Source organism: Mesorhizobium alhagi CCNWXJ12-2 (assembly GCF_000236565.1).
Taxonomy (GTDB): domain Bacteria; phylum Pseudomonadota; class Alphaproteobacteria; order Rhizobiales; family Rhizobiaceae; genus Allomesorhizobium; species Allomesorhizobium alhagi.
On record NZ_AHAM01000330.1, the window covers coordinates 1 to 51,195 of the forward strand.

47 protein-coding genes are annotated in these 51,195 nt (G+C 64.5%); 23 read left to right on the top strand and 24 right to left on the bottom strand.

All coding sequences use genetic code 11. The features are described from left to right. Position 1 precedes the first annotated feature (1 nt). Entirely contained in the window at positions 2-1,057 is a 1,056-nt protein-coding gene (locus MAXJ12_RS32965; RefSeq protein WP_008840579.1) for a glycosyltransferase family 4 protein, read from the top strand. A gap of 268 nt (positions 1,058-1,325) precedes the next feature. Continuing rightward, positions 1,326-1,541 carry a hypothetical protein gene (locus MAXJ12_RS32970; protein WP_008840580.1) on the top strand — a complete coding sequence of 72 codons (216 nt, stop codon included), beginning with the start codon at positions 1,326-1,328 and terminating at the stop codon, positions 1,539-1,541. 100 nt (positions 1,542-1,641) lie between these two features. Here MAXJ12_RS32970 and phnY read toward each other — a convergent pair whose 3' ends face one another. The 3 genes from phnY to MAXJ12_RS32985 form a co-directional block, all read right to left on the bottom strand. After that, positions 1,642-3,096 carry a phosphonoacetaldehyde dehydrogenase gene (gene phnY, locus MAXJ12_RS32975; RefSeq protein WP_008840581.1) on the bottom strand — a complete coding sequence of 485 codons (1,455 nt, stop codon included), beginning with the start codon at positions 3,094-3,096 and terminating at the stop codon, positions 1,642-1,644. 2 nt (positions 3,097-3,098) lie between these two features. Then, positions 3,099-4,364 carry a phosphonoacetate hydrolase gene (gene phnA, locus MAXJ12_RS32980; RefSeq protein ID WP_008840582.1) on the bottom strand — a complete coding sequence of 422 codons (1,266 nt, stop codon included), beginning with the start codon at positions 4,362-4,364 and terminating at the stop codon, positions 3,099-3,101. A gap of 237 nt (positions 4,365-4,601) precedes the next feature. Further along, positions 4,602-5,669 carry a LacI family DNA-binding transcriptional regulator gene (locus MAXJ12_RS32985; RefSeq protein ID WP_008840583.1) on the bottom strand — a complete coding sequence of 356 codons (1,068 nt, stop codon included), beginning with the start codon at positions 5,667-5,669 and terminating at the stop codon, positions 4,602-4,604. A 163-nt stretch (positions 5,670-5,832) separates the two neighbouring features. Between MAXJ12_RS32985 and MAXJ12_RS32990 the strand changes: the two genes are divergently transcribed. Genes MAXJ12_RS32990 through MAXJ12_RS33015 form a run of 6 tightly spaced genes read left to right on the top strand, consistent with a single transcriptional unit; the run spans position 5,833 to position 11,798 of the window. Continuing rightward, complete coding sequence (locus tag MAXJ12_RS32990) at positions 5,833-6,846, top strand: TRAP transporter substrate-binding protein (RefSeq protein ID WP_008840584.1); 1,014 nt, start codon at positions 5,833-5,835, stop codon at positions 6,844-6,846. Between the two features lie 28 nt (positions 6,847-6,874). Then, entirely contained in the window at positions 6,875-7,396 is a 522-nt protein-coding gene (locus MAXJ12_RS32995; protein ID WP_008840585.1) for a TRAP transporter small permease, read from the top strand. Next, positions 7,393-8,670 carry a TRAP transporter large permease gene (locus tag MAXJ12_RS33000; protein ID WP_008840586.1) on the top strand — a complete coding sequence of 426 codons (1,278 nt, stop codon included), beginning with the start codon at positions 7,393-7,395 and terminating at the stop codon, positions 8,668-8,670. Before MAXJ12_RS32995 ends, MAXJ12_RS33000 begins: the two co-directional genes overlap by 4 nt. An 8-nt stretch (positions 8,671-8,678) precedes the next feature. Beyond that, positions 8,679-9,218: a VOC family protein gene (locus MAXJ12_RS33005; RefSeq protein WP_008840587.1), complete on the top strand. Its 540-nt coding sequence runs from the start codon at positions 8,679-8,681 to the stop codon at positions 9,216-9,218. 7 nt (positions 9,219-9,225) lie between these two features. Next, positions 9,226-10,500 (top strand): RuBisCO large subunit C-terminal-like domain-containing protein, encoded by a 1,275-nt coding sequence (locus tag MAXJ12_RS33010; RefSeq protein ID WP_008840588.1) that lies wholly within the window; start codon positions 9,226-9,228, stop codon positions 10,498-10,500. A 2-nt stretch (positions 10,501-10,502) separates the two neighbouring features. Further along, on the top strand, positions 10,503-11,798 hold the full coding sequence (locus MAXJ12_RS33015) for a four-carbon acid sugar kinase family protein (protein WP_008840589.1): 1,296 nt from the start codon (positions 10,503-10,505) through the stop codon (positions 11,796-11,798). Between the two features lie 15 nt (positions 11,799-11,813). Here MAXJ12_RS33015 and MAXJ12_RS33020 read toward each other — a convergent pair whose 3' ends face one another. From MAXJ12_RS33020 to MAXJ12_RS33030, 3 genes are all read right to left on the bottom strand, one after another. After that, positions 11,814-12,695, bottom strand: coding sequence for a carbohydrate ABC transporter permease (locus MAXJ12_RS33020; protein WP_008840590.1), 882 nt, complete (start codon positions 12,693-12,695; stop codon positions 11,814-11,816). Then, on the bottom strand, positions 12,692-13,582 hold the full coding sequence (locus MAXJ12_RS33025) for a carbohydrate ABC transporter permease (protein ID WP_008840591.1): 891 nt from the start codon (positions 13,580-13,582) through the stop codon (positions 12,692-12,694). The genes MAXJ12_RS33020 and MAXJ12_RS33025 overlap by 4 nt, the downstream gene beginning before the upstream one ends. A 63-nt stretch (positions 13,583-13,645) precedes the next feature. Next, positions 13,646-14,938 carry an extracellular solute-binding protein gene (locus tag MAXJ12_RS33030; RefSeq protein WP_008840592.1) on the bottom strand — a complete coding sequence of 431 codons (1,293 nt, stop codon included), beginning with the start codon at positions 14,936-14,938 and terminating at the stop codon, positions 13,646-13,648. 206 nt (positions 14,939-15,144) lie between these two features. Here MAXJ12_RS33030 and MAXJ12_RS33035 point away from each other — a divergent pair, with 206 nt between their 5' ends. From MAXJ12_RS33035 to MAXJ12_RS33055, 5 genes are all read left to right on the top strand, one after another. Then, on the top strand, positions 15,145-16,020 hold the full coding sequence (locus MAXJ12_RS33035) for an ROK family protein (protein WP_008840593.1): 876 nt from the start codon (positions 15,145-15,147) through the stop codon (positions 16,018-16,020). Then, a complete protein-coding gene (locus MAXJ12_RS33040; protein ID WP_008840594.1) occupies positions 16,017-16,760 on the top strand; it encodes a GntR family transcriptional regulator in 744 nt (247 codons plus the stop codon). Before MAXJ12_RS33035 ends, MAXJ12_RS33040 begins: the two co-directional genes overlap by 4 nt. A gap of 26 nt (positions 16,761-16,786) precedes the next feature. Then, positions 16,787-17,581, top strand: a complete 795-nt coding sequence (locus MAXJ12_RS33045; protein ID WP_008840595.1) for a sugar isomerase domain-containing protein — start codon at positions 16,787-16,789, stop codon at positions 17,579-17,581. Between the two features lie 144 nt (positions 17,582-17,725). Then, entirely contained in the window at positions 17,726-18,634 is a 909-nt protein-coding gene (locus MAXJ12_RS33050) for a dihydrodipicolinate synthase family protein (protein ID WP_008840596.1), read from the top strand. A gap of 180 nt (positions 18,635-18,814) precedes the next feature. Then, positions 18,815-20,194 (top strand): UDP-glucose dehydrogenase family protein, encoded by a 1,380-nt coding sequence (locus tag MAXJ12_RS33055; RefSeq protein ID WP_008840597.1) that lies wholly within the window; start codon positions 18,815-18,817, stop codon positions 20,192-20,194. Positions 20,195-20,198: 4 nt separating this feature from the next. Here the strand turns inward: MAXJ12_RS33055 and MAXJ12_RS33060 are convergent, their stop codons facing one another. The 8 genes from MAXJ12_RS33060 to MAXJ12_RS33095 all read right to left on the bottom strand — a co-directional run bounded on the left by MAXJ12_RS33060 (position 20,199) and on the right by MAXJ12_RS33095 (position 30,664). Then, positions 20,199-21,374, bottom strand: a complete 1,176-nt coding sequence (locus tag MAXJ12_RS33060; protein WP_040589486.1) for an ABC transporter permease — start codon at positions 21,372-21,374, stop codon at positions 20,199-20,201. After that, positions 21,371-22,369: an ABC transporter permease gene (locus tag MAXJ12_RS33065; RefSeq protein ID WP_008840599.1), complete on the bottom strand. Its 999-nt coding sequence runs from the start codon at positions 22,367-22,369 to the stop codon at positions 21,371-21,373. The genes MAXJ12_RS33060 and MAXJ12_RS33065 overlap by 4 nt, the downstream gene beginning before the upstream one ends. Positions 22,370-22,371: 2 nt before the next feature. Further along, positions 22,372-24,267 carry an ABC transporter substrate-binding protein gene (locus MAXJ12_RS33070; protein ID WP_008840600.1) on the bottom strand — a complete coding sequence of 632 codons (1,896 nt, stop codon included), beginning with the start codon at positions 24,265-24,267 and terminating at the stop codon, positions 22,372-22,374. Next, positions 24,264-26,153 (bottom strand): ABC transporter ATP-binding protein, encoded by a 1,890-nt coding sequence (locus tag MAXJ12_RS33075; RefSeq protein WP_008840601.1) that lies wholly within the window; start codon positions 26,151-26,153, stop codon positions 24,264-24,266. Before MAXJ12_RS33075 ends, MAXJ12_RS33070 begins: the two co-directional genes overlap by 4 nt. A gap of 159 nt (positions 26,154-26,312) precedes the next feature. Continuing rightward, on the bottom strand, positions 26,313-27,227 hold the full coding sequence (locus MAXJ12_RS33080) for a polysaccharide lyase family 20 protein (RefSeq protein ID WP_050899004.1): 915 nt from the start codon (positions 27,225-27,227) through the stop codon (positions 26,313-26,315). Positions 27,228-27,268: 41 nt separating this feature from the next. Next, positions 27,269-28,609, bottom strand: a complete 1,341-nt coding sequence (locus MAXJ12_RS33085) for an adenylate/guanylate cyclase domain-containing protein (protein WP_008840603.1) — start codon at positions 28,607-28,609, stop codon at positions 27,269-27,271. After that, positions 28,606-29,394 carry an FkbM family methyltransferase gene (locus tag MAXJ12_RS33090; protein WP_210160952.1) on the bottom strand — a complete coding sequence of 263 codons (789 nt, stop codon included), beginning with the start codon at positions 29,392-29,394 and terminating at the stop codon, positions 28,606-28,608. The genes MAXJ12_RS33085 and MAXJ12_RS33090 overlap by 4 nt, the downstream gene beginning before the upstream one ends. A 109-nt stretch (positions 29,395-29,503) precedes the next feature. Continuing rightward, the gene (locus tag MAXJ12_RS33095) at positions 29,504-30,664 is read right to left on the bottom strand and encodes a DUF3095 domain-containing protein (protein WP_008840605.1); all 1,161 of its coding nucleotides are present in this window, start codon (positions 30,662-30,664) and stop codon (positions 29,504-29,506) included. 93 nt (positions 30,665-30,757) lie between these two features. Here MAXJ12_RS33095 and MAXJ12_RS33100 point away from each other — a divergent pair, with 93 nt between their 5' ends. After that, the gene (locus tag MAXJ12_RS33100) at positions 30,758-31,843 is read left to right on the top strand and encodes a glycosyltransferase family 4 protein (protein WP_040589489.1); all 1,086 of its coding nucleotides are present in this window, start codon (positions 30,758-30,760) and stop codon (positions 31,841-31,843) included. Further along, entirely contained in the window at positions 31,843-32,586 is a 744-nt protein-coding gene (locus MAXJ12_RS33105) for a polysaccharide deacetylase family protein (RefSeq protein WP_008840607.1), read from the top strand. Before MAXJ12_RS33100 ends, MAXJ12_RS33105 begins: the two co-directional genes overlap by 1 nt. Here MAXJ12_RS33105 and MAXJ12_RS33110 read toward each other — a convergent pair. The 4 genes from MAXJ12_RS33110 to MAXJ12_RS33125 all read right to left on the bottom strand — a co-directional run bounded on the left by MAXJ12_RS33110 (position 32,531) and on the right by MAXJ12_RS33125 (position 37,377). Beyond that, the gene (locus MAXJ12_RS33110; protein WP_008840608.1) at positions 32,531-33,445 is read right to left on the bottom strand and encodes an MBL fold metallo-hydrolase; all 915 of its coding nucleotides are present in this window, start codon (positions 33,443-33,445) and stop codon (positions 32,531-32,533) included. The two genes, MAXJ12_RS33105 and MAXJ12_RS33110, sit on opposite strands and share 56 nt — an antisense overlap. Positions 33,446-33,575: 130 nt before the next feature. Then, the gene (locus MAXJ12_RS33115) at positions 33,576-34,040 is read right to left on the bottom strand and encodes a cyclic nucleotide-binding domain-containing protein (RefSeq protein WP_008840609.1); all 465 of its coding nucleotides are present in this window, start codon (positions 34,038-34,040) and stop codon (positions 33,576-33,578) included. 32 nt (positions 34,041-34,072) lie between these two features. Next, positions 34,073-36,787, bottom strand: a complete 2,715-nt coding sequence (locus MAXJ12_RS33120; protein WP_008840610.1) for an ABC transporter ATP-binding protein — start codon at positions 36,785-36,787, stop codon at positions 34,073-34,075. Between the two features lie 8 nt (positions 36,788-36,795). After that, positions 36,796-37,377 (bottom strand): hypothetical protein, encoded by a 582-nt coding sequence (locus MAXJ12_RS33125; RefSeq protein WP_244421692.1) that lies wholly within the window; start codon positions 37,375-37,377, stop codon positions 36,796-36,798. Positions 37,378-37,418: 41 nt separating this feature from the next. On the opposite strand from MAXJ12_RS33125, the gene MAXJ12_RS33130 reads away from it, so the two are divergent. Then, positions 37,419-38,114 (top strand): class I SAM-dependent methyltransferase, encoded by a 696-nt coding sequence (locus MAXJ12_RS33130; RefSeq protein ID WP_008840612.1) that lies wholly within the window; start codon positions 37,419-37,421, stop codon positions 38,112-38,114. A 161-nt stretch (positions 38,115-38,275) separates the two neighbouring features. On the opposite strand, the gene MAXJ12_RS33135 is transcribed toward MAXJ12_RS33130, so the two are convergent. Further along, positions 38,276-39,043 (bottom strand): oxidoreductase, encoded by a 768-nt coding sequence (locus tag MAXJ12_RS33135; RefSeq protein WP_008840613.1) that lies wholly within the window; start codon positions 39,041-39,043, stop codon positions 38,276-38,278. A 60-nt stretch (positions 39,044-39,103) separates the two neighbouring features. Between MAXJ12_RS33135 and MAXJ12_RS33140 the strand changes: the two genes are divergently transcribed. After that, complete coding sequence (locus tag MAXJ12_RS33140) at positions 39,104-39,814, top strand: TetR/AcrR family transcriptional regulator (RefSeq protein ID WP_008840614.1); 711 nt, start codon at positions 39,104-39,106, stop codon at positions 39,812-39,814. Positions 39,815-39,907: 93 nt separating this feature from the next. On the opposite strand, the gene MAXJ12_RS33145 is transcribed toward MAXJ12_RS33140, so the two are convergent. Genes MAXJ12_RS33145 through MAXJ12_RS33155 form a run of 3 tightly spaced genes read right to left on the bottom strand, consistent with a single transcriptional unit; the run spans position 39,908 to position 43,497 of the window. Beyond that, positions 39,908-41,035, bottom strand: coding sequence for a glycosyltransferase family protein (locus MAXJ12_RS33145; protein ID WP_008840615.1), 1,128 nt, complete (start codon positions 41,033-41,035; stop codon positions 39,908-39,910). Beyond that, the gene (locus MAXJ12_RS33150) at positions 41,032-42,279 is read right to left on the bottom strand and encodes a glycosyltransferase family 4 protein (protein WP_008840616.1); all 1,248 of its coding nucleotides are present in this window, start codon (positions 42,277-42,279) and stop codon (positions 41,032-41,034) included. Before MAXJ12_RS33150 ends, MAXJ12_RS33145 begins: the two co-directional genes overlap by 4 nt. A 3-nt stretch (positions 42,280-42,282) precedes the next feature. Next, positions 42,283-43,497: a glycosyltransferase family protein gene (locus MAXJ12_RS33155; protein ID WP_008840617.1), complete on the bottom strand. Its 1,215-nt coding sequence runs from the start codon at positions 43,495-43,497 to the stop codon at positions 42,283-42,285. A 404-nt stretch (positions 43,498-43,901) separates the two neighbouring features. Between MAXJ12_RS33155 and MAXJ12_RS33160 the strand changes: the two genes are divergently transcribed. After that, positions 43,902-44,159: a DUF982 domain-containing protein gene (locus tag MAXJ12_RS33160; RefSeq protein WP_040589496.1), complete on the top strand. Its 258-nt coding sequence runs from the start codon at positions 43,902-43,904 to the stop codon at positions 44,157-44,159. Between the two features lie 50 nt (positions 44,160-44,209). Here MAXJ12_RS33160 and MAXJ12_RS33165 read toward each other — a convergent pair whose 3' ends face one another. Further along, complete coding sequence (locus tag MAXJ12_RS33165; protein ID WP_008840619.1) at positions 44,210-44,407, bottom strand: hypothetical protein; 198 nt, start codon at positions 44,405-44,407, stop codon at positions 44,210-44,212. A gap of 61 nt (positions 44,408-44,468) precedes the next feature. After that, a complete protein-coding gene (locus MAXJ12_RS38395) occupies positions 44,469-44,621 on the bottom strand; it encodes a hypothetical protein (RefSeq protein ID WP_085984166.1) in 153 nt (50 codons plus the stop codon). A gap of 277 nt (positions 44,622-44,898) precedes the next feature. Here MAXJ12_RS38395 and MAXJ12_RS33175 point away from each other — a divergent pair, with 277 nt between their 5' ends. The 5 genes from MAXJ12_RS33175 to MAXJ12_RS33195 form a co-directional block, all read left to right on the top strand. Next, positions 44,899-45,927, top strand: coding sequence for a BMP family protein (locus MAXJ12_RS33175; protein WP_008840621.1), 1,029 nt, complete (start codon positions 44,899-44,901; stop codon positions 45,925-45,927). 186 nt (positions 45,928-46,113) lie between these two features. Beyond that, positions 46,114-47,631: an ABC transporter ATP-binding protein gene (locus tag MAXJ12_RS33180; protein ID WP_008840622.1), complete on the top strand. Its 1,518-nt coding sequence runs from the start codon at positions 46,114-46,116 to the stop codon at positions 47,629-47,631. 231 nt (positions 47,632-47,862) lie between these two features. Next, complete coding sequence (locus MAXJ12_RS33185; protein WP_008840623.1) at positions 47,863-48,912, top strand: ABC transporter permease; 1,050 nt, start codon at positions 47,863-47,865, stop codon at positions 48,910-48,912. Positions 48,913-49,104: 192 nt separating this feature from the next. Then, the gene (locus MAXJ12_RS33190) at positions 49,105-50,049 is read left to right on the top strand and encodes an ABC transporter permease (protein ID WP_008840624.1); all 945 of its coding nucleotides are present in this window, start codon (positions 49,105-49,107) and stop codon (positions 50,047-50,049) included. Then, positions 50,046-51,195 (top strand): amidohydrolase family protein (locus tag MAXJ12_RS33195; RefSeq protein ID WP_008840625.1); only part of this gene is annotated, 1,150 nt, incomplete at its 3' end. The genes MAXJ12_RS33190 and MAXJ12_RS33195, both read left to right, overlap by 4 nt.

Below are 51,195 nucleotides of genomic sequence, written 5' to 3' on the forward strand. Positions count from 1 at the left end.
CGTGCTCAATGTCGCCTATCCGCTCGCTCCGGTCAGCAAGGATGCAGTCGGCGGGGCCGAGCAGGTGCTGGTGGCGCTGGACAAGGCGCTTGTCGAAGCCGGCCATCGCTCGATCGTGCTGGCCTGCGAGGGATCGAGCGTTGCCGGAACGCTGTTTGCCGTGCCGGCCGAAAGCGGCATGCTGGACGAGGCAGCCCGGCAGCGCGCCCACGCTCGCCACCGGAAGGCGATCACAGCGGTGCGGCGGCGCTGGCCGGTCGATCTCGTGCACCTGCACGGCATCGACTTCCATGCCTACCTGCCGGATGACGGCCCCACGCTTGTGACGCTGCATCTGCCGCTGGACTGGTATCCGCCGGGGACGCTCAGTCCGGCAAGGGACGATCTCTGGATGCATGCCGTCTCGGAATCGCAGCAGGCCAGCGCACCGGCCGGCGCAAAGCTCAAGCCGCCGATCCCGAACGGCGTCGACATCGAGACGCTCGACTGCAGCCATAGCCGGCGCGACTTCGCCCTTGTGCTAGGCCGCATCTGTCCTGAAAAGGGCGCGCACCTGGCGCTCGACGCTGCACGTCTGGCCGGGCTGTCGCTGATCGTCGGAGGCCAAGTCTATCGCTACCAATGGCACGAGCGGTATTTCTCGGAAGAGATACTGCCCCGGCTCGACCAGCGGCGGCGCTTCCTCGGCCCGCTCGGATTCCGGCGCAAGCGCCGCTTCCTCAATGCGGCGCGCTGTCTGGTGGTGCCGAGCCTTGCCGCCGAGACGAGTTCGCTGGTGGCGATGGAAGCGCTCGCCTGCGGAACGCCGGTGGTGGCCTTCCCGAACGGCGCGCTGCCCGACGTCATCGAGCACGGCCGCACCGGCTTTCTCGTCAACGACGTCGCCGAAATGGCCGATGCGATGATCGCGGCAAGAGACCTTGATCCGGAAGAATGCCGGGCGGCGGCGCGAAAGCGCTTTTCGCTCGACCGCATGGCCGCCGCCTATCTGGATGTTTACAAAGCCTTGGCCGCGAGTGGCCGCAAGGAGGCGGTCCTCCCGGCGGCCGCTATGTGAGCGCGATGCCGCTGCGGGCCGAGATCGTCACAGACAGTGGGGCATTCGAAGCGCTTGCACCACAGTGGTGGGGACTGTGGCGGCGCTGCCCGTCCGCCACGCCATTCCAGACGCCGGCTTGGCTGCTGCCCTGGTGGCGGCATTTCGCGCCGGGCGATCGCCGTGTGGAGGGAAGACCGCCTCATCGGTCTCGCGCCTGGAACCAATGGGTAGCGGAATTGTTGATGCTGTGGTCCGCACGGAGGGAAGAGACGTGCCGCCGAAATCGATGGACGCCGTTCTGAAGCATTTGCCGCTCAGGATCGGCGCTTACGTGCCCGACGATCTCCTGGAAGACTGGTTTGCCCCCGGAACCGGCATGAAGCCGGCCAGCGATCAGGCGCTCAGCGCGGCAAAGGCCTATGGCTGGCGCTTCGAATGCGAGTTCAAATACTACCCGGAGCGCATGGAAGGGGTGTTCTGGAAATGGGTTCCAGCGATCTGAGCCGGCAGCCGGCTCTATGGGGTTCCGGAACCAAACCAGCGGCATCTTTGGATGGTGATGTGAGCGGCGATCTCCGCCAGCTAATAAAGGCGGGTGCCTGTCACCAAGGCAAGGAGAACGCTTTGAGGTTTGTGTAACTTTTCATCGCCTCGATAACGCCTTCCTTGTAGCCGTTGCCGCTGTCCTTGATGCCGCCGAAGGGGGACATCTCGATGCGGTAGCCCGGCACTTCCCAGATGTTGACAGTTCCGACCTTCAGGCCGGCGATGTATTTCTGCATGCGGCGAAAGTCGTTGGTGCAGACGCCCGACGACAACCCGAAGGCAGTCGAGTTGGAGAGTGCGATCATAGCATCGTCATCGTCGGGGGCGCGGATGATCGGGATGATCGGGCCGAAAGTTTCTTCCATCACCAACTCGGACTGGTGGGGCACGCGGTCGACGACGATCGGCGGCAACAACGCGCCCCTGCGGCCTGGATTGTAGAGCACTTCGGCGCCTTGTTCCTCGGCCATATGGACGCGAGCCTCGAACAGCGCCGCCGCCTTTTCGTGAACGACGGTGCCGAGATCGATGTCGCGGTCCATCGGATCGCCAAATCGGATTTTCTTGGCGCGCTCCAGCACCAGCGGGACAAAACGGTCGGCGACGCTCTCCTGGCACAATATGCGCTTCACCGCCGTGCAGCGCTGACCGGAATTTTTGGTGGCGCCGGCGACGGCGAGATCGGCCGCCTTGGCCAGGTCGTCGTCGGAGAGATCATTGAGGATGATCAGCGGATCGTTGCCGCCGAGTTCCAGCACGGCGCGGCGGTAGCCAGCCGTATTGGCGATCATTTTTCCGACCGGCACGCCGCCGGTGAATGTAATCGATTCGATGTTGTCGTTGGTGATCATCTCCATGCCGATGTCGGCCGGCCAGCCGGTGACGACGGAGAGCATTTCCGGCGGCAGGCCGGCCTCATAAAGGATGTCGGCAAGGATCAGCGCGGTCATCGGCGTCAGTTCGGTTGGCTTTACCACCACGCAATTGTTGGTGGCGATGGCTGGCGCAACCTTGTGCGAGACCATGTTGAGCGGATGGTTGAACGGCGTGATCGCCGAAATCGCCTTCAGCGGCTCGCGCGTCGTGAAGATCTTGCGTGCCTTGCCGTGCGGGGTCAGGTCGCAGGAGAATATCTGGCCGTCGTCTTGGATGCACATCTGCGCCGACAGCGTGAACACGTCATAGGCGCGGCCGATTTCATAGAGCGAATCGGCTTTCGAAATGCCGAGTTCCAGTGTGATCAGGTCGGAGATCTCCTCGCGACGCGAAGCAAGCGCATCGGCGGTCCGAAACAGGATCTGCTGACGCTCGTAGCGCGTCAGCTTCGATGTGTAGTTGGCCGCAATCTCGAAAGCCTGGCGCGCATGCTCGGCACGGCCAGCCGGAACCGTTCCGATCACCGCATTGGTATAAGGATAGTGAACATTGACGACGCCATCTGCATTGACCATGCGCCCGGCGATGCGCATCGGTTCGTGACGAACGGTGAACGCAGCTTCGGCCTTGGTCATGGTCAGGCTCCGACAGGCAGGGCCGCAGCTATCGCGGCATAGTGAAAGGCGTCGAAATTACGAAGCGCCGGCGCATGCGGCAGATCGTGCAGCCTGCGGTTGACGATGAACGGCACCGCCTGCTCGGTCAGTCCGCCATGCGAACGCAGGGGCTCGTCGAGCGCCGCCAGATCATGCCGATGCGCGCTGGTGCCGATCGTCTTATTCTCCGAAGAAACGAGCACAATGTCGCCGATGCGATCGGAGGGCAGTTCGAAGCGCTCGCAGGCGGCCGCATTGTCGATGACGACATCGATGCCGTCGATCGCCGCCAGCCTGGCCATGACGTCGGCCCGGTCGCAGCCTTCCGGCAGATAGGCGGTGGCGAACGAGCCGAGTGCGCCGTGATGCACGACATAGGGATCGGTGATCGGCAGGATGACGCGGGCGGCGTCATTGCCGAGCCACTCGTCGAGCTGATCCTGGACATAGACGACGTCCGGCGAACCGTCAGCCCTGTGCTTGGGTTTCATGCCGTGGTCTGCGGTCACTACGATTGCGGCGCCCAGCGCGTCGAGTTCGGCAAGATACTTGTCGAACATTTCGTAGAAGGCGTTGGCCTGGGGCGTCCCTGGCGCATATTTGTGCTGCACATAATCGGTCGTCGTCAGATACATCACGTCCGGCTTGAACCACTTCAAAAGTTCGACGCCGGCGGCGAAGACGAATTCCGACAGTTCGGCCGAATAGACTTCCGGCACCGGCAGGCCGAAATGCTTCGAGGCATTGTCGATGCCGTGCTCGGCCAAGGTCGTTGTGTCCGACTTCTCCGCCGAAAAGCACATCGCGCGGCCGCCGGCGAAGTCGAGCCCATGGCCGAGCAGCGCGCGCAGCTTGTCCTTGGCGGTGACCACCGCGACCCGGGCGCCGGCATCGCAATAGGCCTTGAAGATGGTCGGCGCGCGCAAGAAGCGCGGGTCGTTCATCATCACTTCCTTGCCGGTCTCGCGCTCGTAAAGGTAGTTGCCGCAGATGCCGTGGACCGATGGCGGACGGCCGGTGGCGATCGACAAATTGTTCGGATTGGTGAAGCTCGGGATGACGCTGTAGGCCGTGCGCACCGTGCCCTTTTCCTTGATCCGGACCAAGGCCGGCATCAGCCCGGCCTTGATGGCTTCGTCGAGATAAGCCGGCTCGCAGCCGTCGAGGCAGATCCCGATTGCCGGCACACGCGGCCAGGCATAGGACCGCCCATTGACGGACACGGTGACGGGGGACATCTGGTTCATCGGCGTTCCCTGGCTTGGGGCGGGCCGAGCACTGACAGTGCCTACCGCCTCGGATATCGTTCGAGGTCTATCTGGACCCAAACCAATCCATTTGCCAAATTGCAATTCTGAATTGAATCGATAGGTCGCTGCTATAGTTCGTCGCCAGCTTGCTCTCGCCAAGCGGCTGCTCAGGGTCGACCCGGCCGCAGAACGAAGAAGGCAGGTTTGGCCCAGTAAGGCTTGCGCATCTCCACTTCACAGACTTTGATCCTGACTTCGCCGCGAGTGAGCCTTTGGAGCGGCTTGCGCGGGCGGGAGGTTCTCACGGAGGATGAGGTCCATCTTGAACGGCCGATGTCCGGCGCGCTGCCCCGACAGTTCTTCCGGTGTGAGGGAAAATTGCGCGAGAGCCTCGCTGATGATCGCGTCCGGGTCCGAATTGATCACCGCATCCATCGTGCCTTCGATCAGCAGGCGCCGGGTATCGGGCGTCAGGCCGTGGCCGATGAAGACGATCTGCCCCGCTTTGTTGCGCTCGCGCAGCGCTCGGGCAATTCCGTCCGAGGATCCGCCGACATTATAGATGCCGGCCATATCCGGATTCTGCTCCAGCAACGAAAGCGTATGGCGGTAATTCTCATTGCGATCGTCGTGGCCTTCGCGCATCCCGATCACCCTGAGACCCGGATGCGCTTCCTCGATCAGGCCGAGAAAGCCCATTTCGCGTTCAGCGTGGGCTCTGTAGTTGCGGCTTCCGGCCACCAGTGCGACGCTGCCCTGGCTCGGGCGGCAGAACCGCCCGAGCAGATGGGCCGCAGTGCGTCCCGCCGCCTGATTGTCGAGGCCGATATAGGCTTCCCGACTCGGATGCGGCAGGTCCGACACGATCGTGACGAGCCGCGTGCCGCCAGCGCTGACCTCCTCCGCTGCCTCGCGCACCAGTGGATGGTCGATCGCCATGAAGGCAATGCCATCCGCCCACCGGGCATGGTGACGGATCGCAGCGGCCAGCGCCGCGGCGTCGAAGCTCTCGATGAAGAAGCAGCGCAAAGGCGCGGCCTCGCGCGAGCGCGTGTCGGCCACGGCCCGCACCTTCTCGCCGAGCAGCCTGAGATACGGATTCGTCCCCATCGGCAGCAGGAAGGCGACATTGGGCGGGCGCGGCTTGGCAAGGCGCGCATGTTCGGCCTCGCTCATGTAACCCAGATCCAGCGCCGTCTTCAGCACCCGCTCCACCGTGCGCGTCTTCACCCCCTTGCGCCGGTTGAGCACCCGGTCGACCGTAGCGAGCGAAACGCCTGCGGCCTTGGCCACATCCGCCATAGACGGCGCGCCGGAATCGGATAACACGTCAAAACACCTCAAAAGTAAACGTTTGACGTGAAGCATCACGCTTCCTAGCCTTGTGTCAAGAGGCGCTGCGATGGAGGAGACAAATACGCATCGCTGCCTCGACAAACGTCAAAACACGTCATGGGAGGATGTGATGAATTCAATCAGGATTACCCGGCGCGGCGTGCTGGCGTTGGGACTAGGCGCCGGCGCCGCCACAATCGCGCCTCGCCTTGCGCGGGCGCAGTCGGTCACGCTGCGCTATGGCCACAACAACGAGCCGGCGAGCGTCGCCGGCGCGCAGGCCGACTGGTTCGCCGAGGCGGTCGGCAAACATTCGGGCGGCGACCTGGCCGTCCAGGTCTTCCCGGCCTCGCAGCTTGGCAAGCTCCAGGAATTGGCGGAAGCCGTATCGCTCGGCGCAATCGCCTTTTCGCACAACACCGCCGGCGGCATCGGCTCGCTCTACGAGCCCTTCGCCGCGCTCGACACCCCCTATCTCTACCGCGACGTCGATCACCTCATGAAGGTTATGGACATCAACTCGCCGGTCATGCAGGAGCTGAACACCGGCCTGATCGAGGCGGCCAATGTGCGGGTCATCTACGCGCATTATTTCGGCCGTCGGAACCTGACCGCCAACAAGGCGGTCTACAAGCCTTCCGATCTCGCCGGCGAAAAAATCCGCGCCGTGCCGTTCCCGATCTATACCACCGCCGTCGAGGGCATGGGCGCCGCGGCCGTGCCGGTTGACTGGTCGGAAGTGCCGACTGCGCTGGCCACCGGCGTCGTGGCCGGGCAGGAAAACCCGGTCAACGTGGTCTTGAACGTCAAGCTCTATGAGGTGCAGTCGCACCTGATGCTGACCGGGCACATGTCGAACGCCGAAGTCGTCGTGATGAACGAGGACGCCTGGCAGGGGTTGTCGGACCCGCAGAAGGAGGCGGTCGCCGCCGCTTCGCTCGAGATCCGTGATCGCGCGACAAAGGCCATCCAGGAGAATGAGGAAAAGGACACGCAGGCCTTGCGCGACAAAGGTATGACGGTGATCGGTCCGGAGGACGGATTGGATGTCGAGGCATTCCAGGCGTCTGTGAGCAAGCTGGTCGAAGAGCGCTTCGGCGGGAAGTACGGCGCGCTCTACGAGAAGATCAAGGCGATCGCCTGATCGGGCAGACAGGCGGAGGCGGACAGATATGAGCGGGATCGCGACCCCCGGCGCGGGCAGCAGGGCATTGGAGACGGTCGCGCTCGCCTGTCGCACGGTCGCCATGCTGTTCCTTGCGCTGCTGAGCGTCCTCATCGTGGCGCAAGTGGTCGGCCGCAACGTCTTCGACCTCGGCATGCCCTGGGCCGACGAACTGGCCCGCGTCAGCGGCATCGCGCTCGTCTTCCTGTGCGTGCCGCTGCTGGCCCTGCGCGGCCGGCATGTCGCGGTCGACATGGTGCCGATGCTCCTGCCGCCGCGTGCTCGGCGTGTGTTCCTGTTCGCGACGGAGGTCATGGTGTTGGCTTTCTGCGTTCTGGCGCTCTACGGGCTGCAGGCGTTCCTCCCTCGGGCCGGCAAGTTCGCGACGCCCGCCATGGGCATCTCCAACTGGCTCGTTTATGCCCCCGCAGTCATCGGTTTCGCCCTGATGGCGATCGTGACGCTGCTCCGTCTGGCCACACTCATGCGCGGCGAAGAGCCGGCGCGCCCGGAAATAACCGCGCTATGAGCCTCGTTCTCGTCATCGTTTTCCTGGCGGCGCTGATTGCCGGGGCGCCGATTGCCGTCGCACTCGGGCTTGCCTCGGGCGTCGCCATCATCGCGTTCGATCTTCCAATCCACGTGCTGGCGCAGCGGGCGGTCAATGCGCTCGATTCGACGCCGCTGCTGGCCGTGCCGCTCTTCATCCTCGCCGCGAGCCTGCTCAACGCGATCGGCGTGACGACGCATATTTTTGATCTCGTCCGGCTCGTCGTCGGCCGCATCCGCGGCGCGGTGGCGCAGGTATCGATCCTCGTCAGCCTGATCTTTTCCGGGGTGTCGGGCGCGGCTCTTGCCGACATAGGCGCGCTCGGCAAGATCCAGATCGACCAGATGACCGGGCAGGGCTACCGCAAGAGCTTCGCGGCCGGCATCACGATGGCCGCAGCCACCATCGGCCCGATCTTTCCGCCTTCGATCCCGATCATCATCTATGCGAGCGTCACGAACGTCTCGGCGGTACAGCTTCTCGTCGCCGGCATCGTGCCGGCGCTGATCATCACATTTTTCCTGATGGCGCAGGTCGCGATCATGGCGCGGCTCTACGACCTGCCGCGCGACACGGTGAGCCCGTCATTGCGCGCCGTGGCGAAAAAGGCGGTGATCTCCTTCCCCGCGCTGCTTGCGCCGGTGCTGCTGATCGGCGGATTGCTCAGCGGCTATTTCGGGCCGACGGAGGTTGCGGGCGTCACGGTCGCCTATGCGCTGGCGATCGGCTTTGGAGTCTACCGCACGCTGACATGGCGAGCGGTTTGGGAGAGCCTGCGCGAGACGGTCGAGGCGACTTCCGGCATACTCTTCATCGTCTCGACGGCGGCCGTATTCGCCTGGGTGCTGACGCTCGACCAGGTGCCTGCAAGGGCGGGCGAATTTCTGCTCGGGCTCTCCGACAATGCCTTCGTCCTGCTCCTGCTGGTTAATATCCTTCTGCTGATCGTCGGCATGTTCCTGGAATCGATCGCCGCCATCCTGATCATCGCCCCGATCGTCGCGCCCGCCCTGCATGCGGCGGGAGTCGATCCGTTGCAGCTCGGCATCGTCTTCGTGCTCAACCTGATGATCGGCCTGCTGACGCCGCCGGTCGGCATGAGCCTCTACATGGTGTCGATCGTCGCAAAGATGCCGGTGCATTCCGTCATTCGCGGCGTGCTGCCTTTCTTCATTCCGCTGATCCTCTCGCTGCTGGTCGTTTCCGCCGTTCCCGCGGTGTCGACCTGGCTGCCCAAACTCATCACGCAATAGGATTTCACATGAGCAGGTTTCTAGGCCCGATCCGTCAGCTCGGCTACGTGGTCGACGATATCGAGGCCGCCATGGCCCACTGGCACGAGGTGATGGGCGTTGGCCCCTGGTTCTACAATCCGAAAGTGCCGATCGAGGATTATCGCTACGAGGACAAATCCTACGAGGTGCACAATTCGGTCGCGCTCGCCAATAGCGGATCGATGCAGGTGGAACTGATCCAGACGCGCAACGACGCGCCGTCGATGTATCGCGATTTCATGCGCGCCGGCCATCGCGGCCTGCAGCACGTCGCCTACTGGACGCAAACCTATGACGCCGATCTCGCGCGCATGGAAGCTCGGGGCTTTCGCCGCAAGATGAGCGGCAAGGTCGGCGCGAACGGCCGCTTCGTCTATTTCGACCGGGAAGCCCACCCCGGCACGGTGATCGAACTCTCGGAGGTGCTCGGACCGAAAGGGCGCATGTTCGACATGATCCGCGAGGCCGCGCAGGATTGGGACGGGGCAAACCCGGTACGGCCTTTCCCCGATCTTTCGGCGATCTGAGGCAAAGATGAAGCCCGCAACGATCGAAGCCTCCTACCTGATCGAGACGCCGCTCGAACCCGCGGCGGTGGCGGCGATCATGGCCGGAGAACAGAGCAGCGGCACCTTCGTGCGCGTCGCCGGCGAGACCGACGAACTGCGCCGGCGCGCGGCGGCGCAAGTGCTCTCGGTCGAGGAACTGGAGCCCGCAGCAGCGCCGAGCCTTTCCAGCGCTTGGCTCGAACGCCAGCGCGCGCAGGGGCCTTGGCGCAGGGCGAAGGTGCGCATCGCCTTTCCGGCCGTCAACATCGGCGCGAACCTTCCGACTCTCGCAGCGACGGTAGCCGGCAACCTTTACGACCTCGGCGAGGTCACGGGCCTGAAGCTGCTCGGTGTCGATTTTCCGCAGGACTACCGCATGCGCTTCGAACTGCCCGCGCTCGGTATCGAAGGTACGCGCGAGCGGCTGAATGTTCACGGCCGTCCATTCTTCGGCACGATCATCAAGCCGAATGTCGGCATGTCGGCGGATCAGATCGCCGACCTTGTGGCGCTTCTGTGCGAGGCCGGCGTCGACTTCATCAAGGACGACGAGATCTGCGCCGACCCGGACCACGCGCCGCTTCACCTGCGCGTGTCGGCGGTCATGGCAAAAGTGCGGGCCTATCGCGACCGCACCGGCCGCGACGTGATGGTCGCCTTCAATATCACCGACGAGACCGACGCCATGCGCCGCCACGCCGAACTGGTGGAGCGGGAAGGGGGCTCTTGCGTGATGGTGAGCCTCAACTGGTGCGGCCTGTCCGGCGTCCAGACGCTCCGCCGCGCAACGCCGCTGGCGCTTCACGGCCATCGCAACGGCTATGGCGCCTTCGGCCGGCATCCGGCGCTCGGCATCGGCTTCGATGCCTACCAGGCGCTCTACCGGCTGGCCGGCGTCGACCACATGCATGTGCACGGCATCGGCGGAAAATTCTCCGATGCGGCCGAAGAGGTCGAGGCGGCGGCAAGGCGCTGCCTGAAGCCGCTCGCGGCGGATGCGCCAGACGCCTCGGATGCGGTGCTGCCGGTCTTCTCCTCCGGCCAGTGGTCCGGCACATTGCCGCGCACATGGGAGGCTGTCGGCGCAGCCGACTTCATGTTCCTCGCCGGCGGCGGCATCCTGGCCCATCCGGATGGGCCGGCAGCCGGTGTCGCGAGCCTGAGGCAGGCCTGGGAAGCCGTCGCCGAAGGCCGGGACCTCGCAGCCGCTGCCGCGACACGCCCTGAGCTTGCCGCTGCGCTCTCCTTCTTCGGGCGCTGACCGTGGCGGTCGACTATCTCTTCATCGGCGACGATTTCACCGGTGCGTCCGACACGCTGGCGACGTTGGCCGAGGCCGGACGCCGCGTCCGACTGTTCCTGCACCCCCCAGATCCCGCCGCCGTCTCGGCCGAGCGGCTCGATGCGGTGGGCATTGCCACTGACCTGCGCGCCTTACCGCCCCGACGGATCGCGGACCGGCTCGACGTGCTCGCGGAAACCGTTGCGGCGTTGTCGCCGCGCATCATCCACTACAAGGTCTGCTCCACCTTCGATTCGTCGCCGACCGTCGGCAGCATCGGCGCTGCCGTCCTGGCGCTCGAACGCCATCTTGATCCCGCGCTCACGGCCATCGTCGGCGGCCAGCCCAGTCTTGGCCGGTATTGCCTCTTCGGCAATCTGTTTGCACGCGGGCCGGACGGCGCGGTCCACCGCATCGATCGCCACCCGGTGATGAGCCGCCATCCCGTCACGCCGATGGCCGAGGCGGATTTGCGCGTGCATCTCGCAGCCCAGGGGCTCGACGGATTGGTCCTTGAGGCTTGGCAGTCCCTTGGCGACGGGCTTGCCGCGCGCCTGTCGGCGCATCTGGCCGCCCCACGCCCGCGCATCCTCTTCGACGCCGCAGTGCAGTCCGATGTAAACCGGATCGGCAGAGCCTTGCACAATCTCGAGGTCGGCGGCGGTCCATTGCTCCTCGTCGGCGCGAGCAGTGTCGCCGAGGCTTTCATCGCAGGCTCCGATCATCCAATAGCGGACGCTTCGCGGCCCTCGTCCGCTTCGACGATTTCAACGGGCGGCCCATGCCTCGTGCTCGCGGGCAGCCGCTCGGCGATTACCGCCGCTCAGGTCGATGCCGCACGCATGTTCCATCGCATTCCGATCCGCCGCGCCGACCTTGCCGACGCGGTTTTCCAGGATCTGGCCGCTGACTCGGCCTCCTGGCTGGAGCGCGGCAGCAACGTGCTTCTCCATCTCCTCCCCGAAGAGGATTACCGCCTGTCCGGCGGCGAACTGGCCGATCGTCTCGCCACGCTCGCATCGGCTGTGCTGGACCGCCATCCGGTCCGCGCACTCGGCATCGCCGGCGGCGACACATCGAGCGCCATCGTCCATCGGCTCGGCTTCGAGAGCCTTGCCTTCCTCCACCGGATGGATCCCGGCGTGGCCCTTTGCGCAAGCCGTTCATCCCTGGCGGTTCGCGATGGGGTGATCCTGCTCCTCAAAGGCGGCCAGGTCGGGCAACCCGACATTTTCGACCGCTTCGCCACCTTTTTCCGGGCTGGCGGTCTCGCTTGAACCAGAACGTCAGCCTCAGCCCTTCACTGCGGATCCGACGATGCTGTCGACGAAAAACCGTTGCAGGAAAACGAACAGGGCCAGCGGCGGCAGCACGGCAAGCGTGGCGCCGGCCATCACCAGATTGGTGTTCATCGCGCCGCGATTGTAGCTCAGGAGCCGGCTGAGGCTGATGACGATCGGGTACTGATCGCCGCTCCCCTGCAGCACTGTCAGCGGCCACAGATAGCTGTTCCAGTGATAGACAAAGGCGAACAGCGCCAGTGCGGCGATCGCCGGCGTGACGGTCGGCGCGACGATGCTGAACAGAATTCGCATTTCCGACGCGCCGTCCATGCGCGCCGCATCGATCAGATCGTCAGGTACGCCGGCGATGAACTGGCGCATGAGGAAGATGCCGAACGCATTGGCGAGATTGGGAAGTATCACGCCCGCCAGGCTGGCATTGAGGCCAAGCGAGCCGACGATCCGGTAGAGAGGGATCAGGGTGACGATGGGCGGCAGGAACATCGTCGCGATCAGAACCGAAAACAGCAGATTGCGGCCGCGGAAACGGTATTTCGCAAAGGCGTAGCCGGCCATCAGGCTGGTCAGGAGGATGCCGGCTGTCGTCACCGTTGCGATGATCATGGAATTCCACATCGACCGCCCGACATTTATGACTCCGGCGACCTTCTCGTAGGCTTCGAAGTTCGGCGATTGCGGGATCCAGACCGGCGGCACCTGCATGCTCTCGGCGGTGGTCTTGAAACTGGAAAGCACCATCCAGACCAGCGGGAACGCCGAGGCGACGACCAGCGCAAGCATCAGCGTGGCGATGAGGGCATCGCCCGCGGTCGGCCGTTTCCGCCGGAAGAACAGCCCCTGCCGCGGCGCCTGGTCGATGGCGGCGCTCATTCGTCGTCTTTCCGTCTGGCAAGGGCGAAGAGCGCGAAAATCACCACGATCAGCGACAGCATCAGCATCACCGCCATGGCCGAGCCCAAGCCGCCCTGCGCCCGTTCGATGCCGACGCGGCGGATGTGATAGGTCAGCACATTGGTCGATCCGACAGGCCCGCCCTGGGTGATCAGGGCCACCGGCTCGAACACCTGCACGGCATTGATGATGGCAATGACCGCACTGAACAGAAGCGTGCGCCGGAGCAGGGGCAATGTGATCGCATAGAACTGCTGGAAGGCGTTTGCCCCGTCGATTCTGGCGGCCTCATAGAGGCTGTGCGGGATCTGCGTCAGCCCGGCGATCGCCAGTACGGTGAAATAGCCGACCTGCTGCCAGACATTCAGGAAGACGATGGAGACCAGGGCGGTATCGGGAGACGACAGCCAGGGCTGCGGCCCGACGCCGATCCAGCCGAGCATCTGGTTGAAAGGTCCTTCGGTCGGCGAATAGAGTTTCGACCAGACCAGCGCCACGGCGATCATCGGCACCATGTAGGTGGAAAACAGCACGGTCCGCAAAACACTACCGCCGGCGACGTGGCGTTGGTGGACGAGGAGCCCCAGCCCGACCGAGAGCGGCAAGATCAGCACGATCGACAGCGCCGTGTAGATCGCCGTGTTGAGGAATGCGCCCTTGAAATCGCGCCCGACGGAAGTCGGTCCGAAAATCTCGAAGAAATTGTCGAGGCCGATGAATCGCGCTGTCTGAAATCCGGTCTGCGTCGACCAGTGCTGCAGCGACAGCCAGAGCGTCAGGGCCATCGGCAACAGGATGAACACGCCGATCAGGGCAACGGCGGGGGTGAGCATCGCCCACACGGAGCCGCTATAGGATCTCGTCATGAAACTGCCCTTCGGCGCAGCGGAAGCCGACGATACGCTGCTTCCGCCACCGGCGTGTAGAGGCTATTGGGCGGCACGCTCGAGAATGGAGACGGCGTCGGCCTGCGCATTCGCCTGCGCTTCCTTGGCCGAGACCTGCCCATATTGCAGCGCCTCGATCGTCTGCTGAAGGGATTCGCTGAACTCCTGCCCGCCGAGCACCACCGGGAACGGCTTGGCGTCGGCAAGCACGCTTACATAGCCGGAAAGGAAATCCGAGCCGAGCCTGTCCTTCAAGGCTTCAACGTCGGAGCTGCGCGATGGCAAAATGCCCATCGACATCAGGATATCCGCCATCGCCGACGCGCCTTTCGGTCCGGATTCCGGGCTGTTCAGCCATGCGAGGAAATCCCAGGCCGCCTTCTGCTCGGCTTCGCCGGCTCCGGCATTGACGACGGTCATCCATGAATAGGAGATCGAGCGCGGCTTGTCGCCGCTCGGCCCGACCGGGATCGGCGCGGTGCCTATGTCGGAGAATTTCTCGCCCATGCCGGCCTTCAGCGCGCTTTCCCACCAATTGGCCATGATGATCATGCCGGTCTTGCCGGATACGAAATTGTCGAGGAAAGGCCCGGTCGTGTTGGCGTCGGCGGTTCCCATCGCCGGATCGGTGACGCCCGCCGTGATCAAGTCCTCGTAGAGCTGGAAGGTTTCTCCCGCCGCCTTGCTGTCGAGGGCCGGCTTGCCGTCGACGACCAGATCGCCGCCATTGGAGACCAGCAATGAGGAGAACGGGTGCACGACGCCCGCCGCCCATGAATTGATCATGCCGAAGCCTTGCTGGCCGGCATCCTTCTTCGTCAGCTTGGCTGCGGCGTCCTTCAATTCATCCCAGGTTTTCGGCGGCGCCGAAATCCCACCCTCGCTGAACAGCGCCTTGTTGTAGTTCAGCGCATAGACGTCGATCTCGTTGGGAATGCCGTAGAGCGTGCCGCCGACGCTGGCTGCCGAGACGATGCCCGCCGGCCAAGCGCCTTTAACCTCGCTCGCTACGGCGTCGGGCGCGGGAGCGACGAGCTTGTCGCGCGCCAGTTCAGGCAGCCACAGATCGTAGATGCCGGCAATCGTAGCGCCCTCCGAGTCGCCGCCCTGCGAGCGCAAGGTGGTCAGAAGGTCTCCGAACGGAACGGCGCGCACCGTCACCGCGACATCGGGATTGGTCTTGGCGTACTCCTTGGCCGCGTTCTCGAGCAGGGCGACCGTTTCGGGCGCCCAGTGGGTGAGATACGAGATGTTGACCGGCTCGGCCCAGGCGGCAGTCGGCAGGGCCATGACGCCGGCCGCAAGCGCACATTTGATCGTCCACGCGAGTTTCATGAAGTCCTCCCAGCTGACCGCGATTGCGTTCCCATGACCAATCGGTCATAAGAGGTTATAACGTCATATACGCATTCGCAAGTGAGGCGTCTCAGAATCCGCGGTTGCCGAGGAGAGGCAGATCCGGCGCCGGGCCGCCGAAGGTGAGGGAGGGTAGCAATGGTTTCGGAGACAGACATGCCGGCCCCGGGACAGCCGGACCAACCATGACGCAGGTGCTCGCGATCGATCTCGGCGGCACCCAATTGCGGGCCGCGGTCCATGCCGGCGACATTGCGGCGCTGCGCGACATAACCCGCGAAGCAGCGCCCGCCAGTTTTGCCGAGTTCACGAGCCGCCTTGCTGCGTTGCGGGCCGAGGCAGGCGGCGTGGCCGGGATAGGGCTCGCGGTGCCGGGCCTGATCGAGGGCACGACATGCCGCTGGATCCCCAACCTTCCTTATCTCGACGGCGTCGACATCGCCGCGCTCCTGCCGGACGTGCAGATTGGCCTGGGCAACGACGCGCAGATTTCGCTGCTCGCGGAAAGCACGGCCGGCGCCGCCCAGGGCGTCTCGGACGCGATCCTGCTGGCGATCGGAACCGGCATCGGCTCGGCCGTACTCGCCAACGGCCAGATTGTCGCCGGGTCGCGCGGCGGAGCATGCTCCTTCGGCTGGGCCTGCGCCGACATGGACGACCCCGGCGAGGAGCGCAGCGGCTGGCTGGAGCGCATGGCGGCGGGAAGAGCGCTTGACGGCATAGCCGCCCGGACCGGCAAGGCGAGCGCCGCAGACCTGATCGCGTCGGCGCGAGACGGTGACCGCGCGGCCATTGCCGCCTTGCAGATGCCGGCGCAAAGCCTCGGGACGGCGCTTGCCGGCGCGGTTGCGCTGCTCGATCCCGAGATCGTTCTGATAGCGGGCGGCATTTCCGCCGCGCTCGACGTGCTCGCGCCGCAGATTCTGGCAGCGATGCGACGCCAACTTCCCGCGCATCTGCGCGGTATCGAGATCAGGCCCGGTACATTCGGCCCGCGCGCCGGACTTGTCGGCGCTGCGATCGCCGGAGCCGCCGGCGAGAACTGGAGACGGTTGGGATGAGCGAGGCGACATATGCGCAACCTGATCGTCGCCGGCCCGAACCACTCTGGTATCAGGTCGAGCAGGCCATCCGCGCAATCATCAAGAGCGGCGAGTGGCCGACCGGCAGCCAGATTCCAGCTGAAGACCGGCTCGGCATCATGCTCGGCGTCAGCCGCATCACGCTGCGCCACGCGCTGCGCAATCTCGAGGAACAGGGATTGTTGCGGCGCGAACACGGCCGCGGCACGTTCGTGCGCAGCGCCACGCTGGTCGCCGGAACGCGCGAACTGACCAGCTTTACGCAGGAGATGGGCAACCTCGGCCTCGTCGTCGGATCGCGCATTCTCGATTTCGGCATGGGCACGGCGGACGCTGCAACCGCCGGGGCCCTGGAAATCGAGGAAGGAGATCCGGTGGTTCGCATTCGCCGGCTTCGTCTCGGCAATGATGCGCCGATCGGCATCCAGACGGCGCAATTGCCCGGCGTGCGGGTGCCGAACTTCCTTGAACCCGGTCCGCCGGAAGGCTCGCTCTACGAAACGCTGAGCAGGCGCTACGGGATCATGCCGGTGGAAGCCCGCGAGGTCTACCGCGTCGCATCGGTGGGCATCGACGATGCGGCGCTTCTCGACCTTCCGGCCGGAAGCCCGGCCTTCGTCGTGGAGCGCGTCACCACCGACGAACGCGGTCCGTTTGAATTCACGGTTTCGGTCATGCGCGGCGACCGTTACGAAATCCGCTCGACATTGCGGACCTAACCCCAAATCACAACAGGAGTAGAATTGTGTCTGACCTCTATATCGGCCGTTTGGCCGCGCTGATCGAACAGGCCTCGGTCGCCAATGCCGAGGCGTTCGAAACCGCCTCCGGCCGCTTTGCCGACACGCTGCAGGCCGACGGGCTGATCCATCTTTACGGGTCGGGCCATTCAGTGCTGCCCTGCCAGGAGGCGTTCCCGCGCTACGGCACCTATGTCGGCTTCAACCCGCTGACCGACCCGCGCGTCATGTGGCACAATGTACTGGGCGCTGGCGGCGTGCGCGAACTGCTGTGGCTTGAGCGCACGGAAAACTACGCCGAAAAGTTCCTCGACCATCAGCCGCTCAACGAAGGCGATTCGATCATCATCTTCGGCCACAGCGGACGCAATTCGTCCGGCATCGAAACCGCCCTCTACGCCAAGGAGCGCGGCATGTTCGTCGTCGCAATCACCAGCAAGAACAATCTCGACAAGCCGGCCACGCATTCGTCCGGCAAGCGTCTTGCCGACGCCGCCGATCTCGTCATCGATACCGGCTCGCCGATCGAGGACGCCATCGTTCCGGTGGAAGGGTGGAGCCGCCCGGTGTCCGGCTCGTCGACCGTCTTGGCCATGATCATGACCCACGAGCTTATCGCCCGCACGGCGCAGAACCTGTCCAAACGCGGCATCGAACTGCCGACCTTCGCGTCGCCGACGATCGCCGGCGTGACACTGCACGATACCGACGTGATCTATGGCGTCTATCGCGAGCGCATGATCGAGGCGCAGAAGAAGCACCTGCCCGCGTTCCAGGCAAAGATGCGCGGCGAGAAATAGGAGCGCCGCGGCTGTCCAAGCCGTTCAGAAGCTAGGTCGCTGGCCGAAACGGCTTGGCCAGCGACGCGGGGAAATGCAGCGCCGCCGGGTTTTACACCGCGGCAAAAACCGCCTAAACGCTGCCGTAAATCCCTGGAGTGCCGCATGACCAAGCTTAAGGGCGTCATCGCCGCGGCGGCGACGCCGCTCACCGACGATCTCTCGATTGATCTCGATCGTCTCGTCAGCCATTGCCGCTGGCTGCATGGTGAAGGCGGCTGCGACGGCATCAATCTTCTCGGCACGACGGGCGAGGCGACGTCGTTCTCGCTCGGGCAGAGGATCGAGGCGATGCGCGCGGTGGCCGATGGCGGGCTGCCGCTCGACCGCTTCATGGTTGGCACGGGCGCTGCGGCGCTGGACGATGCCGTGCGTCTGACGGCGGAGGCAAGGAATCTGGGTTTCGCCGGGGCGCTGCTCCTGCCGCCCTTCTACTACAAGGGCATCGACGAGGACGACCTCGTCGCCTATGTCGAGACGCTCGTCCGGCGTGTCGGCGCCAACGGGCTGAACCTCTATCTCTATCATTTCCCGGCCAATTCCGGCGTACCCTATTCTGCCGATGTGGTGGCCCGGTTGCGCGACATGATGCCGGAAACGGTGAAGGGACTGAAGGACAGTTCCGGCGATCTCGACTATTCCGCCGATCTTGTCAGGCGCCTGCCGGGCTTCGACGTATTCCCGAGCGCGGAGGCCTCGCTCGGCCGCGCCGCCGAACTCGGCTTCGCCGGGTGCATTTCGGCCACCGCCAATGTCACCGGCCGGTTTGCACAAGCTTACTGGAGTGGCGAGGGGGCCGCGAAATCGCAGGGGTTGGCGGCCGCCGTCGAAATCCGCGCCGCGATCGCCAGATTTCCGCTGGTTGCCTCGGTCAAGGCCGCGCTGGGGTTGCTCACCGGCGATTCCGGCTGGAACCGCGTCATGCCGCCGCTCAGCAGCCTTTCGTCCAGCCAGGTCGAGGCGTTGCGCGAAAGCCTCCGTTCGACTGGATTGATTTCGTCAGCCGCAGCCTGATTCATCCTCGCTGAAGCGCGTGCCGGCGGTTCGACGCGGCGACGACCCGTCATAAAACCATGGCACGAGAAACTTATCTGGCCGGCGGGAGTGCGCCGGGCAGCTTAACATTGCTCCCGGCAGCTTGTATTGAGGTCTTGCTGCCTCTGGCTGCATCGAAACACTTCGAGGGATACCCGTATGAAACTCAGCATCTTCGGGACAGGCTATGTCGGCCTGGTTACGGGAGCCTGCTTCGCCGATGTCGGCCATGAGGTGCTCTGCATCGATGTCGATGCCGGGCGGATCGCGATGCTTAAAGAGGGCAGGGTGCCGATCTTCGAGCCCGGCCTTCGCGAGATGGTCGTGCGCAACGCCGAGGCAGGGCGGCTGAAATTCTCGACCGATGCGCCTGCCGGCGTGCGCTTCGCCGATCTGATCTTCATCGCCGTCGGCACGCCGCCGCAGCACAACGGCTCGGCTGATTTGAGCCATGTTCTTGCGGTGGCCGAGACGATCGGCGAGCATATCGACGGCTACAAGATCGTGGTCGGGAAGTCGACCGTGCCGGTAGGCACCGCGGACCGGGTCGAGGCGGTGATCGCCGCCGCGCTTGCCAGGCGAGGCGCGACACATGGTTTCGACGTCTGCTCCAACCCCGAATTCCTCAAGGAAGGCAGCGCCATCGAGGATTTCACCAAACCCGCCCGCATCATCATCGGCTCCGAGAAGGAAGCGGTCCGCAAGAAGCTGCAGGAGTGCTACGCGCCCTACAACCGCAACCACGACAAGCTCATCAGCATGGATGTCCGCTCGGCGGAACTGACCAAATATGCCGCCAACGCCATGCTGGCGACCAAGATCAGCTTCATGAACGAGATGGCCAACATCGCCGAACGGCTGGGCGCCGATATCGAGGAGGTACGCCAGGGCATCGGCTCCGACCCGCGCATTGGCTATCAGTTCATCTATCCGGGCTGCGGTTATGGCGGCTCATGCTTCCCCAAGGATGTGCGCGCTCTGGCGCACACGGCGGAGGAGGCGGGGTTCAGGGCGGAACTCATGGAGGCGGTGGAACGCGTCAACAATGTGCAGAAGGGCGTGCTCTTCCGCAAGCTGGAGCAGGCGTTCGACGGCGATCTCAAAGGCCGCACCATCGCACTGTGGGGATTGGCCTTCAAGCCGAACACGGACGACATGCGCGACGCGCCGAGCCGGACGCTGATGGAAGCGCTGTGGGAGGCGGGCGCCAGCGTCCGCGCCTTCGATCCGGAAGCGATGACGGAGGCGCGGCGGCACTATGGCGAGCGTCTCGACCTGTCCCTCGCCTCGGGCCATCTCGATGCCGCCGCCGGCGCTGATGCACTGGTGATCTGCACCGAATGGAAGCAGTTCCGGGTCGTCGATTTCGCCTGGCTGAAGGCCAATCTCAAAAGCCCGGTCATCATCGACGGGCGCAATCTCTATGACCCGGAAGACGTTCGCCGCCACGGCCTGCTCTACTACGCGGTCGGCCGCGGCGATTCCGTGCTGCGCAACGGCGCAATGTCGCAATCCCAACCGCGTCGCGCAGTGGCGTAAGCGTCTACCGATAAGGATCGGCCGCGTCGCGCAGGCCGTCGCCCAGGAAGTTGAAGGCGAGGATCACCAGGATCACCGGGATCATCGGGTAGAGCAGCCACGGATAGAAGGCGATCACGCTGACGCTGCGCGCTTCGGTCAGCAGGATGCCCCAGCTGGTGATGGGCGGCCGGAGTCCCAGGCCCAGGAAGCTGAGCGCGGTTTCGCCGAGGATCATGCCCGGTATGGAAATAGTGGCCGTCGCGATGAGATGCGACATGAAGCCCGGTATGAGGTGCCGTCCGATGATGCGGCTGCTCTTGGCGCCCATCAGCTGCGCCGCCAGCACATAATCCTCCTCGCGTAGCGACAGGAGTTTCGAGCGCACCGCCCGGGCAAGGCCTGTCCAGTCGAACAGGCCGAGTATGATGGTGATGCCGAAATAGATCAGGATCGGGCTCCACGTCACCGGCATGATCGCCGCCAGCGCCATCCATAGCGGTATGCTTGGGATAGATTGCAGCACCTCGATGATGCGCTGCACGACGAGGTCGAACGCGCCGCCATGATAACCGGCGAGCCCGCCGATCACGATGCCGAGCACGAAGCTGAAGGTGATGCCGATAAGCCCGATTGTCAACGAGATGCGGGCGCCGTAGATGATGCGCGAAAGTACGTCGCGACCGAGCCTGTCGGTGCCGAGCAGGAACATCTGGCCGTCCTTTGCGGGGCAGACGAGATGGAGGTCACCGTCGAAGAGCCCCCAGAATTCATAGCTGTCGCCGCGGCAGAGGAAGCGCAGTGGCTGAACGTCGTCGTGATTGTCCGTATATTCCCGCTTCAGCGTGTCCATGTTGAGGTGCATCTGCCGGCCGTAGACGAACGGCCCGACGAACTGTCCCTCATGGAATAGATGCACCGGCTGCGGCGGCGTGTGGATGAAGTCGACATTGCGCGTGTGCAGATTGTAGGGTGCGAGGAATTCGCAAAACACGATCATCAGGTAGAGCGCGGCCAGGAAGATGCCGGACGCCAGCGCAAGGCGGTGCCGCTTGAACTTCCACCACATCAGCCGCATTTGCGACGCCTGATAGACGCGCATCTGCTCCTCGGTCATCACCTCCACCGACTGGGGGTCGAATGGCGCGGTAGAGACGTAGTGCTCGAGCGGAGCGCCGGGCGGGGGGAGCGGTGCGTTCATTTGGTGCTGCCGCCCTGTAGCCTTATGCGCGGATCTAGAAGCGCCAGCGCCAGATCGGAGATCAGGACGCCGATGACGGTGAGGAATGCAAGGAACATCAGGAACGATCCGGCCAGATACATGTCCTGGCTCTGCAGCGCCTTGATCAGCATCGGGCCGGTCGTCTCGAGCGAAAGCACGATCGCGGTGATCTCCGCACCGGAAATGATCGCGGGCAGGATCGATCCGATATCCGACATGAAGAAGTTCAGCGCCATGCGCATAGGATATTTGACCAGCGTCTTGAACGGATGCAGGCCCTTGGCGCGCGGCGTCATCACATATTGCTTCTGAAGCTCGTCGAGCAGATTGGCGCGCAACCGCCGGATCATTCCGGCCGTGCCGGCCGTCCCGATGATGATGACCGGGATCCAGATATGTTCGAGGATGGACTTTGCCTTGGCCCAGCTCATCGGCTCGTCCAGATACTGGCGATCCATGAGGCCGCCGATCGAGCTGCCGAACCAGATATTGGCGAAATACATCAGGATCAGCGCCAGCATGAAATTGGGAATGGCGATGCCGATCAGGCCCAGGAACGTCAGGCCGTAATCGCCCCAGCTATACTGATGGGTCGCCGAATACATGCCGATCGGGAAGGCGATTACCCAAGTGAAGACGATCGTCACGAACGACACCAGCACAGTCAGCCACAGCCGATCGCCAACAACGTCGCTGACCGGCAGCTGATATTCGAACGAATAGCCGAAATCGCCCTGCAGCATGCCCGCGAGCCAAAGGAAGTAGCGAACCACCGGCGGCTTGTCGAAATCGTACTCCGCCCGCAGCGCCTCGAGCCTGTCCATGTCGACGCCTTCGCCCATGGCGCGCAATTCGGCGGCATAGCTTTCGAAATAGTCGCCCGGCGGCAATTCGATGATGATGAAGATCAACGCCGATATCAGGAGCAGCGTCGGTATCATAACGGCGATGCGCCAGATGATGTATCGCAGCACGTTCAGGTTTCCTCGCCGAGCCAGAACGTATCGGGCATGTAGACTCCGAAATAGCAGGTAGGATCGAAGCCGTAGAGTGCCTCCTTGGGGAGGTTTCGCAAGCGGGTCGTGGCCAGGATAGGCTGCTGCGTGGCGTTGACGATGCCGATCGAGAACACCTGCTGCGTGTAAATCGACAGCATCTTGTGCCAGATCGCGGCCCGTTCCGGCGTCGTCACCGTGTGGCGCCATTCCTTGAGCAGGCGCATCAGTTCGGCGGCTTCCGGCATATCGGGCGCTTCGCCGATCTCGCCATGCGACACATAATGGGCGCCCCACACGGGCCATTGCAGCTGGTCGTCGGCGGTCGGGGCCAGTTGCCCGGGGTTCATGTCGGCTGTCGGCACGCCATTGTCGATGCCCGACCAGATCGACATCATGATCTGGCCGGCCAATGCCCGGCTGCGGAACACATCGCGCTGCGAATTGCGGATGAAGAGGGCGAGGCCGACATTGCGCCAGTGGTCGGCGACCAGTTCCAGCACATCGGTTTCCAGCGTGCTTTCGCCGGCGCTCTCGATAATGATCTGCGCTGGGCGGCCGTCGGGCAGGATGCGAATGCCGTCATCGTCGCGCAAACTGAGCCCGGCCTCGTCGAGCAGGGCATTCGCCTGCCCCGGATCGTGCTTGATCCACGCCTGCGCATATTCAGGGCGGAAGAGCGGGCTTTCGGGCAGCACCGTGTCGGCGCTGGGCGTTGCCAGCCCATAAAACACCGCCATGTTGATTTCGCGCCGGTCGATAGCCAGCGACAGCGCACGCCGCACCCTGACGTCGCGCAGCAGCGGCCGCCAGACCGCGTCGCCTGTATTCTGGTTCGGCAGCAGTGCCAGCCGCGACCCCAGCGTCTTTTTCCACAGGCTGACCTTCACCGGATAGCGCTTCTCGGCGTCCTTCAGGAAGGCGTAGTCGGTGAAATCTAGGTTGATCGCCTGAAGGTCGCTCTCGCCCGCGCCGGTCTTGGCTGGGATGATCGACGACGAACTCACATTCAGCACGAACCGGTCGATATAGGGCAGCTGGAGCCCGTTCTCGTCGACGCGGTGGAAGAACGGATTGCGCTCGAAAACGAACTGTTCGGCCGGTGGCTTGGTGGTGTTGCGCCACGGATCGAGCGTCGGCAGATCGGGATTTTCCGGACGGTACTGCCGGGCCATGCGGATGTGCAGCGAGGTCCACTTCTTGGCCTTGTTCTGCTTCATCAGCTCTTCGAGCTTGGCCTCGTCCTGATAGTTCTTGTGGAATTGCTTGAGGTAGGCCGCCGGCACGACCAGGCTTAGCGCCTGCGGTGCGGCGAGCTTCGGCAGGAAGTCCGGATTGGGCGCATGCCAGGTGTAGCGGACGGTCAGCGTGTCGACGACCTCGAATACCGGTCCTTTGCCGTCGACCATGAGAGCGGTGTCGACACCGCCCAGATCTTCATTGTTGATGATGTCTTCCCAGCAATAGCGGAAGTCCTCGGACGTCAGCAGGCTGCCGTCGGACCATTTGTGGCCTTCGCGCAGGCGGAAGGTGAAGACGCGGTCCTCTTCGCTGGTGAAGCTTTCCAGAATGTCCGGCTGCAGGGTGAGCGTCTCGTCATAGCCGACCAGCCGGGCGTAGCCGTATATGGTCATCAGCCGGATGTCTTTCTGGCTGCCGATCAGCGTCCGCACCGTCCCGCCATGCTTTCCGGGCTGGCGGCCCATCGAAGCGACTTTGACGATGCGCGGCATCCGCGGCAGCCGCTCGGCCACCGGCGGCAGCTTGCCTTCTTCCAACTGCGATTTGAAGAATTCCGGTTCGCGGTCGGCGGCCCGCAGCGTCCCCGGCAGCAGGGCCGAGCCGATGACGCCAAGGGCGGTGCGCCGCGTTATCAAGGCCGCAGCTCCCGCACGTCGGCGGTCCGCCGGGCCAGCACTACATGCCCGCCGCCGAGATCGGTCGGCGACAGCGCGTCCTCGTCGCCATCCTCTCGGAATTGCGACGACCAGGCGCTGGTGTCGGATGCGCCGCTGGCATGCAGCGTCTTGAAATCGAGCGGCCGGTCGAGATCGGGAAACGGAACCGCAGCAAGCAGCGAGCGCGTATAGGGGTGGACCGGCCGCTTCATCAGCGTCTCGCGCGGCGCGAGCTCCACGATCCTGCCGCCGCACATGACGGCGATGCGGTCGGCCATGTAGTCCACCACGGCGAGATTGTGCGAGATGAACAGGTAGGTCAGGCCCAGCTCCTTCTGCAGATCCTTCAGAAGGTTCAATATCTGCGCCTGCACCGAAACGTCCAGTGCCGAGACCGGCTCGTCGCAGATCAGCAGGTCCGGTCCGAGCGCCAGCGCGCGCGCAATGCCGATGCGCTGGCGCTGGCCGCCCGAAAACGAGTGCGGGTAGCGGTTGATCGAGCGCTGGTCGAGCCCGATCGCCTGCAGCAGCGAGCGAACGGTCTCAAGCCGGGAGCGCGCATCGCCGCGGTCGTGGATTTCCAGGGGCTCGCTGAGGATGTTCTGCACCGTCAGGCGCGGCGACAGCGACGAGACCGGATCCTGGAAGACCATCTGGATTTTTGTTCGCAGCGTGCGCAGCGCCTCGCCCTGCGCCGACAGAATGTCGATCGGCCCCTGGTCGCCGTTGTAGATGACCGAACCGGCGTCGGGAGTCACCGCGCGCATCAGGATCTTGCTTACGGTGGTTTTGCCGCAGCCGCTCTCGCCGACCAGGCCGAGGCATTCGCCCCGCTTTATGTCGAAGCTGACGTCGTCGACGGCGCGCACGGCGATCTGCGCGTGCTTGCCGAACCAGCCGGATTTTCGCGTCGTGAAGGATTTGGAGATGCCGGTGACCGACAACAGCGTGTCGGAAGCGGCTTTCGCCGGCTTCCGCTTGCCGAGCAGGTTCTCGACGTTGACCGGCACTTCGCGTAGCGCCTTCAGCCGCTCGCCGGGCTTCATGTCGAAATGCGGAACGGCCGCCATCAGCCCCTTCAGATAGGGGTGGCCGGGCCGGCGGAAGATGGCCTCGACCGGGCCTGCCTCCATGATCTCGCCGTGGTAGATGACCACCACCTCGTCGGCGACATTGGCCACCACGCCGAGGTCGTGGGTGATCAAAAGCATCGCCATGTTGAGCTTGCTCTGCAGATCGCGCAGCAATTGCAGGATCTGCGCCTGTATCGTCACGTCCAGCGCCGTCGTCGGCTCGTCGGCGATCAGCAGCGCCGGCCGGCAGATCAGCGCCATGGCTATCATCGCGCGCTGCCTCAGGCCGCCGGAAAGCTCGAACGGGTACATGTCGTAGGCGCGGCGCGGATCGGGAAAGCCAACCAGGCCGAGCATCTCGATGGTGCGGTCCTTGATCTCCGCGCCGGACATTTCGGTGTGGATCTTCAGCACCTCGCCGACCTGGTCGCCGATCGTGTGCAGCGGCGACAGCGAGGTCATCGGCTCCTGGAAGATCTTGCCGATGCGGCTCCCGCGCACCGCCCTGATCTCGTGCCCGTCGCGCGGCATCTGCAGGATGTCGACCGGGCCGTTGGAATTTTCCGGATCGTTGAACAGGATGCGGCCGCGCACGCGCGCCGATTGCGGCAATATCCCCATCACCGCCTGGCTGATGACCGATTTGCCGGAGCCGGATTCGCCGACCAGCGCCGTGACCTTGCCCGGCAGGATACGCAAATTGGCCCGCTTCACGGCGTGAACAGGGCCTCCGACGATCGCAAAGGATATGCCGAGATCTTCGATCCTTAAGAGGTCAGCACCTGAATTCATTGCCCGCACGGTTCCCCTGTCCGAGCGCTGAATTTCCCCGTTTCTGCTGCTCGTCGAGGGGGAGATTATCGCACGGCCAATGGGCTGCCTAGTGTTAGCGATCAATAAAACAGCAACTTCCGGAGGAACGTATTCCTGTTCTGCTCCGGCGCCGCGGCATCATTGCATCGGGCAGGGCGCACCGGCCAGCACATCGGCGCAGCGCGGCGAGCGGCGGAAATCGTCGTAATAGACGGTCCAATCGGTTGTATGCGCCGCGCGATAGGGGCCGAATTTGAAGTACTGGTTCTTGCCGAGGCCCTTGTCGGCATGGCCGATATGTCCCTTGACGGTGACGACAGGCTTGCCGTTGGCGTAGAGTTCGATGTGGCCCGTCCCGTCTGGGCCAGGCTTTGTATAGACGGCGAAATCGATCCAGCCGGAACCAGGAGCCGGCAGCTTGTTGCCGTGGTCGATCACCTTGATAGCGTCCGTGCAGCTGGTGAACAGCGGGCCGTCGTCCTGGCCCCAGGATGCATCCGTTGCCACCAGCGCGCGCATCTGGTTCGTCTCTGGGCGAAACCAGACCGGCGTTCCGCCGGTCGTGCAGTCCGGCCCGACGCCGTCTCCATTCTTGTTTGTTGGGGCAACGTAGTTAGTCTCGACCGTGGCGTGGAGCTTGCCCTGCCGCAACCGCAGGGCGAGGAAGGGGCTGAAATCGCCCTCGGCGCCCGGTTCGATCTCGCGCTTCCACTGCGCGATCAGGTAGCGATGGTCGTCGCTCGGCACCGGGTCTGCGAACTTGACCGCGAAGCCGTACCAGACACCCTGGTCGTAGGGCACGCGCAATTCGGGCTTTTCCCAGATCTCGGCGCGTTCGCTGCAACTCTTTGCAGTGGCTCCGCAGAGCGGCTTGATGCTGAGCTTCAGCGCCCCGCCGCCATTGCGCGTCACGGCCTTCTGGAACTCGACGCGGCCCGCGCTTTGTTCGTAATTTTCCTTGTAGTAGAGGCCGCCCGATTCGGAAAAATCGGAACCGTCGAAACTGTCGATGAGAACGTCTGAATTCGCCGAGGCGCCGGTCTGGCAGCACATGCAAAAGGCGGCCGCCAGGCCGACGGAGCGGATCGTAGTGTTCATTGCAGCTTCTTTTCCCCGTTCACTTCAATCATGGATTGCCCGCCACCGCGAATCAAGAGCATCAACTGCTCGGCGTCCGACATGCCGTCGTAGGTCACGTCGAACCCGTCCTCGTCGGACATGTCGATGTCGGCGACATCCGGATGCAGGATCGTCAGCTTCTGCCTGACCCCGGCCAGCTTTTCCTTGCCGAGCGTCACCCATCCTCCACCGGTATAGGTTGCGAAATCCTTGCTGGCGATAAGGCGCTGTGGATATTTCTTGGTCAGCGTCTGCAGCCGCTGCACCTCGTTGACGGCCGAGCCGAAGGCCGAGAACGTCAGGCGGTCGGTGAGGCCGACATTACCGAACATCACATTGCCGACATGCAGCCCGATGCCGTAGCCGATTTCGGCGAGCCCTTTCTGCTTCCTCTCCTCGTTGAGGTCGGCCATGCGGGCGCTCGCCTTGAACGCTGCCGCGAGCGCAGCCCGGCAGGCGATTTCCGAAGGTTCCCGGTGGCGGTCGCAGGGATAGACGGCCAGGAAACCGTCGCCGAGAAAGCTCATGATCTGGCCGCCCCTGCGATTGAAGGGCGCAGCGATGGCGTCGAAGAAGCGGTTCAGCGTCTCGATATAGACTTCGCGGCCTTCGCGCTCGGCGAGCATGGTCGAGCCGCGCATGTCGGCCATCACCAGCGCCGCGCGGATGGTGTCTCCCTCGCCGCGCTTGATCTGGCCGTTCAACACACGCTTGCCGGCGTCGCCGCCGAGATAGGTGGTCAGCATGTTGTCGGCGAGCTTGCTGAGGACCGCCATCTTGGCCGCCACCGCCAGATGGTTCTGCACGCGCAGCAGCGCCGCGATCATGTTTTCGCTGAAGCCGCCGGGATTGTCGGTCGACCAGGAGCCGAGCATGCCCTGGTTGTTGTCGCCGCCGAACCAATGCTTGAAGGCGAGATAATCGGTGACGCCGAGCAGCTTGAGGTCGTCGAAGATCGGGAACTCTGACGGTCCCTCTGGATCGATGCGCCGCCTGAGATGATCGAGATTGTTGTTGAGCAGGTGGTAATAGGGGCTGCGCAGAAAACGCTCGGGGGTCTCGCCGGGCTTTTTTCGGAAGCCTTCCACACGCATGCCGGTGCTGCGCTCCCAGGTGAAGCCGAGCGCGTCGTAGAGCGGGTGCAGCATCGAAAAACTGAGATGGACTCGAACCAGCGGCAGGCCGGCGGCGGCCAGCCTTTCGCAAAAGCCGCGCACCATGACTTCGAGATCGTCGCCCGCGAGCGACGAATGGCTCAGCCAGTCGGCGACTTTGTCCATCAGGATGGTGGAAACGTCCGCGTTTGTAGTGCTCATGACTTATCCTCGAAGGTTGGAGCGGGATTGCGTTCGAACACGAAATCCGCCCCCTTTGGTTTGCCGCGAAATAGGATTCCCCCCAGGATATATGCCGCCAGACTGTCGAACTTATGGAGGCTCGGGCCGGGAATGAAGCCGCCCAGCCGCCTCCCCAACCGCCATGTCGCCCATGCAGTGCGCAGCCGCCGCCACAGCCAGCCGCCTCTCAGGCTCTTCTCGTATAATTGCGGATGGACCGCCATCTGCAGCCCGCGCAACGGGTAATGCTTCAGCTTGGCCAGTTCGTCCGCGATCTCGTATTCGTAGCCTTCTATGTCGATCTTGACGAAGACCGGTGCGCCTGCCGCATGGCGCATGATGTCGTCGATGCCGAAGCCGCGCGCCGATGCCTCCGCGCCGTTGCCGATATCGAGAATGCTGGTTTCGGAACTGCCGAAACAGTCGACCGCATGGATCGCTACCTTGCCGCGGTTGGCAAGCGCGCCCTCTATCACGGTCACATTGCCGGCTGCCGGCGCTAGCGCGTTCAGGATTGCGGCGCATTTCGGATCGGGGTCGACGGCCACCACCTTGCGCGCGATCTGCGCCGACCACATCGGCGTTACGCCAATCCATGCGCCGATATCGATAAGCACGGTATCGCTGTCCAGGTTGCGCGCAAGAGTAGTGAAAGTGTTCGCCTCCCAGCAATTTCCGGCAAGCTTGCGGTAGAATTTCGCGTATTCGCACATGTCCGGAAGGGCGACGGTGCGGCCGGCATAGCGGATGTCGACAGTTTTCATCGGCTCCGCGCGTTCAAATGTCCGGCTCATGAATTTCAGCTCGGTATTGCAATCTGGGATAGTCATATAGGTGGCGGCCGCGGCGGGTAACAGAGCCACCGGCGGGTTTTCAGGCGGCCATTTTCGCCTTCAGGCTGTTCGCGGCCATGGCGTATCCACCCGCCGCCCCGTCGACGAAATGGATGTGGTCGCGCTGCAGCGGCGTGGCGACGATGCAGGTCATCAGCGCCGAGTTCTGGCGGTGCAGCCCGTAACTGGATATGCCTTCGCGTTCGGCGCGCTCGAGCCGCTCCTCGATCCGCCTTAGTCGCTCAGGGTCGAGGTCGACCGTCATCTTCAGGCCGTCGTCGAATTTCCGGAAATCGGAGTTCCGGACGACGTCGCTCCGATACTGGAGCGGATCGAACCGGCCGAGCGATAGGCGCAGATACGAGAGTATGCCGATAAGCGCGGTCTGCCCCAGGATCATCAGTTTAGGCCAGAAGCGTTTTCCTTTGGGCGCAAGCGCGCGCGCCTCGGTCTCGAGCCCCGTGGGCGGGAAGCTGAAATTCGGCCCTTCCAGCGGCACCGGATGGCCGCTTCGCTCCTCCTCGCCCACCAGCGCCACGATATCGGCCACCAATTGCTGGAACGCCTTGCCGCTGCCCGCCGCGCCTGGAACAGCGATGATCGAGACGATCTCGCCGTGCCGCGCCTGGATCGGGTTCCAACGGCACGACAGCCCTGTCAGATCCGGCCGCGTGCCCGCCGGGGCAGGCTCGATCCTGAAACGGCCGGCCTTCATCTCGGCTTCCGCCCAGCTTGCGCCGCCGCCGGTGAACATGGCGTATGACACCTCGCCGCTGGCCTGGAACCGCGCCACCCGGACGTCCAGCCCCCGGGCGCGGATGTCGGCGATCGGCACGATTGCCGCGCGCATCGTCAACTCCAGCTCGTCCGCCACCCAGGTCTGGACGGCCGAAAGCGTCTCGCGGACGGTCGCGGTGGTCGTGGCTGGGAAGGCGACCAGCGCCCCGTCTCCGCCGAAGACGAAGGGCAGGTCGCGGCGACCGAGCGCATTGAGCAGCGCCGAAATCACGCTGGCGCCGGCCATATTGACCGATTTGTAGCCTCCGGCAGCGATCGCCTTGGTCGAATCGACGATATCGGCTGTGGCCAGCGACCAGTCGTCGGGCAGCGCGCGGTAATTATCGGCGTCGGCCACGCCCTCGAACTGCGCAAACACCGGCAGTGTGTCGAGAAACGGTCGATCGAGGAGCTTGTTTTCCATGGTCTGTGAAATAGCACATCTCCCGGCTGGCTGGCGATCAATCCGAAGTGACCCGAAATTGACTCGGTGCTGATTCCCCAGATAGGTGGCGCGATGCGAATTGCCTACTACGCGCCGCTCAAATCGCCGGATCATCCCGTGCCGTCGGGCGACCGCCAGATGGCGCGGATGCTGAAGGCGGCGCTGGAACTTGCCGGCAACGAGGTTGATCTCGCATCCAGGTTCCGCAGTTTTTCCGCCAACCCGACGGCCGAGTCGCATGCCGCGGCCCTGACTGAGGTCGAGCGCGAGATCGCCCGCCTGTCGGCCTTGTGGAAAACCGGGAAAAAGCCCGACCTCTGGTTCTGCTACCATCCTTACTACAAGGCCCCCGATCTCCTCGGGCCGGCGCTCTCCGCCCGCTTCGCCATTCCCTACGTCACCGCGGAGGCTTCTTATTCGGCCCGCCGCAACATCGGGATATGGGCGGAAAACCAGGCGCGGCTGGCGGATGTGGTGAGACGCGCGGCGCTGAACATCTGCTTCACCCGCAGGGACAGCGACGGCCTGGCTGAAATCGCGCCGCAGGCCCGCTTCGAGCTGCTGCCGCCCTTCATCGACGCCTCGGCCTTCGCCGCGCCGCCGCCCGCCGCCGATCCGTCCCGCCTGGTAGCGGTCGGCATGATGCGCCCCGGCGACAAGATGGAAAGCTACCGCATGCTCGCCCGAGCGCTGGAGCGGCTTGTGCATCTGCCTTGGCGTCTGTCGGTCATCGGCGATGGCCTCTGCCGCGCCGAGGTTGAGGCGGAGTTTTCGCGGATACCCCCGGAGCGCATCGAATGGCTGGGCGAAAAGCCCCCGGCCGAAGTGCCGTCCCTTTTGCGCGGCGCGGGCGTCTATGTCTGGCCGGGCTGCGGCGAAGCCTACGGCCTTGCCTATCTGGAGGCGCAGGCGGCGGGACTGCCGGTCGTGGCGCAGGAGATTGCAGGCGTGCCCGAAGTCGTCCGGCATGGAACGACCGGCCTGCTGACCCCACCTGGAGATATTGCGGCATACGCAGCCGCTGTCGAGCGGCTGCTGACGAATGAGGCCGAGAGGCAGAAACTGGGCGCGGCCGCGCGACGGTTCGTCCTCGACGAGCGCTCGCTCGATGCGGCAGCCAGGCGCCTGGCAGCAATCCTGCCGGAGGCCCGAACTTGATGCCCGGTGAAATCTGGCAGCCCCTGACGAGAGAACTGGCGCGCTGGCGGCAGGCAAGCCGGAGCGCCGATTTCTGGCTGCGCGACGACGACGCAATCGAGCCCACCGCCGCGCTCGACCGGCTGCTCGCCACCACGGTGGCTCATGCGGTTCCAGTCGCATTGGCGGTCATTCCCGCTCCCACCGGAACGCCATTGGCGGAGCGGTTGGCGCGAGAAAATCATGTCACGGTGGCGGTCCACGGCTGGTCGCATGAAAATCATGCTCCGCAGGGTGAAAAGAAGCACGAGCTCGGGCGCCATCGCCCCCGCGACATCGTGCTGGCGGAACTTTCGCAAGGGCGCGCGCGCCTGCAGCGCCTGCATGCCGGTCGTTTCGCGCCCATGCTGGTGCCGCCATGGAACAGGATCGATGCGGACCTGCTGCCGCACCTTGCCGGCATCGGCTTTTCGGCGCTGTCGGTGTTCGGCGTGCCCAGGCCGGGCCCCATGCGCATGCTCAACAGCACCGTCGACATCATGGACTGGCGCGGTAATCGCGGTGGCCGCGACCATGCCGCACTCATTTCTGAAATCGTGGCGCAGCTCGAACTCGCATTCCGCGGCGAGGGCGCTCCGGTCGGCCTATTGAGCCATCACCTCGTGCATGACGAGGTCGCCTGGACGTTCCTCGACCGCCTGTTCGAGGTCACCGCGCGGAACGACGCTTGCCGTTGGCGGTCGGTTGGCGAGTTGCTTGCCTGAGCGGCGACGGCTTGGGCAGCTTCAAACGCGAAAATTCGAGCGTCTGCCCGTCGCGCGCGGCGAATGCACCGGGAAAGGCTGCCATCGCCTCCTTTTCGATCGCTGCGAGTTGGTCGTCGGTGCGCGAGGGATCGTGGTGGAAAATCGCCAGCCCGCGCGCGCCCGCCGCCTCGCAAAGCTTGACGCCCTGCTGCCACGTCGAGTGGCCGTAGCCGCGTTTGCGCAGCATTTCTTCCTCGGTGTAGGTGCAGTCGTAGATCACCAGGTCGGCGCCTTCGATGAGCCCCAGCACGACCGGATCGAGCTTGCCGGGCTCATGTTCGGTGTCGCTGATCAAGCACACCGCGCGGCCGCCCCATTCGATGCGGTAGCCGATGCAGCCGCCCGGATGGGTCAGGCTGCCGGTCCTGATCGTCACGCCTTCCTGCGGCTTCAGGACGTCTCCCGCGACGAAGTCCCGAGTCCCGATACACGCCCGGCACACCTCCATGGCGACCGGAAACCAGGGCGGGCGCATGAATTCGCTCACCATTTCCAGAGTGGTCATGCGGCCGGCGAGGTGACCCGACCACGTCGTGACACCGATGCGCGGATTGTAAAGCGGGAAGAAGAACGGCAGCCCGATGATGTGGTCGTAGTGGCAGTGGGTGAAGAACAGGTCGAACTGGTCGACGCCCGCCGCCATCAATTCCTCGCCTGCCGCGCGGGCGCCCGAGCCTGCGTCGAAGAGCAGCGTATGCGGCCCGCAGCGCATCTCCACGCATATGGTGTTGCCGCCGTAGCGCTGATATTGGGCGCCCGAAACGGGAACGCTGCCGCGAACTCCCCAGAATCGGACCCGGAACAAGTCATCGTTCATTCTATATCTTTGCCCGTCGGTTCCCGTCGGGGAGCTATCCTAGCCAGACTGGCGCAATATAGCGAGACAGGCAACTCACCGCCTTTCGTTCAACTTACGCTGCGTCCGCGGCCGGGCGAAACGGATGCGCCTAGTGCTTGGCCTGGCGCTCCTGGCTTCGGGCTTCGGAAAGTTCAGCCGTCGTGTGCCCGAGCCGGTCGGCCAGCACGCGGATGATCTCGATCGTCATTTCCGGGAATTCTCTGAGCAGCCGCAGGAAATGATCCTTGCGGATGCGCAGCGCCTCGAGCGGCATCGACGCCTGCACCGTGGCGGTGCGCGATACGTCGCACAATATCGCTATCTCGCCGACGATCTCGTTGGGCTCGACCTCGGCGACTTTTACCTGGCCGCCCGGCGAGTCCACGATGATGTCGGCCTTGCCGGACAGGACGACATAGGCCGCGTCGCCCTCGTCGCCCTGGCGGAACAGGATTTGCCCGGCGCCATAGCTCACGCGATCGGAAGTGAAGGCGAGGAGCTTGAGCTTGGCCGGCTCCACATTCGAGAACAGCGGCACCCGCCGCAGCATTCCGACTTCATCGTTGAGAAGCATGGTCTAGCCCCAATCAAAGCTTTTCGAAACCATCATGACAGCAATCCTTTGAAGATACCGTTTCTTGCCGCGAGTGTCTCGTGCGTTCCATCTTCCACCAGTTCTCCGCCATGGAAAACGATTACGCGGTCGAACAGTTGCGACATTGCCGGATTTGCTAACACCCAGATGATAGCCGGATTGCGGCCGTCGCGCTTCGCTTCCTCGAGTACGTTGCGTACGATCTGGTCCTGCGCCCGCTGGTCCAGCGCCGAAAGCGGCCGGTTGAGGATCAGGAAATCGGCGCGCTTGAGCAGCGCACGCGCCAGGTCCAGCTTCTGTCGCTGTGCCCCGGTCAGCCGCCTGCCGCCCACGCCGACATTGAATTCGAGGCCGATGTCCAGCACCTCGTCGTAGAGGCCGAGTTCGTCGAGTATCTCGCGAACGATCGCGCGTATGCGCTCCGGCCCGTCCGGTTGATTGTGGCCGATGCGTCCGAACAGCACATTGTCCATCAGGCTGGCCGCGGTGCTGAAGCGCATCGGGTCGTAGCGCTCGATGGCGCCGGCCAATTCCTTCGGCAGGCCTTCATGGAACCGGCTGCGCGCCTCGACGATCCTCGCCATCAGATCCTCGGTCAACAAGCCGAAACGATGCCTGGGCTCGATATAGGCAAAGCTCAACATGATGATCTGAGCGCGGTCCTGCTCCGAAACCGTCGCATAGCTGCGCCCTTTTAGCTTTTGCAGCAGAACCTTGTAGCCGGGGATCTCGTCGGCGGTCATGAAGGCGAGCTGCTGGAAGAACGGGTGATCTGGCGGCAGGTCGCTGAACAGCTCGATGGCGTTGCCGGCGATCTCCAGACCCATATTGTAGAGCACTTCGTCGAGCCCGGCCGATTTCAGCACCGACAGGAAGTACGGATTGGAAGCCAGCGCCTTGTCGGCCAGCTCCGGTCCCGTCGCGGTGCCGAAAAGCAGGTTTTCGCCGACCGTCGCCTGCTGGTTGTATGCTCCCGGCTCGAACGGCACGACCAGTCCGCTCACCCCTTCGGCCGCGACGCGCTCGCGCAGCGCCAGCCGCAATTCCACGATCCGGTCGACGATCTCGGGATGGCGCGACGGATCGACCGATGCGCGCAGCCCGAGGTCGAGTATGTCGCGCGACAGCGCCACCGCCTCGAGCACCGGGCGGATCACCAGCAATATGTCGTCCGGGCCCTTGGCGCCGGCCGCTGCGTAGTCCACCCAGTCGCTGTTCAGGTCGAAATCGGGGTTGCCGGCCTTGCGCGCTTCGCCAACCTCCCAGTTGCGCTGCGTCTCCAGTTCGCCGTCATAGACCGTCGGCGTCAGCGGCGCGTGCTTGAGGCTGTAAAGCAGATTGTCGCGCAGCGTTCCCTGCGAGAGGAACGCGTCGGACGAGGCGTAGGCCATACGCCGGCCCACCACCGATTCCGGCAGTTGCAGAAGATCGGTGCCGCCGATGGCGATCCTGCCGCTTTCGGGCCAGATCAGCCGCGCGACCGCTTCGGCGAAGACCTCCGCGCCGCCTGCGGCGGTTCCGACCACGGCCACCTTCTCGCCGGGCTTGATCTGCACCGAGACGCGCTCTAGCAGTCTCGCGCCGCTGTCGTCGACCAGCGACAGATTGACGGCAGCGATCGGCCCATCCAGCGCCGGGACGCTTTCCGACGACACGGCCTGGATGCGGGAATCCACAATATGGTCGATGCTGAACTGCTCGACCACCTGCGCGTATTTCACCTGCACGTCCTGGCGCGCCTGGTCCCAGTCGATCAGGTCCTTCATCGGGCCGGGCAGATCCTTGTAGGCGCCGATTACCGCCACGAGTTGTCCGACGTCGAGGCGGCCCTGCAGCGCCAGGTAGCCACCGATCAGGTAGAACAGGAACGGCGTGACCTGCGCCAGGAAGTTGTTGATGAACTTGACCAGGAATTTCCACTGGTAGAGGTCGTAGCGGATCTTGAAGATGCGACCGAGCCGTGCGGCGATGTCGGCGCGCTCGTAGTTCGACGTGTCGTGGATATGGACGGCGCCGATCCCTTCGACGATCTCGCCGACCCGGCCGGAAAGCTGCCGTGCGGTAAGCTGCCGCTGGCGGCCGAGTTCGATCAGCCTGCGCCGCATTCTGGGGATGATGCCGAGTTGGATCATGACGATCACCAGGGCGACCAGCCCGAGCCAGAAATTCTGGAGCATGATGAACAGCATCGCCGTCAGCGCCTGCCCGCCGAGCAGGGCGGGCTGTACGAAGGCGTCGCCGATGAAACCTCCGAGCGGCTCGACCTCGTCTTTCACCATGGTCGCGATCTCGGCCGATTTCACCCGCCTGAACTGGTGGGGCGGAAATCTGAGCACCAGATCGACCAGTTCGAAGCGGATGCGCCGCAGCATCCTTTCGCCGAGGCGGCCCTTGTAGGTATTGATGTAGAGCTTGAACAGGCCGTTCACGACCACCAGGAGCAGGAACACCATGCTGAGGGCGAAAAGCGTCTGTTCGCGGTCGAGCGATATTCCCGAAAAGAACACGGTTTCGCCGAACACCGGAAGATCGTAGGCCAACCGCAGGAATGGCTGCGTGGTTCCGGGAGTTTCAAAGCCCTGGCCCTGTATCGGCCCGTTGACGATCAACTTTGGCAAGTTGAACGACATGTAGAACGGGATCATGGATGCGGCGACGACCGCCAATATCCAGAGCTGCTGTTTCCAGGTGTGCGTCCAGATATAGCGGGCCAGGCTCTGTTCCATGGGCGAACTCAGGCCGCTGAGCCGGAGGGGCGGAGCACATGGAAGCGCCGCCTGGCGTAGGGCGTGGCGGCGATCTCCGGATCTTCGAGCTTGAGTTCGAAGCTGCAATAGCTGGTGAGCGTCGGGCGCGCGAGAATCGACGGAACCTGCGAAGCCGCGCGCTCGAACTCGGGCGTGTAGTCGATGACCACCACGCTTGCATTGTCGAGGAGCGAGAACATGAGTTTGCCGAGCGGCTCGCGCTTGCCGAAAGGCTTCAGCGAGTAGCCGAGCAGCACAAGACCGTAGCTTCGCGGCGCAAAGTCTAGCTCGACATCCTGGAACTTGCGGGCGATGTGGCGCACGCGGCAGGGCCGGCCGTTGAGTTCTTCCGCCTCGTATTCGGCGGTTTTTGGATCGATCGAGGTGACCGACAGCGGCGCGTGGGTGAGATAGCCGGTTACCGGCCGCATGTGCCCGCCGATCTCGAGCACATGCGGGCAGCCGCGCACGAAATGCGCCGCCAGCACCTGGCGTATCGCGGCGGCAGGACCGGACAGATGCGGCAGGTCCTGTCCGGCGCCGTCGGATGGCGGAACGGCTTCGAACATGTTCGGGTTCATATGGTCAGATTGCGTTAGTTGCACCCCAGATGGCTGAAGCTTACAACACGTGCATCATGGACGCTACCCAGACCAACCCCGGCGCCGACTGGCGTGAGACAGCCTTCGACCTGACCCGCGGAATCGCCGCCTACTGCGGCTGTTCGCTGGTCGGCGGCCTTGCAAAGGTCATCGCCAGGCACCCGCAGGCCGATGTCGGCAACGCCTTCAACCACAAGCAGGTCGCCTGCAAATTGTGGGCGCGCGACAAGCTTTTCGAAAGCTGCGGCAGCCGATTCGGCAGCATCTGGATCGTCGGGGGCTGGTATGGCGTGCTGGCGGCGATGCTGTTCGACGATCCTCGCTTCGACATCGGCGCCATCGAAAGCATCGACATCGATCCGGGCGTGGCCGAGGTGGCCAAGACGCTGAACGAGCGCTGGAAGGAACGCTTCCGCGCCTCGACCGGCGACATGTACACGCTCGACTATGCCGGCAGCCGGCCCGACCTCGTCGTCAACACCAGTTGCGAGCACATCGCCGATCTGCGCGCCTGGCTGGCCCTGTTGCCGCCCGGCACGCGCGTCCTGCTCCAGTCCAACGACTATTTCAGCGAGCCGACGCACATCGCCTGCGTGCCGTCGCTGCAAGCCTTCGAGAAGCTGGCCGGCCTCACCGAGATCGCCTTCGCCGGCGCGCTGCCGATGAAGAAATACACCAGGTTCATGCTGATCGGCAGAGTTTAGTCAGGGTCAGGACCTGTTAAATAGAACCTGACCCCAGGATCGTTCTTATCGGTCGCCTGATAATCGAGTCCAGTCTCTTCCAAGGCGATACGGCAGGCCGTCGCGGACGCGGCATTCCTAAACTTTCAGCGTCCGGTGAGCAGCCCGATGAAGGCCAGTCGTCAGCGCGCCGTCATTCCGCCATCGACGCGGTAATTCATGCCGGTCAGCCACTTCCCGCGATCCGACGCGAGCAGCGCGACAACCTCTGTGATGTCGTCGGTGGTGCCGATGCGGCCGAGCGGCACATACCGGAGCCACTCATCGCTCGAAATCCCCGGGAACGACTTCCGCATCTCGTCGGCGCTCGGCGTCGAGATGGGACCGGGTGACACGACGTTCACGCGGACGCCGCTCGGCGCGAGTTCGACGGCGAGCGTGCGCGAGTAGAAGTCGAGCGCCGCCTTTGCGACACCGTAGTGCGCAGTGGGAGCGAAGGGCATAGTCGCAGCCGTCGACGAGATGTTCACGACCGCAGCGGCTTTCGACGCGCGGAGCGTCGGCAGGAGCGCGTTCGTGAGGCGGATAGAGGCGAAGAGGTTGAGATCGATGGCGTCTTGCCACTCCTCGTCGGGAATCGTCGGGGAGCCTTCCGGAAACATGCGCGTACCGCCCGCACCGCCCGCATTGTTGACAAGGATGTCGAGGCCGCCAAGCACCGCGAGCGCCTCTGCGGCGATCGCCTTCACCCCTTCGCTCGTACTGACGTCGCCGTCGATGAACGTCGCCGCCGCGGGTGTGAAGTCGCTGCGCGAGCGCGCCGCGACCACGACCTTGGCGCCGGCATCGAGAAGGCGCTTCGCGATCGCCGCGCCGATGCCGCGCGTGCCCCCGGTGACGAGGGCACGACGACCGATGAACTCCTTCGAGAGATCGAGCTTGCTGGACATGATGTTCCTTTGGATTTACATAACGGAGCAGTGATCCGTATATATGGAGCACCGCTCCGTTTGTCAACCGACAGGCGTGACCTGCTGTACTTCATCATGTTGGCTGGGCCTCTCTGTATCCCTCATCGCCAATGCGTGATATCTAGTGGAGCGCCGCTCCATATACGCGGAGCGCTGATCCGATTGCTAAAAGAGCCCATGCGAGCCGACGCCAGAAAGAACTACAGCCACCTGCTCGCGGTCGCGCGTGACGTCATCACAGAGCACGGCGCCGACGCATCGCTGCGCGATATCGCCCGCAAGGCGGATGTCGGGCTGGGCACGCTGTATCGTCACTTCCCCACGCGAGAGGCGTTGCTTGAGGCTTTGCTCCGCGCGAGCCTTGACGAACTGACGCAAAAGGCAGGAGAGCTCGAAACATCGAGTTCACCCGATGAAGCTCTCGTATCGTGGTTTCGCGAGGCGGTGGCGTTCACGCATAGCTATAGAGGCATTGTGGATTTGATGGCGGCCGCCATAGCGGACCCGGACTCCGCCCTCCATGCTTCATGCACCACGGTGCGTTCGGCAGGCGCGCGACTACTTCTCCGTGCTCAGGCTGAGGGAGTGGCGCGCGCCGATATTGATGGGACCGACCTTTTCGCCCTGATCGGGGCGCTCGGCTGGGTTGGCGACCAACCCTCGTTCGCGCCGCGCGCCGATCATCTCGTTGACATCATCGCCGGCGCGATCCTGACAAGCCGGTCGGGCAGCGCTGTCAGGGAGGAATAACGGAGCGCCGTGCTACCGATCCGAACTGCGCTGCCGGCTACCTAACGACGCATACCCTCACGCGATCCGGATCAAGAAACAGTCGTTCATCTTCTACAGCCCGCGCAGCACCTGCGCAGATTTGCGCGCTCCATCCAGATCCAGCGCATGGCGCGGCGGCCGCGGGCGGGCCAGAGCCGCTTCGATCGCGCCGGCAAGCAGTTCCGGCGTCAGGCCACTCTCGCTGACCGTCGATGCGAGGCCGAGCCGCTCCAGCCGCTCGGCGCGCACCTCCTGCTCCGTCTCACCGCCGGCCGCGAACGGTACCAGCAGCGAACGGCAGCCGGCGCGCAGTATGTCGCACACCGTGTTGTAGCCCGCTTGGGAGACCGACAGCCGCGCCCCGCCGAGCAGGCTGGCGAAATCCTTGCGGAACCGGAATATCTCAAGACTCTCCGGCGCTGCCGCGACGATCGCGTCGAACTCCGCTTGCGGCAGGTTCGGCCCGGTGATCAGGCCCCATCTGCCCGACGCTGGCAGCAATTTTGCGGCTTCCACAGCCGTCCGGGCGAGTTCGCCGCCTGCCGCGCCGCCGCCGGCCGAGATCAGCACGTCGAAATTTTCCGCCGCGGGCTCGGGCTCGGGTCCGGCGACGAGGCCGGTATAGGCGATCTTCTGCGAAAATCCGGCGGCGAGCGGAAAGGTTTCGTCCAGCGTCGCGAAACCGGGATCGCCATGCACCATCACCAGGTCGAAATGCCGGTCAATAACCTCCGCGCTTTCCTCGTTCCGCCCCGGCTTGACCCGCTCCTGCAGGATGTCGCGGACCGACGTGACCAGCCGCGGCCTCGGCGTCGCCGACGCGATTGCGTCCAGCAACGGCAGGAGCTCGAAGCGCATCTGGCGGCGGCCGAACGGGAACGCCTCTATGATCACGATGTCGGGACGCGTCTGCGCAAACAGTGACAGAAGCATGTCGCGCCGTCGCGCCTTGAACGCCTCGTCCACCGGTCGGCCGTCGAGATCGGCCAAGCCGGAAAATCCCTGGTCGCCGGACGTCACCGCAGGCAGCGCGACATGGGTCACCCCTTGGCCGGGAAATCCCGCCACCGGCGTTCCGCCGGTCACCACGGTGACGGCAAAGCCGTCTTCGGCAAGCGCCGACGCCACCCGGCTCGCCCGCGCCAGATGGCCGATGCCGAGCAGATGCTGGACGTAGAACAGGATGCGGGGCTGCGTCATGGTTCTCTGCGCCACTCCTCCTCGAACAGCGCCTTGAGCTGCCGGATGCTCGACATATGGTCGAAATGCCCCCGCACGCGCCTGTCTGCCGCTTCGCCGAGCCGCTTCCGCAGCGCCGGCTCGCGGATCGCCCGCTCCAGTGCCCCGGCAAGCGCGCCGGGATCGTCCGGCGGCACGACCAGTCCGTTTTCCCCGTCGGTCAGGAGTTCCGGCACCCCCGAAACATCGGTGGAAACGCAGGTGAGCTTCTGGCTCGCCGCCTCGACCAGCACGTTGGGCAGGCCGTCCCGGTCGCCATCGGCGGCGATGCGGCAGGCCAGCGCGAAAATGTCGGCGCGGCGATAATGCGCCAGCACCTCCTCCTGCGCCAGCGCGCCTTTCCATGTGACGCGGTCTGCAATGCCCAACTCATCGGCCAGCGCCTTGAGCCGGTCCAGTTGTTCGCCGCCGCCAATATGCTCGAAGCGCCACGAAAGTTCGGCCGGCAGCAGCGCCAGCGCCCGAAGCAGCGTGTCGTAGCCCTTCTTCTCGACCGCCCGGCCGACGCTGACCAGCAGCACTGGATCAGCGGGATCGGAACCGTCGCGCTCCGGCCGCGCGCCGTCGAAAGGCCCGAAGCGGGCGAGGTCGAGACCGTGATAGCTGAGATGGACTCGGCCCTTGCCACCCGCCAGCGCCTTGAGATGCTCGAAGCCGGTCCGCGTGCAGGTCACCACCCAGCGCGCCGAAGCGAGCTTGCCGGCGAGCTCCCAGTCGGGCGAGGTCCAGATGTCCTTGGCGTGCGCCGAGCAGGTCCACGGCACGCCCCTGAGCAGGCTGGCATAGGCCGTCACCGAGGCCGGCGTGTGGATGAAATGCGCGTGCAGCCATTCGGCCTCGCCCGGCCATTCCGCCGCCAGCACCAGCGCCTGGCCGAAGCGGCGGAAGCGGTTGCGCGTGAGGTCGTGCCGCAAATCCGAGACGAAGGCCCGCGCCGCCCGCAAAAAGCCCGGTCTGGGCAGGCGGGCGAACAGCGCGCGCAAAACCCGCCACGGCTCCTCATGCAGATATTCGGGAAGGTAGTGGACCGGCGCCTTGATCTCGTCATGCACCGGATGGCGCTTGGCGTCGGTCGGCCGCCTCAGCGCCACCAGCACCAGTTCCAGCCCGGCGCGCTCCAGTCCCAGCAGTTCCTGCGCGATGAAAGTCTCCGACAGGCGCGGATAGCCTTTCAGCACCACGGCGATCTTGCGGCGTTCGGACAAATGTCAGCTCGCGCCTTCGACGACCGTGAAATGCGGGCGCGAGCGCTCGTCGAGCCAGTCGCCGATGAGTTCGGAGATGTTGACGAGGCCGCCGAGCCTGAGGTCGGGGCTGCTCCGGGAGGGCGCCGGCCGGTCGGGCAGGGCCTTCAGCGCCTCGGCGAAGCGCCTGGAATCCTCGGCCTCTTCCGGCAGCAGCATCTCGATCAGCCCGAGTTCGGCGGCGCGGCGGGCGCGGATCAGCTGCTCCTCCCGCGGCTTGACGCGCGGCACGATCAGCGCCGGCTTGTCGAAGGACAGGATCTCGCAATAGGTGTTGTAGCCGCCCATCGCCACCACCGCCTTGGCGCCCGCGATCAGCTCTTCCATGCGGTTGTCGAATTCGATGATCTTGATATGCGGCACCTTGGCGCCCTTGTTGATCAGCTTGCGCCGCTTGCGGGCCGGCATGTATGGGCCGAGCACGACCAGCGCCTTGTGCTGCAGGCTGGGGTCCTCGCGATAGGCGTCGATGACATTGTGGATGAGGTCGGCCCCGTCGCCGCCGCCGCCCGTGGTCACCAGGATGTAGTCGCCTTCCGGCCGATGGTCCGGCATCTCGTCATGCGAAAGGCTTCTCTGCAGGAAACCGACGAAGTTCATCTTGGCGCGAACGCCCGCGGGCACATCCAGCCCGGTCAGCGGATCGTAGAAATCCGGCGGGCCGTAAACCCAGACCATGTCGTAGAAGCGGTCGATCTTGCGCATCGTGTCGCTTTGCTTCCACTCGGCGTCGAGCAGATGCGGCGCGTCCATCACCTCGCGCAGGCCGAGCACCAGCGTCGTGCCGCGCGTCTTCAGGTAGGACAGCGTCTCCTCGACCTCGCCGCGCAGGCCCATCGGCTCCTTGTCGACGATGAAGATGTCCGGCTGGAAGGTCTCGGCGGTGTGGCGGATGATCGACTGGCGCATTTTCAGCGTCTCGTGCAGATCCATATGCTGGGCAAGCGAAGTGTATTCGCCATTGCGCAGCTTGATGACACTAGGGATCTTCACGAAGTCGACGCGCGCCCGGTAGTCGAATGCGCCCGCGATGGTCGCGCCGGAAATGATCAGCACATTCAGCCCGCGATAATCCTCGACCAGCGAATGAGCGATGGTGCGGCATCGCCGCAAATGCCCGAGCCCGAACGTATCGTGGCTGTACATGAGGATCCGAGCGTCTTCCAAGCGCCGCATCATACCAAATCGTCCTCAATTTGGCCCTGCGGCCGTCTCTTCAAAAAGCCCGGTTCGGGTCACTATACCGCATGTGCCCGTCTGGTCCACCACCGCAGGCCGGCCTTGTGGCTGGCTGTGGCCTTGAAAGGCTCGTGGAGGGCCAATTTCACCGGGCATGACAAACAATCGATGAAACGCAATCAACAAGAGCCGGTCAGGTAGAGATAGCTTTTCCCGGAATCAACCGGCAATCGCCGGCGCATGTACATCGGAAAACGCGGCGGTGGCGGATTGTTCGGGAAACGCAATGGGATAGCCGAGAGGATTTTTTCACTCCGCCGGATTAATTTTTTGCAGACCGGGCTCCACGGAGGGGCAGCGACTTGTTGGCTCGCTTTGTCGGCGGCGATGGCGTAAGAGCGGCGATGAAACAAGAACGCTTTGAAGTGCCGCTCACCGTGAAATCCGGCGATGCGAGCGAAAATCTGGTACTGCGGAACGCCCGCGAGGCCTCCGACTACCTGCTCAACAAATGGCCGGGAAAGAAAAGCCCCAAGCACCGCGCGGCGCTGCAGGCCTGCCACGACGCCCTTGCCGGCGACAAGCCGACCATGACCGCCCGGCGCGCCTTTCTCGCGGCGGCGCGCGAGGCCGATGTGCTGGTCAGCGACAAGGCGCCCTGACCTGTAGTTGAGGTGGGTCGGCGGAACCTGTCGCGTCCGCCTCGGAAAATTCAGGAGGCCTTCTTGCGCGCCCGCTTCGGCGCTGCCGGTTTGTCGGCCTGTTCGAGGCGCTCGGCCTCTTCCTTTTCGAGCCGAAGCTCCCTGAGGCGCGCGGTCTTCTTCTGGCGCGCCGCCAGTTCGGTGTTCATGATCTGGCGCGCCGCCGAATCCGTCCTGGCGCTCTTCTGTTCGCCCGCGATTGGCTTCATGTCGCTATCCCTACCGGTTCGTTTGCGTCAAATGGCGAAGCGATGCTCGGCGCAATTGGCGCTATTTTGCCTCCGCCTCCTTCACCTCGTTGTCTTCGACCGGCTTGGCGCGCTCGGACTTCTCGGCCTTGGCATTCTGCTTTTCGGCTTTCTTGGCCGCCTTGATCCGGTCGCGATCCCTGCGCTCCTGGCCGTAATTGGGCTTCTTTGCCATCAGTCGATCCTTTCGATACGCGGTTGCCTGGATGCCGCTTTCGGCAATGTGCCGGCCGCCGCCTGTGTCGTATCCGGCCATTTCCAGCCCGATCCGCGGCCGCGGCTTTTCGTAAGCCCTGCCTACCGCGTTGCGCTTGGCTGCGCAACCTGAGGCGCTTTAGGCGACGGCGGTGGAATGCCCCGCGCCGCCGATTGCGGGGCCCCGGAAATTCGCATACCGTTGACCAAACGATAAAAAACGGGACGGAAGTCAATCCAGCCAGAGGTGATGAAAAATGCCTAGAAACAAAGTCTTTTCGGCCGTGTCGCGTCGCACGGTGTTGAAGTCGGCCGGCGCCGGCGCGGCCCTTGCCGCCATGGCGGGTCTGCCCACGCGCGCCTTCGCCCAGGAGGCGCTGAAGGTGGCGGCGGTCTATACCGTTCCGGTCGAGCAGCAATGGGTCAGCCGCATCCACAAGGCGGCCAACGCCGCCAAGGATCGGGGCGAGATCGAATATGTCTATTCCGAAAACACCTCCAACAACGATTATGAGCGCGTCATGCGCGAATATGCCGAGGCCGGCCACAAGCTCATCGTCGGCGAGGTGTTCGGCGTCGAGGACGCTGCCCGCGCCGTCGCGAGGGATTATCCGGACGTCGCCTTCCTGATGGGGTCGAGCTTCAAGCCGGACGAAGCGGTGCCGAACTTCGCCCCCTTCGACAACTACATCCAGGACGCATCCTACCTCTCCGGCATCATCGCCGGCGCCATGACCAAGTCGAAGAACATCGGCATGGTCGGCGGCTACCCCATCCCCGAGGTGAACCGCCTGATGAACGCCTTCGTGGCCGGCGTGAAGGAGACCGCGCCCGACACCAAATTCCAGGTTGCCTTCATCGGCTCGTGGTTCGACCCGCCCAAGGCCAAGGAAACCGCCTTCGCCCAGATCGACGGCGGCGCCGACCTGCTCTACGCCGAGCGCTTCGGCGTCTCGGACGCGGCCAAGGAGAGGGGCATCCTCGCCGTCGGCAACGTCATCGACACCCAGGCCGATTACCCCGAAACGGTGGTGGCTTCGGCGCTGTGGCATTTCGAGCCGACGCTCGACAAGGCGATCGCCGAGGTGAAGGCCGGGACCTTCAAGGCAGAGGACTACGGCGTCTATTCCTTCATGAAGAATGGCGGCTGCTCGCTGGCCCCGCTCGGCACGTTCGAGGGCAAGGTGCCGGCCGATGTCATGGCCAAGGTCGCCGAGAAGGAAAAGGCGATCAAGGACGGAAGCTTCACCGTCGAGATCAACGACGCCGAGCCGAAATCGAGCTAGCGGCGGTATTCCTTCTCCCCTTGTGGGAGAAGGTGGATTGGCGCAAAGCGCCAAGACGGATGAGGGGTGTTTGGACGAAATGCAGGCGTTGCAATCTGCCCAACACCCCTCATCCGACCTCGCTTCGCTCGGCCACCTTCTCCCACAAGGGGAGAAGGAAGATCATGAACGCCGGCTCCCTTTGACATGAATGCACCCGTCCTGCGCCTCACCGGCATCACCAAGCGGTTCGGTCCGCTCGTCGCCAACGACGCGATCTCGTTCGACCTGAAACGCGGCGAGGTCGTCGCGCTGCTCGGCGAGAACGGCGCCGGCAAGACCACGCTGATGAATATCCTCTTCGGCCACTACGTTGCCGACGAGGGCTCCGTCGAGACATTCGGCAAGTCACTCCCGCCGGGCGACCCGCGCGCCGCGCTCGACGCCGGCATCGGCATGGTGCACCAGCATTTTACCCTCGCCGAGAACATGACGGTGCTCGAAAACATTGCGCTCGGCACGCAAGCGATGTGGCGGGCGCGGCTCGACCGGGGCGCGGCAGCCCGGCGCATCCGCAAGCTGTCGGGCGATTTCGGCCTCGCCATCGATCCCGGCGCGGTTGTCGCCGCGCTCTCGGTCGGCGAGCGGCAGCGCGTCGAGATCCTGAAGGCGCTCTACCGCGATGCGCGCATCCTGATCCTCGACGAGCCGACGGCAGTGCTCACCCCGGCCGAAACCGACGCGTTGTTTCGCACGCTGAAGCTTCTGGTGGCGCAGGGCCTGTCGATCATCTTCATCTCCCACAAGCTGCACGAGGTGATGGCCGCGAGCGACCGCGTGCTGGTGCTGCGCGCCGGCCGGCTGGTTGGCGAAAGGCGCACCGCCGAGACCAGCCGCTCCGAACTGGCGGCGCTGATGGTCGGACAGGAGATCGCGCCGGCCACCGTTGCTCCTGCCAAGGTGGGTCCGCCTTTGCTGGAGCTGACCGACGTCTCGACGCGCGCGGGTGGCGGCGGCGCTGCGCTAGACGGGGTATCGCTGACGCTTCGCGGCGGCGAGATCACCGGCCTTGCAGGCGTATCCGGCAACGGCCAGGCCGCACTTGCAGCACTGATCGCCGGCACCATGCAGCCGCTCGGGGGCGAGATCGCCATCGGCGGTGCGACGGTGAAGGAGTGGTCGCCGCGCCGGGCGCTCGCCGCAGGCATCGCCCGTATCCCGGAAGACCGCCACGCGGTCGGCACGATCGGCGACATGAGCGTCACCGAGAATGTAATTTTGGAACGCTACCGCAGCGCCCGCTTCAGCCGGCTCGGATTTCTCGACTGGCGCGCCGCGCGCGGCTTCGCCGAAGAGATCATCGCCGACTACGACGTGAAGTGCCCGTCGCCGGAAGCGCGCATCAGGCTGCTTTCCGGCGGCAACATGCAGAAGCTGATCCTCGGCCGAGCGCTCGATCCCGAGCCGTCGGTCATTTTAGCCAACCAGCCGACGCGTGGCCTCGACGTCGGCGCTGTCTCCTACGTTCACAAGAAGCTGCTGGAGGCGCGGGCACGCGGCGCTGCCATCCTCTTGATCTCGGAGGATCTGGAGGAAATCCTGGCTTTGTCGGACCGCATCCTGGTGATGTCCAAGGGCCGGCTCTCGACGCCCTCGGCGCGAGGCGAACGCACGGTTCGCGAGCTTGGCGAACTGATGGCGGGACATGCGGAGGCTGCGGCGTGAGTATTCGACGGACGGTCGCCCTCTACGTTGCCCCCCTCTGTCCTGCCGGACATCTCCCCCACAAGGGGGGAGATTGGCCGGCCGCATCGCTTTCGCCAACTTGCGACGTCGCAGGTGGAAGGGCGGCGCAGCAGCTGCTGATCTCCCCCCTTGTGGGGGAGATGTCCGGCAGGACAGAGGGGGGCGCTGTCCCGCCAGCGTGTCGAGCCGCAAATGTCTTGCGAGGCATTCATGCGGCTTGAGCCCAAACCAGCCCCGCCGCTCGGCGTAACGCTCCTCTTCCCCGTCGCCGCGATCGCCGCGACGCTTCTCATCACCTCGCTGCTGGTGCTCGCCGCAGGCGCGTCGCCATTCTCCGTCTTCTATCTCGTCGCGCGCGGCGCCGCCGGCACGCAATTCGCGGCTCTCGAAACGCTGACCCGAGCGACGCCGCTGATCTTCACCGGCCTCGCCGTCGCCGTCGCCTTCCGCGCCAAACTCTGGAACATCGGAGCCGAGGCGCAACTCTATATCGGCGGCGTCGTCACCATCGTGCTCGGCACGGGCGCGCTGCCGCTGCCGTCATTCCTCCTCATCCCTCTGATCATGCTGGCCGCGATGGCGGCCGGCGCGCTCCTGCTGCTTGGCCCGGCAGTGCTGAAGACCCGCTTCGGCGTCGACGAGGTGGTCACCACGCTGCTCCTCAATTTCATCGTGCTGCTCTTCGTCTCAATGCTGCTCGAAGGTCCGCTGAAGGACCCGATGGGCCTCGGCTGGCCGCAATCGCAAAGAGTCGTCGCCGAGGCGCAGCTTCCCCGCATCATCCAGGGCAAGCGCCTGCATTACGGCTTCGCCATCTCGCTTTGCGCCGCCGCAATCGTCTGGGTGATCATGAAGAAGACCGTGCTCGGCTACGAGATGCGCGCCGTCGGCCACAATGCGGAGGCCGCGAGTTTTGCCGGCATCCCGGTCAACCGGGTGCTGATGAAGACCGCGCTGCTGTCCGGCGGGCTCGCCGCACTCGCCGGCTTCTCCGAAGTGTCCGGGCTGAAGGGCAATCTCACGCTCGACCTGTCGCCGGGCTACGGCTATTCCGGCATCGTGGTGGCGATGCTGGCGATGCTCAATCCGCTCGGCGTCGTAGCCTCGGCCATCTTCGTCGCCGGAATTTTCGTCGGCGCCGACGCCATGAGCCGCACCGCCGGCGTCCCGAGCTACATCGCCGACGTGATGGTCGCCACCGCGCTGCTGACGATGGTCACGGCGATCCTCATGTCGCGGTTCCGGGTGAGGTGGAGGTAGGATGCGAACGAGGCAAGCACCCCCTCACCGGCTTGCTTCGCAAGCCACCTCTCCCCCTGGCCGGGGGAGAGGAAAGCAGCGTTGGCGATTGGCGATTCCTCTCCCCCGGGCAGGGGGAGAGGTGGCTCGGGCGAAGCCCGAGACGGTGAGGGGGTGCTTTTCCAATCCTGCAAATGCCCCGAGGAAGCAGTGATGGAACAAGCCCTCGAAATCCTCTTCACAGCATCCTTCTGGGTCGCCGCGATCCGCATCGCCTCGCCGCTGATCTTCGCCACCATGGGCGAGCTGATCTGCGAGCGCGCCGGCGTGCTCAATCTCGGCATAGAGGGCATCATGACCGCCGGCGCCTTCGCCGGCTGGTTCACTGTCTATGCCGGCGGTGACCTCTGGACCGGCGTTCTCGTCGCGGCCCTTGCCGGCGCGATGTTCGGCCTGCTTCACGCGACGCTCACCGTGCCGCTCGGCCTGTCGCAGCATGTGGTCGGCATCGGCGTCACCCTGCTCGCCTCCAGCCTCACCTATTTCATCTACCGGCTGGCGCTGCCCGAGGTCACCTCGCCGCCCAAGATCGCGCCCTTCGAGCCGCTGGCCATCCCCGGCCTGTCGTCCATCCCCGTCATCGGCCCGGCGCTGTTCAACCAGACGCCGCTCACCTATCTCGCCTTCGCCACCGTCGCCGTCACCGCCTGGGTGCTCTACCGCACGCCGCTCGGCCTTGCCATCCGTGCTGCCGGCGAGAACCCGGCTGCCGTCGAAGCGCAAGGCATCAGCGTCACCGGCATCCGCATGGGCGCGGTGATGGTCGGCAGCGCGCTGATGGCCGTCGGCGGCGCGTTCCTGACGATGTCGGCCTTCAATTCCTTCTTCTTCCAGATGATCAACGGCCGCGGCTGGATCTGCATCGCGCTGGTCGTCTTCGGCTCCTGGCGGCCGGGCAAGGCCCTTCTCGGCGCCATACTATTCGCCGCCTTCGACGCCTACCAGGTGCGCCTGCAGCAACTTTCCGGCGGTATCGTGCCCTATCAGGTCTTCCTGATGATGCCGTATGTACTCTCCATCCTGGCTCTGGTGCTGGTGGCGCGCCGCGCGACCTATCCCAAGGCGCTGATGATCCCCTACCAGAAAGGCGAAAGATGAGTTTCGACATAATCATCCGCGGCGGCACGCTTCCGGACGGCAGCACCGCCGACGTCGGCATCCGCGGCGACAGGATCGCGGCAATCGAGCCGCGCATCGACGCCGAGGCCGGGAAAATCATAGACGCCAGCGGCAACCTCGTTTCCCAGCCCTTCGTCGATCCGCATTTCCACATGGACGCGACGCTCTCCTATGGCATCCCGCGCATCAATGCCTCCGGCACGCTTCTGGAAGGCATCGCACTCTGGGGCGAGCTGAAGCCGCTGCTCACCCACGAGGCCGTCCGCGACCGCGCGCTCGCCTATTGCGACTGGGCGGTCTCCATGGGTCTGCTCGCCATTCGCACCCATGTCGACACCTGCGACGACCGCTTGCTCGCGGTCGAGGCGCTGCTCGACGTGAAGAAGACCGTCGCGCCATACATCGACCTGCAGCTCGTCGCCTTCCCGCAGGACGGTTTCTACCGGTCGTCGACCGCGCGCGAGAACACCATCCGCGCGCTCGATATAGGCGTCGACATCGTCGGCGGCATTCCGCATTTCGAGCGCACCATGGCCGACGGCACGCGCTCCGTCACCGAGCTCTGCGAGATCGCGGCCGAGCGTGGCCTGATGGTCGACATGCATTGCGACGAAACCGACGACCCCAACTCGCGCCACATCGAGCAGCTCGCCTACGAGACGCAGCGGCTGGGGCTTTCCGGCCGCGTCGCCGGCTCGCACCTCACCTCCATGCACTCGATGGACAATTATTACGTCTCGAAGCTGCTGCCGCTGATTGCCGAGGCGGGAGTCTCGGCAATCCCCAATCCGCTCATCAACATCGTCATCCAGGGCCGCCACGACACCTATCCCAAGCGCCGCGGCATGACCCGCGTGCCGGAAATGCTGAAGGCCGGCATCCGCGTCGGCTTCGGCCAGGATTGCGTGCTCGATCCTTGGTATCCGCTCGGCACGGCCGACATGCTCGACGTCGCCTTCATGGGGCTTCACGTGGCGCAGATGACCAGCCCGGCCGACATGGCGCATTGCTTCGACATGGTGACGAAGGTGAACGCCGAAATCATGGGTCTCGACCATCTCGGCCTCGCAGTCGGCAAGACCGCCAGTCTCGTCGTCCTCGACGCCGGCAGCCGGGTGGAGGCGC

What these genes read in the sequence shown, in the direction of transcription:
- MAXJ12_RS32970 (WP_008840580.1), top strand. Translation starts at nt 1,326, where the DNA reads ATGGACGCCGTTCTGAAGCATTTGCCGCTCAGGATCGGCGCTTACGTG.
- phnY (WP_008840581.1), bottom strand. Translation starts at nt 3,096, where the DNA reads ATGACCAAGGCCGAAGCTGCGTTCACCGTTCGTCACGAACCGATGCGC.
- phnA (WP_008840582.1), bottom strand. Translation starts at nt 4,364, where the DNA reads ATGAACCAGATGTCCCCCGTCACCGTGTCCGTCAATGGGCGGTCCTAT.
- MAXJ12_RS32985 (WP_008840583.1), bottom strand. Translation starts at nt 5,669, where the DNA reads ATGGCGGATGTGGCCAAGGCCGCAGGCGTTTCGCTCGCTACGGTCGAC.
- MAXJ12_RS32990 (WP_008840584.1), top strand. Translation starts at nt 5,833, where the DNA reads ATGAATTCAATCAGGATTACCCGGCGCGGCGTGCTGGCGTTGGGACTA.
- MAXJ12_RS32995 (WP_008840585.1), top strand. Translation starts at nt 6,875, where the DNA reads ATGAGCGGGATCGCGACCCCCGGCGCGGGCAGCAGGGCATTGGAGACG.
- MAXJ12_RS33000 (WP_008840586.1), top strand. Translation starts at nt 7,393, where the DNA reads ATGAGCCTCGTTCTCGTCATCGTTTTCCTGGCGGCGCTGATTGCCGGG.
- MAXJ12_RS33005 (WP_008840587.1), top strand. Translation starts at nt 8,679, where the DNA reads ATGAGCAGGTTTCTAGGCCCGATCCGTCAGCTCGGCTACGTGGTCGAC.
- MAXJ12_RS33010 (WP_008840588.1), top strand. Translation starts at nt 9,226, where the DNA reads ATGAAGCCCGCAACGATCGAAGCCTCCTACCTGATCGAGACGCCGCTC.
- MAXJ12_RS33020 (WP_008840590.1), bottom strand. Translation starts at nt 12,695, where the DNA reads ATGAGCGCCGCCATCGACCAGGCGCCGCGGCAGGGGCTGTTCTTCCGG.
- MAXJ12_RS33025 (WP_008840591.1), bottom strand. Translation starts at nt 13,582, where the DNA reads ATGACGAGATCCTATAGCGGCTCCGTGTGGGCGATGCTCACCCCCGCC.
- MAXJ12_RS33030 (WP_008840592.1), bottom strand. Translation starts at nt 14,938, where the DNA reads ATGAAACTCGCGTGGACGATCAAATGTGCGCTTGCGGCCGGCGTCATG.
- MAXJ12_RS33035 (WP_008840593.1), top strand. Translation starts at nt 15,145, where the DNA reads ATGACGCAGGTGCTCGCGATCGATCTCGGCGGCACCCAATTGCGGGCC.
- MAXJ12_RS33040 (WP_008840594.1), top strand. Translation starts at nt 16,017, where the DNA reads ATGAGCGAGGCGACATATGCGCAACCTGATCGTCGCCGGCCCGAACCA.
- MAXJ12_RS33050 (WP_008840596.1), top strand. Translation starts at nt 17,726, where the DNA reads ATGACCAAGCTTAAGGGCGTCATCGCCGCGGCGGCGACGCCGCTCACC.
- MAXJ12_RS33055 (WP_008840597.1), top strand. Translation starts at nt 18,815, where the DNA reads ATGAAACTCAGCATCTTCGGGACAGGCTATGTCGGCCTGGTTACGGGA.
- MAXJ12_RS33060 (WP_040589486.1), bottom strand. Translation starts at nt 21,374, where the DNA reads ATGAACGCACCGCTCCCCCCGCCCGGCGCTCCGCTCGAGCACTACGTC.
- MAXJ12_RS33075 (WP_008840601.1), bottom strand. Translation starts at nt 26,153, where the DNA reads ATGAATTCAGGTGCTGACCTCTTAAGGATCGAAGATCTCGGCATATCC.
- MAXJ12_RS33080 (WP_050899004.1), bottom strand. Translation starts at nt 27,227, where the DNA reads ATGTGCTGCCAGACCGGCGCCTCGGCGAATTCAGACGTTCTCATCGAC.
- MAXJ12_RS33085 (WP_008840603.1), bottom strand. Translation starts at nt 28,609, where the DNA reads ATGAGCACTACAAACGCGGACGTTTCCACCATCCTGATGGACAAAGTC.
- MAXJ12_RS33090 (WP_210160952.1), bottom strand. Translation starts at nt 29,394, where the DNA reads ATGAAAACTGTCGACATCCGCTATGCCGGCCGCACCGTCGCCCTTCCG.
- MAXJ12_RS33095 (WP_008840605.1), bottom strand. Translation starts at nt 30,664, where the DNA reads ATGGAAAACAAGCTCCTCGATCGACCGTTTCTCGACACACTGCCGGTG.
- MAXJ12_RS33100 (WP_040589489.1), top strand. Translation starts at nt 30,758, where the DNA reads ATGCGAATTGCCTACTACGCGCCGCTCAAATCGCCGGATCATCCCGTG.
- MAXJ12_RS33105 (WP_008840607.1), top strand. Translation starts at nt 31,843, where the DNA reads ATGCCCGGTGAAATCTGGCAGCCCCTGACGAGAGAACTGGCGCGCTGG.
- MAXJ12_RS33110 (WP_008840608.1), bottom strand. Translation starts at nt 33,445, where the DNA reads ATGAACGATGACTTGTTCCGGGTCCGATTCTGGGGAGTTCGCGGCAGC.
- MAXJ12_RS33115 (WP_008840609.1), bottom strand. Translation starts at nt 34,040, where the DNA reads ATGCTTCTCAACGATGAAGTCGGAATGCTGCGGCGGGTGCCGCTGTTC.
- MAXJ12_RS33120 (WP_008840610.1), bottom strand. Translation starts at nt 36,787, where the DNA reads ATGGAACAGAGCCTGGCCCGCTATATCTGGACGCACACCTGGAAACAG.
- MAXJ12_RS33125 (WP_244421692.1), bottom strand. Translation starts at nt 37,377, where the DNA reads ATGTTCGAAGCCGTTCCGCCATCCGACGGCGCCGGACAGGACCTGCCG.
- MAXJ12_RS33130 (WP_008840612.1), top strand. Translation starts at nt 37,419, where the DNA reads ATGGCTGAAGCTTACAACACGTGCATCATGGACGCTACCCAGACCAAC.
- MAXJ12_RS33135 (WP_008840613.1), bottom strand. Translation starts at nt 39,043, where the DNA reads ATGTCCAGCAAGCTCGATCTCTCGAAGGAGTTCATCGGTCGTCGTGCC.
- MAXJ12_RS33145 (WP_008840615.1), bottom strand. Translation starts at nt 41,035, where the DNA reads ATGACGCAGCCCCGCATCCTGTTCTACGTCCAGCATCTGCTCGGCATC.
- MAXJ12_RS33155 (WP_008840617.1), bottom strand. Translation starts at nt 43,497, where the DNA reads ATGATGCGGCGCTTGGAAGACGCTCGGATCCTCATGTACAGCCACGAT.
- MAXJ12_RS33160 (WP_040589496.1), top strand. Translation starts at nt 43,902, where the DNA reads ATGAAACAAGAACGCTTTGAAGTGCCGCTCACCGTGAAATCCGGCGAT.
- MAXJ12_RS33165 (WP_008840619.1), bottom strand. Translation starts at nt 44,407, where the DNA reads ATGAAGCCAATCGCGGGCGAACAGAAGAGCGCCAGGACGGATTCGGCG.
- MAXJ12_RS38395 (WP_085984166.1), bottom strand. Translation starts at nt 44,621, where the DNA reads ATGGCAAAGAAGCCCAATTACGGCCAGGAGCGCAGGGATCGCGACCGG.
- MAXJ12_RS33175 (WP_008840621.1), top strand. Translation starts at nt 44,899, where the DNA reads ATGCCTAGAAACAAAGTCTTTTCGGCCGTGTCGCGTCGCACGGTGTTG.
- MAXJ12_RS33180 (WP_008840622.1), top strand. Translation starts at nt 46,114, where the DNA reads ATGAATGCACCCGTCCTGCGCCTCACCGGCATCACCAAGCGGTTCGGT.
- MAXJ12_RS33185 (WP_008840623.1), top strand. Translation starts at nt 47,863, where the DNA reads ATGCGGCTTGAGCCCAAACCAGCCCCGCCGCTCGGCGTAACGCTCCTC.
- MAXJ12_RS33190 (WP_008840624.1), top strand. Translation starts at nt 49,105, where the DNA reads ATGGAACAAGCCCTCGAAATCCTCTTCACAGCATCCTTCTGGGTCGCC.